The organism is Duganella guangzhouensis (assembly GCF_009674535.1).
GTDB lineage: Bacteria > Pseudomonadota > Gammaproteobacteria > Burkholderiales > Burkholderiaceae_D > Rugamonas > Rugamonas guangzhouensis.
In genome coordinates, this window is record NZ_WKJK01000019.1 from 56,774 (window position 1) to 113,203 (window position 56,430).

Consider the following 56,430-nt stretch of genomic DNA (forward strand, 5'->3'; position numbering starts at 1 on the left):
ACCGTCCCAAGGCCCTGAATTCCCTGTCGCTGGAGATGGTACGCGCGTTGACGCAGACCTTGCACGCCTGGCGCGATGATGCGTCGGTGGCGGCGGTGCTGGTGCGCAGTAGCGCCGAGAAAGCATTTTGTGCTGGCGGCGACATCCGTTTCTTCCACGACATGGGCCGCAGCACGCCGCAGGGTGGTAGCGCGTTGATCGAGGATTTCTTCACTGAAGAATATTCGCTAAATCATTTAGTTCATTTCTATCCCAAACCGTATATCGCGCTGATGGATGGCGTGGTGATGGGCGGCGGCATGGGCATCGCCCAGGGTGGCGTGCGCATCGTCACCGATAAAACCAAGATGGCGATGCCGGAAGTGAATATCGGCCTGTTCCCGGACGTGGGCGGCAGCTATTTTCTGTCGCGCGCGCCGGGTGCATTGGGCTATTACCTTGGCGTTACCGGCACGACGATCAACGCCGCCGACGCGCTGCATGCCGGCCTGGCCGACCACTACGCGCCGTTGGCCGATCGCGCCGCGCTGGAAGCCGTGCTGACGGCAACTCCGGGCGCACAGCTGCGCGACGCTATCGCCGCCTATGCCGCCGCGCATGATGCTGGCGCCAGCGCGTTGGCCGCCGAGCGCAGCGCCATTGACCATCACTTCAGCGCCGGCTCGGTGCCGGCCATCATGGCTTCGTTGCGTGCCGACAGCGGCGATTTCGCGCGCCGCACGCTGGAGCTGCTGGCCACCCGCTCACCGCTGATGATGAGCGTCACCCACGAACTGATCAAGCGCGGCGCCGCGCTGGACGTGGCGGGTTGCCTGCGCATGGAACGCAACGTGGTGCGCCGCAATTTCGAAAACGGCGAAATCCTGGAAGGCGTGCGCGCTTTGGTGATCGACAAGGACAACCAGCCGCGCTGGAATCCCGCCACACTGGAAGCGGTCACGCCTGCGATGGTCGAACGCTTCTTCGAACCAGTCTGGCCCGACTACGCCCACCCGCTCAGGCATCTGTGATTACTGCTCGCGGTGACGCAGGACGACGCGTTCGTTGGCGTTGAAGTAGGCCGCCAGTTTTTCGGCCATGTAGACCGAACGATGCTGGCCGCCGGTGCAGCCCAGCGCCACCGTCAGATAGCTGCGGTTGTCGCTTTTGAAGGACGGCAGCCATTTTTCCACGAACGCGCGGATGTCGTTCAGCATCTCGCCGGCGCTGGGCTGGGCGTCGAGGAAATCGATCACCGGCGCGTCGCGGCCGGTCAGCGGCCGCAGCGTCAGGTCGTAATACGGATTGGGCAGGGCGCGCACGTCGAACACGAAATCGGCGTCCATCGGCACCCCCAGCTTGAAGGCGAACGATTCAAAGAACAGCGTCAGCGGCGCATGCTCGGTCACCACCAGATCCTTGACCCAGCAGCGCAGCTTGTTGGCGCTCAGTTCCGAGGTATCCAGCACATGGCCCAGCTGTTCGATCGTGGACAGTCGCTCGCGCTCTTCCATGATGCATTCGATCAGCGTGCGCCGCGCCGTCGGGTTCTGGCCCGGCCGCAGTTCGTGCGACAGCGGATGGCTACGCCGCGTCTCCGAGAAGCGCGCCACCAGCGAGTGCGTGTTCGCGGTCAGGAACATGACCTTGACGTCGTGCCCTTGTTCGCGCAGCCGCGCCACATCGCCCGGCAATGAGGCCAGCGACGCTGCGCTGCGCGCGTCGACGGCCACCGCCAGGGCTTGCAAGCCTTCGTCGGTGAGGGTCTGGACCAGGCTGGCGAGCAGGGCCGGCGGCAGGTTGTCGACGCAATAGTGTCCCGTGTCTTCCAGGACGTTGAGGGCGACAGATTTGCCGGAGCCGGAGATACCAGTAATGAGTACGATGCGCATAATTCCCGATGATACCATCGGCGCGTCAATCTCCGCTCATGGCTTGTCGTTGGCGCTCCATGAATTCCTGCAATGTGTCGATGCCGCGTAGCTGGAGGATGGTGTTGCGGACGGCGGCTTCCAGCAGCACCGCGATGTTGCGGCCGGCCGCCACCGGGATCACCACCTTGCGGATCGGCAGGCCCAGCACATCCTCGGTCGGGAACTGGAACGGCAGGCGTTCCACTTCCTCATCGGCCGCGCCACGGCGCACCAGATGCACGATCAGTTTCAGCCGCATCTTGCGCCGCACCGCCGTCTCGCCAAAGATGGCCTTGATGTCCAGCAGCCCCAGCCCGCGCACTTCCAGCAGATTCTGCAGCAGCGCCGGGCAACGGCCCTCGATCATATTCGGCGCGATGCGCGAGAACTCCACCGCATCATCCGCCACCAGGCCGTGCGAGCGCGAGATCAGCTCCAGGCCCAGCTCGCTCTTGCCGAGGCCGGAATCGCCGGTGATCAGCACGCCCACGCCCAGCACGTCCATGAACACGCCGTGCATGATGATGCGCTGCGCCAGCTTCTTCGACAGATAGACGCGCAGGAAGTCGATCACCTGCGCCGCCGGCAGCGGGGTCGAGAACAACGGGATATTTTTCTCGTCGCAGATGGCGAGAATGTCTGGCGGCGTCTCCAGCCCCTGCGCGATGATCAGCGCAGGCGGCCCGCCGGCGATCAGCTCGCCAATGACATGGGCGCGCGTCAGCGATTTCAAACGCTGGTAGTAATTGATTTCCTGATGGCCGAACACCTGGATACGTCCGGGGTGGATGGTGTTCAAGTGGCCGACCTGGTCGGCGGCCGAGGCGACGTCGCCCGAGATCTGGCGGTCGCCGCCGGGGAAGCCGGCGAACCAGCCGAGCTGCAAACTTTCGCGATTGTCGTCGTAAAGCCGTTGGATCGTCAGCGGAGTTTGCAGCATGGGGCGTCTTCAGTTTAAATGGGAAACGCCCCTAGTGTAACTCAGCCCGCCGCTTGCAGGGTCGGTTGCCAGTTGATGATGCGGGAGTGCACCGATTTCGGATCGGTGTCGGTGCTGAGCGCGGTGCGGAAAGCGTCGTCGGAGAACATCTCGGCGATCTCGGACAGAATCTCCAGGTGTTGCTGGGTGACGTGATCCGGAATCAGCAGGAAGAACAGCAGGTTGACCGGCTTGCCGTCCGGCGACTCGAACGGAATCGGCTCGGCCAGGCGCACGAACGCCGCCAGCGGCGTCTTCAGGCTCTTCATGCCCTTGATGCGGCCGTGCGGCACGGCGACACCATGGCCCAGACCGGTCGAACCCAGGCGCTCGCGCGCGAACAGATTGTCCGAGACGGTGGAGCGGGCGATGCCGCAGTTGTTTTCGAAGATCAGACCTGCTTGCTCGAAAGCGCGCTTCTTGCTGGAGACTTCCAGATCCAGCTGCACGTTTTCCAGTGAGAGTATTTTGCTAAGGTTGTTCATAGTACGACGTCAAATGTTGCAACGCACAAGGGTGGCATGCGAGCAGAATTATAGGCTGGTTTCTGCGCCGTGTAACATGAAATCGCCATGGCCACTGTTGCAAAGTCGCTGCCGCGCGCGGCAGAAAAATGCTGCCCGGTAATGAATCGCTATTTCCGTGCAGCTTACGTCGAAAACACCGGCATTTGCTTGGAAACCGGGCCGTTTTTCCGTTTTTTTACGCGTTTTCCGGCCGGGCTGGCCGTATGGCGTGAACGTCACGCTGATCCCACATCATACGCCGGTTTTCAGCGTGCTGATTGAGAAAATTATTACGGTTATTGACGTGCGCCACGCAGGTTGGCCGGCTTGTGCGCGGTGCTGAAGTTGCTGCGCCAGGGATTGATGTCCAGCCCGCCACGACGGGTGTAGCGCGCATACACCGCCAGCTGCTGCGGCTGGCACTGGCGCAGGATGTCGACAAAGATGCGCTCCACGCACTGCTCGTGGAATTCATTGTGCTCGCGGAAACCGATCAGGTATTTCAGCAGGCTTTCCTGATCGATCTGCGGGCCGCTGTAATGGATTTGCACGCTGGCCCAGTCCGGCTGGCCGGTGACCAGGCAGTTCGATTTCAGCAGGTGCGACACCAGTTTTTCCTCCACCGGCTCCTCGTCAAAGGCGGCGTTGAGAATTTCGGGCGACGGACTGTAGTGGTCGACCTCGATGTCCAGGCGGTCCAGCAGCAGGCCGTCCAGCTCGCCCATTTCCACCATGCCGAATTCTTCCGGCTGGGTCAGCGTGATGTGGACGTTGCCGCCGGCCGCGGCCGACAGATCCTGCTGCAGCAAGGCTTTCAGCGCGACCACGCTGTCCAGCCGGGTCTGGTTGAACGAGTTCAGGTACAGCTTGAACGACTTCGATTCGATGATGTTGGGCGTATCGGCCGGGAAGGTGATGCGGGCGATCGCCACCTGCGGCTTGCCGCGCTGGTTCAGCCACGAGATTTCATAGGCGTTCCAGATATCGACGCCAAAGAAGGGCAGCGTGCCAGTCAGGCGCAGCTCGTCGCGCTTGCCCAGGCGCGGAATCGGGAACAGCAGCTCCGGCGCGTAATCGGTGCGGTAGGCGGAGGTTTTCCCCAGCGGGGACTGATCGGCGGAATTGGTCATGATGCGTGGGACGGAGATGAAGTAAGCGATATTGTAACGCGGCCACCGTCCGGCCGCGCTAGGGCTGACGGGTGCCGCATTCGGTGCAGAACTTGGTGCCCGGTTCCAGCGCGGTTGAACAACTGGTGCACGCCACCTGCTGCGCCGTCTTGTGGCCGCACTCGGGGCAAAACTTGGCGCCGTGAGTCTCGGTGCGGCACTGCGGGCACACCAGCTGCATCGCTTGCGTGACCTCGCGCTGAGTGCCGCGCGCATAGCCCTCTGCCTGAGCCTGCTCGCGCGCGCCGCTGACTTCGCCTTGAGCGCGGGCCTGGGTGATGGCGACATTGACGTTGGGCGCGCAATTAAAGCAAAGGCCGTTGGCGCTGTCGAAGCAAGGACCGCACACATAGCGATGGCAATCGCCACAACGATTGAAGTGCTGCTTGCCGGCGGCCACGGCGTTGGTGAACGCTTCATCGCGAGCGCTATGCCAGCCGGCCTCGGCCACGCCGTTCAACACACTGCTGGCGCTGCCCAGCAGGCCGCCGAACAGGCTGGCGCCTTTCTGCACCCAGCCCGACGCCTGGCCGCTGCGATAAGGTTCAAAGCGGGTGCGCCAGCGGTCGTTGCAGCGCTGGCAGTAGAACTCGAACTGGAAGCCGGCGTCGACGCCGGACGAATTGCTCAGATCGCTGTAATTGCTGGAAAACTGCATCTCGGTCGACATGGCGCTCCCGTTCCCAATATAATCGTGCAATTATATTAAGTTTCCAGGGGCGCCGTCGTCAACCGTGTGCGACCTCAGCCGAGGAACAGTTTGTACACCGGATTGCTGCTCTCGTCCCAGTAGCGATAGCCTAGCGTGGCGAGGAATTGCGCGAAATCGCTCATCTCCTCCGGCGGCACCTGCAGGCCGATCACGATGCGGCCGACGTCGCCGCCCTGGCTGCGGTAATGGCACAGCGAGATATTCCAGTTTGGCGCCATCGAATCCAGGAAGCGCATCAGCGCGCCCGGACGCTCGGGGAACTCAAAGCGGTACAGCAGCTCATTGCTGGCCAGCGCGCTCTTGCCGCCGACCAGATGGCGCAAGTGGGTTTTGGCCAGCTCATCGTGGGTCAGGTCCAGCGCCTGGAAGCCGTGTTCCTCGAAGCGGCGGGTCAGCGCGCCCGACTCGTTGCGATCCGCGATCTGCACGCCGCAGAACACATGGGCGTCATCCTTGTCCGAGATACGGTAGGTGAACTCGGTGACGTTGCGGCCGCCGACCAGCTGGCACAAACGCTTGAAGCTGCCGCGCTGCTCCGGCAGCGTGACCGCGAACAGCGCCTCGCGCGCCTCGCCCAGCTCGGCGCGCTCGGCCACGAAGCGCAGGCGGTCGAAATTCATATTGGCGCCGCTGGCGATGGTGATCAAGGTTTCGTTGCGGATTGGATCCTTGGTCAGCGCCGCGCGCTCGACGTACGCCTTGGCGCCGGCGATCGACAGCGCGCCCGAGGGTTCCAGAATGCTGCGGGTGTCGCTGAACACATCCTTGATAGCGGCGCTGACGGCATCGGTATCGACCAGAATCACATCGTCCACGTACAGCTGGCACAGGCGGAAGGTTTCCTCGCCGGCCAGACGCACCGCGGTGCCATCGGCGAACAGACCGACATCGGCCAGCGTCACGCGCTCGCCGGCCTTCAGGCTGCGCGCCATCGCATCCGAATCCAGCGACTGCACACCGATGATCTTGATGTCCGGGCGGATCTGCTTAACGTAAGCGGCGATGCCGGCGATCAGACCGCCGCCGCCGATCGGCACAAAGATCGCGTGAATTGGGCCCGAATGCTGGCGCAGGATTTCCATGCCGATGGTGCCCTGGCCGGCGATCACATCCGGATCATCAAACGGATGGACGAAAGTCAGCTTCTGTTCCTTTTCCAGCGTCAGCGCGTGGTTATAGGCATCGGTATACGACTCGCCGTGCAGCACCACCTCGACATCAGCGCCGCCGCGCGCCTTCACCGCCTCCACTTTGACTTGTGGCGTAGTGGTCGGCATCACGATGACGGCGCGGCAGCCCATGCGGGCGGCGGACAGCGCCACGCCCTGAGCGTGATTACCGGCCGAAGCGCAGATCACACCGCGCTTGCGCTGCGCATCGCTGAGATGCGCCATCTTGTTATACGCGCCCCGAATCTTGAAGCTGAACACGCTCTGCATGTCCTCGCGCTTGAAATAAATTCGGTTCTCGAAGCGCTGCGACAAAGTCGGCGCCAGTTCCAGCGGGGTTTCATCAGCCACGTCATAAACGCGGGCGGTCAGTACTTTCTTCAGATAGTCGGTAGTCATGGTCTGCAAACAAGGTGATGTTAACTCCGGGGTCAGGTCCATCATTTCTACACGGCCTCTGCTGTAGCGTTCCGCTACAGCAGAGGCCGTGTAGAAATGATGGACCTGACCCCGTCTGCGATGCTAACTAGCCGGCGGGTGACCGGGTGAAGCAGGGACGCTGGTCCTGGCGGGGTTGTGCTTGGACCGAACTGTTCAATCGTGCGGGATGGGACTCATTATAATGGACTCCTTTAACTTATCTCAAAGAAGCCGATGGTCGAATCTGCAATTAGCTGGCTGCTGGCGCTGCTGGCGGCGCCGGAAGTCGGGCTGACCTCGGTATTCATCGTCAGCCTGATCTCGGCCACGCTGGTGCCGCTGGGCTCGGAACCGGCGGTGTTTGCGGTGATTAAGGCCAATCCGGCCATGTTCTGGAGTGTGATCGGCGTCGCCACGCTTGGCAATACCATCGGCGGCGCCATCGATTACTACATGGGCTGGCAAGCCAAGCAGAGTTTTTCCAAGGAGCGTCAGTCGCGCTGGTTCCATTGGCTGGAGCGCTACGGCGCCAAGACCATGCTGCTGGCCTGGCTGCCCGGCATCGGTGATCCGCTGTGCACGCTGGGCGGCTGGCTGCGCCTGCCATTCTGGCCTAGCCTGGTCTATATGGCGATCGGCAAGTTCCTGCGCTACCTCACCATGACCACGCTGCTGTTGTACGTGCCGGACGGTGTGTGGCACCGGATCGGACAATTGCTGGGCTAATTTGGTGCAAGCTATCCTCTTGCCGCATAAGCTTATGCGTAAATTTCATTCAGCTGGAACCGTAGACGCGGCATATTATTGCTGAATTTTTCGCGACTTTCGAATTTTTGCAGTGTTTTCGGTCTCGAAAGAGTCCCTCGGCGGTCTAAGGCTGTTCCCGCGTGGTGCGCCGCAATAGGCTAAAATGGCCCTCCCGGGTACTGTCTACAGTCTTAAACGCATAATGAACGCCCCTGCACAAATCCAAGCTTTGCTGGCGGAAACGCCCCACGGTCCGGAGGCCACGCGCCTGCGGGAAATTCCTTATAACTATACGTCGTTTTCCGATCGTGAGATCGTGATTCGGCTGCTGGGCGAGGAATCGTGGTCGCTGCTGGATGCGCTGCGCGGCGCGCGTCAGACCGGCCGTTCGGCCCGCATGCTGTACGAGGTGCTGGGCGATATCTGGGCGGTGCGCCGCAATCCCTATCTGCAGGATGACCTGCTGGATAACCCGAAACGCCGCCAGGAATTGATCACCGCGCTGCATCACCGTCTGGCCGAGGTGGACAAGCGCCGCCTCAGCGTCGACGATGCCGAGAACGATGAAGCGTCGCGTCAGCGCAGCGCCAACGTGGTCAAGCTGCTGCGCGCGGCCGGCCAGGCGGTGGCTGACTTCGGCGAGGAATTCAAGCAGGTCTACGATCTGCGCAAGCGCACCTACAAGGTGCTGGGCCGCTACACCGACAAGCACAACATCTGCTTCGACGGCATGAAGCGCATCAGCCACGTGACTGACGCCACCGACTGGCGCGTCGAGTATCCGTTCGTGGTGCTGACTCCGGACAGCGAAGAGGAAATGGCCGGCCTGGTCAAAGGCTGTATCGAACTCGGCCTGACCATCATCCCGCGCGGCGGCGGCACCGGCTACACCGGCGGCGCGATTCCGCTGACGCCGATGTCGGCCGTCATCAACACCGAAAAGCTGCTCAACATCGGCGCGGTGGAAATGAAAGTGCTGCCGGGCCTGGACAAGGAATACGCCACCATCTACACCGGCGCCGGCGTGATCACCAATAAAGTAGCCGAGGCCGCCGAGAAGGCCGGCTTCGTGTTCGCGGTCGATCCGACCTCGGCCCACGCTTCCACCGTCGGCGGCAACATCGCCATGAACGCGGGCGGCAAGAAGGCCGTGCTGTGGGGCACGGCGCTGGACAATCTGGCCTCGTGGCGCATGATCGACCCGCAGGGCGACTGGTTGGAAGTCACCCGTCTCGACCACAATCTGTCGAAGATCCACGATACGCCGCTGGCCCGTTTCAAGCTGGAGTGGACCCATCCAAGCGCCAAGGGTGAAGCCAAGGGCGCGCCGTTCAAGACCGAGATCCTGGAAATCGCCGGCCGCGTGTTCCGCAAGGAAGGCCTGGGCAAGGACGTCACCGACAAATTCCTGGCCGGCTTGCCGGGCATCCAGAAGGAAGGCTGCGACGGCATGATCACGTCGGGCCGCTGGATTCTGCACAAGATGCCGAAGTTCACCCGCACCGTCTGCCTGGAGTTCTTCGGTCAGGCGCGCGATGCGATCCCGTCGATCGTCGAAATCAAGGATTATCTGGACGGCCTGCCAGCCAAGGGCGAAGAATTCTCGACCCTGCGCCTGGCCGGTCTGGAGCACCTGGACGAGCGCTATCTGCGCGCGGTCGGCTACGCCACCAAATCGAAACGCGGCGTGCTGCCGAAGATGGCGCTGTTTGGCGACATCGTCGGCGACGATGAAAACGCGGTGGCGCAAGCCGCCTCGGAAGTGGTGCGTCTGGCCAATACCCGTGTCGGTGAAGGCTTCATCGCCGTCAGCCCGGAAACGCGTAAAAAATTCTGGCTGGACCGCGCCCGCACCGCCGCCATCGCCAAGCACACCAACGCCTTCAAGATCAATGAAGACGTGGTGATTCCGCTCAACCGCATGGGCGAGTACACCGACGGCATCGAGCGCATCAATATCGAGCTGTCGATCAAGAACAAGCTGCAACTGGTCGACGAGCTGCAGGACTTCTTCGCCGCCGGCAATCTGCCGATCGGCAAGAGCGACGATGCCGACGACAGCGTGGGCGATGCCGAGATGCTGGGCGACCGCGCCCAGCAAGCACAAGCGCTGCTGACGCAAGTACACGCGCGCTGGACCTATCTGCTGGCCGAGCTGGACAAACCACTGGCGTCCATCACCAGCGAGCTGGCCTCGCATGGCATGGATCGCCTGCTGCCGGTGTTCGAAGAGCGCCTGAAAACCCAGCCGGACGCCACCTTGTTCGACGTGGTACAGGACCGCACCATCCGCGTCACCTGGAAGCAGGAAATCCGCGCCCAGCTGCGCCAGATCTTCAACGGCGCCGCCTACAAGCTGATCCTGGACGAAGCCACCGCGATCCACAAGCGCGTGCTGCGCGGCCGCGTGTTCGTGGCGCTGCACATGCACGCCGGCGACGGCAACGTGCACACCAACTTGCCGGTCAACTCGGATCACTACGAGATGCTGCAACTGGCGCACCAGGCTGTGGCGCGCATCATGACCTTGGCGCGTTCGCTGAACGGCGTGATCTCGGGCGAGCACGGCATCGGCATCACCAAACTGGAATTCCTGAACGAGGACGAAATCGGCCCGTTCCGTGAATACAAGCTGCGGGTCGATCCGGAAGGCCGCTTCAACAAGGGCAAGCTGCTGAATCTGGAAGGCATGGAAGCCGACCTCAGCAACGCCTATACGCCATCGTTCGGCCTGATGGGCCACGAATCGCTGATCATGCAGCAGAGCGATATCGGCGCCATCGCCAACAGCGTCAAGGACTGCCTGCGCTGCGGCAAGTGCAAGCCGGTGTGCTCGACCCACGTGCCACGCGCCAATCTGCTGTACTCGCCGCGCGACAAGATCCTGGCGACCTCGTCGCTGATCGAAGCCTTCCTGTACGAAGAGCAGACCCGCCGCGGCATTTCGATCAAGCACTGGGAAGAATTTGAAGACGTGGCCGATCACTGCACGGTCTGTCACAAATGCGTCACGCCCTGTCCGGTCAACATCGACTTCGGTGACGTGTCGATGAATATGCGCAATCTGCTGCGCAAGATGGACAAGAAGACCTTCAATCCGGGCAAAGCTGCGGCGATGTTCTACCTGAACGCCACCGATCCGGCCACCATCAACGCCACCCGCGCGGCGATGATTGGTATCGGCTATAAGGCGCAGCGTCTGGGCAATGACATCCTGAAGAAATTCGCCAAGAAGCAAACCAAGGCACCGCCACCAACGGTCGGCAAGCCACCGGTGCGCGAGCAGGTGATTCACTTCATCAACAAGAAAATGCCGGGCAATCTGCCGAAGAAGACGGCGCGCGCGTTGCTGGATATCGAGGACGATAAAGTCATCCCGATCATCCGCAATCCGAAGACCACCAATGCCGATACGGAAGCGGTGTTCTACTTCCCGGGCTGCGGTTCGGAGCGTCTGTTCTCGCAGGTCGGTCTGGCCACCCAGGCGATGCTGTGGGAAGTGGGCGTGCAGACCGTGCTGCCGCCGGGCTATCTGTGCTGCGGTTATCCGCAACGCGGCTCGGGCCAGTACGACAAGGCCGACAAAATGATGACCGATAACCGCGTGCTGTTCCATCGCATGGCGAACACGCTGAACTATCTGGACATCAAGACCGTGCTGGTCTCGTGCGGCACTTGCTACGACCAGTTGGCGACCTACGAGTTCGACAAGATCTTCCCTGGCTGCCGCATCATGGACATCCACGAATATCTGAACGAGAAGGGCGTCAAGCTGGAAGGCGTGACCGGTACGCGCTATATGTACCACGAGCCATGCCACACGCCGATGAAGCTGCAGGAGGCGACCAAAACCGTCAACTCGCTGATTCAAACGCACGACAACGTCAAGATCGAGAAGAACGACCGCTGCTGCGGCGACTCGGGCACCTTGATGGTGGCGCGTCCGGACATCTCGACCCAGGTCCGCTTCCGCAAGGAAGAGGAAGTCATCAAGGGCGCCGACAAGCTGCGTGCCGATGGCTTCGATGGCGAGGTGAAGATCCTGACCAGCTGCCCGGCCTGCCTGGGCGGCGTGTCGCGCTACAGCGAAGATGCCGGCACCACCGCCGATTACATCGTGGTGGAAATCGCCAAGCATTTGCTGGGCGAGAATTGGATGCCGGATTACGTCAAGCGCGCCAACGACGGCGGCATTGAACGCGTGCTGGTGTAAGCATGGCCTGCGATCTGTGCAATCTGCTCGACGCCCCTGGGGCGGCCTTGATCTGGGGCGACGACCGCCTGTCAGTGGTCGCCGTGGATGAGGCCGAGTATCCCGGCTTTACGCGCGTGGTGTGGAATGGCCACGTGAAAGAAATGACCGATTTGCCGGCCGCCGACCGTGTGCGCATCATGGACGTGGTGTGGGCGGTGGAATCGGCCCAGCGCGCGGTGATGGCGCCGGAAAAGGTGAACCTGGCCAGTTTTGGTAATATGACGCCGCACGTGCACTGGCACGTTATCCCGCGTTACCGCGACGATGCACATTTCCCCAACCCGACCTGGGCTGTGGCGCAGCGGGCATCGTCGGCGGAAGTGTTGGCACAGCGTCGCGCGCTGTTGCCGGCGCTGCACGCGGCCATCGTCGAGAAAGTGAAAGCATTATGAGCAAACCTGTCCCTACCGGCCTGACGGTCCACAACAAATCCCGCCTGCTGGATATCGAGTTCAACGACGGCGCGTCGTTTTCGATTCCGTTCGAGCTGCTGCGCGTGTATTCGCCGTCGGCGGAGGTGATGGGACATGGTCCGGGGCAGGAGGTACTGCAGGTGGGCAAGCGCGAAGTGGGCATCGCCGGCATTGAGCCGGTGGGCAACTACGCGGTGCAGCCGACTTTCTCTGACGGCCACAACACCGGCATCTTCACTTGGGACTATCTGTACAAGCTGGGCAGCGAAAAAGCGCTGCTGTGGGACGGTTACATGCACCGTCTGCACGAAGCCGGCTTTGAAGGCGACACCGGCCGCGAAAGCGGCGCCACGCTGTCGTTCGCGCCGGTCGACCAGCAAGGCGGCGGCGGCGGTGGTTGTGGCAGCGGCAGCTGCGGCTGCAAGTCCTAATCCGTTAAGTGTGCCCTTAGTGAATATAGTATTCGCGCCCTTGCCACGGGCGGCAACTGGCGCAGTACCTCGACTTTGAACTTGCGAGGGCGGTCAGCATCAGGCGGCATTGGCTTGATCTTCATATTGTCGTAAATGTGCTTGAATGGTGAGTGGGCTAGCCGCTGATCTATCTCTCGCTCTTCGCGGATGAATGTTTCATGCAGCTCGTCCAGTTCAGCTTTGGTGGCGGCGTCCAGCACCGGTATTTCGATGGCGCGGCGTGGCTTTTAGACCGCCACCTGAAACTAAGAGTTCCGCGATATTTCTAGTCTTTTCGTTCGCAGGGCAGCGTGCGAGATCATTGATTATGCGTAGGCGTTGCAGCGCCCTTAATGGGTCGCCGCCTTCTATCTCATCGCTAACGTATTTCGAAACAAACACGCTGGCGGGATCGCAGCGGGTGTGCCACCAGAGCTGCGGCAGCTGGCGGCCTCGCTGGCTGATAGGGCAGCGTAGGCCGCTCAGCCGGCGAGGCGTTTAGCTGTGTCAAACGTGCTTCACTTCGGCTGCCATGGCCACACGCTGCCGGCAATGCTGACCGGCTTCGGTATCAGCTTCTGCTGGTAGAACAGATCCGCCACCCGCTGCTGGTTGGCGACAATCTCCGGCGTCACCGGGGTCGCGCCAAAGCGCGAGCGGCCCATCCAGGTTGCCACGATATCGGCCGGCACGCCGGTCTGCTGCGTCAGCAGCGTGCTGACTTCCTTCTGATGCTCGTTGGCCCATTTGCCGGTCAGCTTGACCTGCTCCAGCAAGGACGACACCAACTGCGGCGACTTCTGCGCAAACGTGCGCGAGGCGAGGTAAAAGCCATTCGCCAGCGGCAGCCCGGTATAGTCGCTCAACACGCGCGCCTGATACGCCTTCTGCGCCGACGCCAGATACGGATCCCACACCACCCACGCATCAATCCCGCCGCTGACAAACGCCGCCCGCGCATCGGACGGCGACAGGTAGATCGGCGTGATATCGCTGAACTTCAACCCCGCCTTCTGCAAGGCGGAAGCCAGCAGGAAGTGCGAGCCCGAACCCTTCTGGAACGCCACCCGCTTGCCCTTCAAATCCGCTACCGCGTGCAGCTTCGACTCCTTGGGCACGATGATGGCCTCACTGTTGACCGGCGCCGGCTCTGCGCCGACATACAGCAGATCGACTCCACCGGCCTGCGCAAACACCGGTGGCGGTGCCCCCGTGCTGCCGAAATCGATGCTGCCGGCGTTAAGCGCCTCCAGCATCTGCGGCCCGGCCGGGAATTCGATCCACTTGATCTGATAGCCCGGCAGCGCCTTCTCGGCCGTGCCCTGCGTCTTCATCATGCTGAGCAAACCGGCGCTTTTCTGAAAGCCGATCCTGATCTCCGCCGCCTGCACCAGCAGCGGAAGCGCCAACAATAAACCTATCCATTTCTTCATACGTATCCTTATGCGCTCTCGCGCTCTATCAATTCGCAGGCCAGCAAATTCAGATGCAAATTCTGGCCGGAGGAGGGCAGTACACCCAGTTGTTCCAGTATGCGCAGCGCGGCGATCTCGCCAATCTCGCGTCCCGGCGGACGGATGGTGGTGAGGCTGGGCAGCAGCAGCGGCGAGAACGCGTAATCGCCAAAGCCCACCATCGCGCACTGTTTCGGTATCTTCAAACCGGCGCGCTGGCCCGCCAGCAGACCGCCGGCCGCCAGATTGTCGTTGGCGAAGATGATCGCCTCCACCGCCTTGCTGCGCTTGGGCGGCGACAGGGCCAGCGCTTCCACCGCCTGGCGGCCGGCGTCAAATGGCGTCTCAGCTGTCGGCACGTAGATGATCGGCTCCAGCCCATGCTCGCGCATCACCGCCTCGTAGCCGTCGCTGCGATCCACCGCACTGAGGTCACCGGCCACGCTGTTCTGCACGAAGGCGATGCGGCGATAACCCTTGCCATATAAGTAGCGCGCCGCCTGCTCGCCCACCGCGTTGTTCGAATAGCCGACTTGAATCGGCTTGCGTTTGGGCTGATAGTCCCAGGTCTCCACGATCGGAATACCGGCCTCGGACAACAGCTTCTCAGTGGCGCGATTGTGAAAGCGCCCCACCACCGCCAGCGCTGCCGGCTTCCAGCCCAGGAAAGCACGCACCGCGCTTTCCTCCTGCTTGGCGGAGAAGTAGCTGGACGCCAGCAGCAGCTGATAGCCATGACGGTTCAGTGTATCGCTAAAGCTCTGGATGGTATTGGCGAAAATCGGGCCGGAAATATTCGGGATCACCATGCCGACCACGCGTCCATGCGCGGAGGCGAGGCCGCTGGCGGCCAGATTCGGCACATAACCCAGTTCCTTCACCGCTGCCGCAATCCGCGCGCTGCGGCTGGCCCCCACCCGTCCCGGTTCGCTGAAATAACGCGACACCGTAATCGACCCGACTTCCGCCAGACGCGCCACGTCGTGAATCGTGGCGCGGCCCGATCCCCTGCGTTTTCTTGGTGCTGCTGATTCACTCATGGGCGCATATTCCGAAAAAACATAACGATGATTTTTTTAATTCTTTGACTTCAAACCGCCCCGCCGCGACACTAAAAAAAGGGTACCGGTACCATCGAATTGTAGCGAAGCACCTGTCTGGCACTAAGCTGGTTCTTCGACGATCAAAGCAGGTTTTCCGCATATGGCGCAAAGGGCGCTTTCAAATCAAGGGATCAGAACATGAAGAGCAATAACAAGATTTTGGGCGCGCTGACCATCGGCGCTTTGCTGGTGGCCAGTGCGTATGCCGGTGCCGAGGAAGCCGATCCGGCGCCGATCGTCAAGGCCGATGACAATGGCGCGGTGCCTAGCGTGACGGTCAGTGCCACCCGCCGCAACGCCTCGCTGCAATCAGTGCCGGTGGCGGTATCGGTGCTGGATGGCGATGCGCTGGTCAACGCCAACCGCACCAGCATCGACAGCATCGTGCAGGAAGTGCCTAGCGTGACCTTCCGCCAGGCCGGCGGTAACAAGGACTCCACCATCTTCGTGCGCGGTATCGGTACCATTTCGACTTCGCCTGGCGTGGAACCGACTGTGTCGACCGTGGTGGATGGCGTGGTGTATGCGCGTCCGGGTCAGGCCACGCTGGACTTGCTGGACATCGAACACATTGAAATCCTGCGCGGCCCGCAAGGCACGCTGTTCGGCAAGAACGCCTCGTCCGGCGTGCTGAACGTGATCGGTCGCAAATCGAGCCAGGAGACCGCTGGCTTCGTTGACGCCGGTTGGTACGAGGGTAATGAGAAACGCCTGCGTGTCGGCGTCTCCGGCGCGATTCAGCCGGGCGTGGTGAGCGCTTCGATCGTCGGCCTGTACGGCGACTACGACGGCAACGTCACCAACGTTCACGCCGGCGGCGGTAAAGTGAATGGCTACGACCGCAAGGGCGTGCGTGCCCGCGTCGACATCACGCCGAACAAGGATCTGGATATCGCGCTGATCGCCGACTACCTGAACTCCACTTCGTCGCCAACCACCACCGCCTACAAGTCGACCAGCGCCGCCTTCAACGCCGGCATCGCGCCAGTGGTGGCGGGCACCGAGAACCGCCAGGTCAACGCCGATATTCCGAGCGATATCGAAGACAAGAACAAGGGCCTGTCGGCGCAAGTCGATTACCGCTTCAACGGCTACACCCTGACCTCGATCACCGCCGTGCGTGACTGGGACAACACCCAATACACCAGCAGCTCGGCCATCGCCAACTCGGCGGAAGCGTCGCGCATCACCGCCGCCTATCCGGCCACGCGCGACATCGGCACGCTGGAATTCAGCCAGGCGTCGCAGGAACTGCGTCTGGCATCGCCGAAAGACCAGTTTGCGGAATACGTGGTGGGTGCCTTCTACCTGCACGGCAAGGACCGCGAAACCTATCAGCGTATCGTCAACAACGGCACCGCCATCAACTCCGGCAAGGCCAATTACGGCGTGAAGAGCGACAGCTACTCGCTGTTTGGTGAAAGCACGCTGAACTTCGCGCAGGACTGGCGCGCCATTGCTGGCGCCCGCTGGACTCGCGATAATCTGTCGTACGACCATGTGCGCACCTCGACCCAGACCGTGGCCTTCACCGGCGTACAGCCTGGCGTGCAGAATGCCGGCTCCACCAGCGAGAACGGTTACTCGGGCCGCGTCGGCCTGCAGTACGACATCACGCGTGATGTGAACACCTACGCCACCTTCTCGCGCGGTTACAAAGGCCCGGCCTACAACGTGTTCTTCAACATGCTGAATCGCGACACGCTGGCGCTGAAACCGGAAACCTCTGATTCGTTTGAGCTGGGGCTGAAAGCGACCGCCTTCAACCGCAAGCTGACCGCCAACGTCGCGGTGTTCGACACCAAGTACAAAAACTACCAGGCCAACTTCTACGATACCGTGGCCGGTGCCGTGGTCACGCGCCTGATCAACGCGGGCGACGTCTCGACCCGTGGCGTGGAGCTGGACCTGAACGCGCGTCCTACCCGCGAGCTGACCCTGAGCCAATCGCTGGCCTACACCGATGCCACCATCGACAAGTTCAACTGCCCGGCCGCCGCCGCCGCGTCGTGCAACCTGAATGGCAATCCGCTGCCGTTCTCGCCGAAGTGGAAGTCCTTCACCCGCGCCAACTACGCGCTGTCACTGGCGAATGGTCAAGTGGTCGACTTCGGCGCCGAATACAGCTGGCAGGCCAAGACTCAGTATGACCTGTTCCAGTCGGCTGACGCGATCCAGGGCGCTTATGGCATCGTCAACGGCAGCGTGGCGCTGTCGTCGCCGGTGGGCGGCTGGCGCATCGCGCTGGTCGGCAAAAACCTGACCAACAAATCGTACGCCACCAACCTGGTTGCGTCGACCGGCTACGTTACCCGCGCCGTGCCGCGTGACGATCAGCGTTACTTCGGTATCACCGCGCGCAAGGAGTTCTGATGTCCAGGCAGTTGAGCATCGCCGCATTCATGATGCGTTATGGCCACCACGTTGCGGCGTGGCGCCATCCTGAAACGGATTTGCTGTCGAATCCTTTCAAGGTGTTTCGCGAGCAGGTGCGCAGCGCCGAACGTGCCTGCCTGGATGCGGTGTTCTTCGCTGACAGCGTGGCCCTGACCGGCGCGCCGTCGCTGGAGCCGTTGACGCTGTTGTCGGCGCTGGCGGCATCGACCGAGAACATCGGTTTGATCGGCACCGCCACCACCACCTACAACGAGCCGTACACGGTGGCGCGCCAGTTCGCGTCGCTGGATCTGCTGTCGGATGGTCGCGCCGGCTGGAACCTGGTCACGTCGGACAATGCGGCGGAAGCGGCCAACTTCGGCCGCGATCAGCACGTGGCGCACGCCGACCGTTATGCGCGGGCGCGGGAATTTCATCAGGTTGTCACAGGACTGTGGAATAGTTGGGATCCCGATGCGCTGCTCGACGACAAATCGGGTTCGCTGCCTTACGACCCGGCCAAGCTGCACAAGCTGAATCATCGCGGCGAACACTTTGCGGTGGCGGGTCCGCTGAACGTGGTGCGCAGCCCGCAGGGGCGGCCGGTGGTAGTGCAGGCCGGCGGTTCCGAGACCGGACGCGATCTGGCGGCGGGGACGGCGGAGGTGGTGTTCACCGCGCAGCCCACGCTGGCCAAGGCGCAGGCGTTTTATGCCGACATGAAGCGGCGCGTGGTGGAGAAGGGGCGCAAGCCGGAATCGCTGAAGGTGATGCCGGGATTGTTCGCGGTGGTCGGCCGCACGCAGACGGAAGCGGATGACAAGTTCGCGCAGCTGCAGGCGCTGATCGAACCGAAGGCCGGCCTGGCGCTGCTGGGGCGGATGATCGGCAACTTCGATCTGTCGCCGTATCCGCTGGATGGTCCGTTGCCGGAGCTGCCCGAGACGCAGGATGGTCAACGCAGCCGCCAGCAGTTGCTGACCGATCTGGCGCAGGGCGAGAATCTGACTATCCGCCAGCTGTACGAGCGCATCGCCGGCGGACGCGGTCACTTTACCGTGGTCGGCACGCCGGAAGTGGTGGCGGATCGGATGCAGGAATGGTTTGAACAGGGCGCGGCGGACGGCTTCAACTTCATGGCGCCGGCGCTGCCGGGCGGATTGGATGATTTCCTCACGCTGGTGATACCCGAGTTGCAGCGGCGCGGCTTGTTCCGCACGTCGTACACGGGCGGTACTTTGCGGGAGCATTTGGGTTTATAGGAGCAGGTATGCGGGGATGGTTGTTGGCGGTGTGTTTGGTGGTAGCCGGGCAGGTGGCGGCGCAGGAGTATTTTGGCGATGCGCGTCCGGATGCGCCGGAGCTGGCGGCGCGTGGCTCGCTGCAGGTCGGCGTGCGCACGCTGGTGACCGAGCACAAGGACCAGCTGGACCTGCTGCACGCCAGCGCCGAACAACCCAATCCGCGCTACACGCGCAAGCTGACGCTGGAGGTGTGGTATCCGGCGCAGCTGGCGGCGGGGCAAAAGGAGCATACGGTGTATACCGATGTTCTGGGCGCAGGCCCGAATGATCCCAAGCGGCCCAACACGCCATTCCAGTTCAACGGCCGCGCCGCGCGCGATGCGGCACCTGCACCGGCGACGGCGGGCACGCGCTACCCACTGGTGATCCTCTCGCACGGCTACCCCGGCTCGCGCCTGCAAATGAGCTACCTGACCGAGAACCTGGCGTCGAAAGGTTACGTGGTGGTGGCGATCGACCATCTTGAATCCACCCGCGCCGACAAGGCCAACTTCGCCAGCACACTGCTGAACCGCCGCCTGGACGACCTGTTCGTGCTGAACACCGTCGCCGCATGGGCCAAGCCGGGCAGCGGCAATTTCCTGGCCGGCGTAGTGGACGCCGACAACGCCGCGTTGATCGGCTATTCGATGGGCGGCTATGGCGCCTTGAACACGGTCGGCGCCGGCGTCAGCGCAACGGCCGCCGCCTACGTGCCGGGCGGCGCGCTGGCCATCAACCAGCAGGGCAATCCGCAGTACGAAGCCGCGCGCGACCCGCGCATCAAGGCCGTGGTGGCATTCGCGCCATGGGGCGGCGCCAACAAAATATGGGACGCTGCCGGCCTGGCCGGCGTGCGCACGCCGACGCTGTTCATCAGCGGCGATCAGGACGACGTGGCTGGCTACAAAGACGGCGTGGTCAAGTTGTTCGAGGGAACCATCCATGCCGACCGCTATTTGCTGACTTACGTCGGCGGCCGCCACAACTCGGCGCCGAATCCGCCATCGCCGGCGCACTGGAGCAACCCCGACGACTTCCAGTCCTATTCCGAACCGGTGTGGGACAGCCGCCGCATCAACAACATCAACCAGCACTTCGTGACCGCCTTCCTCGGCATCCAGCTCAAACGGCAGCCGCTGCAAGCCTACCTGGAACTGCCGCCGCTGCAGGCCGACGGCACCGTCAAGGAAGACCCCGGCCTGTGGAAGGGCTTCCCCAAGCGCGCCGCGCTCGGTCTGGAGTGGCGTCACCTGCCGGCGCAGTAAGCGCGGTTGTCAGAATGGCCACGTTCTTAAGGCGCCTGTAAGCTTGCCAGCTTGTATAATGCTGGCAAACTAACAGGCCCGCATACCATGACCAATACCACTCACTTCGGTTATAAAACCGTCGCGGAAGAAGACAAAGTCCGCGAAGTTGCCAAGGTTTTCCATTCTGTCGCCGCCAAGTACGACATCATGAACGACGTCATGTCGGCTGGCCTGCATCGCCTGTGGAAGACCTTCACCATCGCCAACGCGGCCGTGCGCCCCGGCTTCAAATGCCTGGACATCGCCGGCGGCACCGGTGACCTGGCCAAGGTGTTTGCCAAGCAGGCCGGCCCCACCGGCGAGGTATGGCTGACCGACATCAACGAATCCATGCTGCGCGTGGGCCGCGACCGCCTCTTGAATCGCGGCCTGGTCACCCCCACCTTGTTGTGTGACGCGGAAAAACTGCCATTCCCGGACAATTACTTCGACCGCGTCAGCGTCGCCTTCGGTCTGCGTAACATGACCCACAAGGACCAGGCGCTGAAGGAAATGCGTCGCGTGCTGAAACCTGGCGGCAAGCTGCTGGTGCTGGAATTTTCGAAAGTGGCGGCGCCGCTGCAAAAACCATACGATCTCTATTCGTTCAAGTTGTTGCCATGGATGGGCGAAAAGATCGCCAACGATGCCGAGAGCTATCGCTATCTGGCGGAATCGATCCGCATGCACCCGGACCAGGAAACCCTGAAAACCATGATGGAAGAGGCGGGCCTGGAGCGCGTCAACTACTACAACCTGACCGCAGGCATAGCGGCTTTACACACCGGCATCAAAATGTAATGCTGGAAGGGAGAGAGAAATGAATCTGAAAAAAATACTGGTCGGCGCACTGATCGCCACCTTGGCCGCATCCACCATGCTGGCCGACGCGCGTCCTATGGGCGGCGGCAAGTCGATTGGCCGCCAATCGCAAAACGTCAGCCGCATGCCGGCCCCGGCGCCCGCACCAGCGCAGGCGCCACGTCAGGCCGCGCCAACCCCGGCGCCAGCCGCGCCACCGGTGGCCGCGCCCAAGCCTAGCCCATGGAAGGGTATTCTCGGCGGTGCGCTGCTGGGCCTCGGCCTGGGCGCGCTGTTCTCGCACTTCGGCATGGGCGGCGCCCTGGCCAGCGTGCTGGGCACGGTGCTGATGCTGGCCTTGCTGGCGGGCGTGGTGTTCTTCATCATTCGCCTGATTCGCGGCAAGTCGCAGCCTGCGGCGCAGCCGGCCGGTTTCAGCGGCAAGAATGTGTACCCGATGCCAGCGTCGCCGGCCCCGGCCCCGGCGGCACCACTGCAGCAAGCCGCTGCGGCACCGGTGCAGCAGCACACCCAGTGGGGCGTGCCGGCGGACTTCGACCAGGCCAATTTCCTGCGCGTCGCCAAGGGTAACTTCATCCGCCTGCAAGCTGCCTGGGACAAGGGCGACGTGGCCGATATCCGCGAATTCACCACGCCGGAAGTGTTTGCCGAGCTGAAGCTGCAGATCACCGAGCGCGGCGCCCAGGCCGACTACACCGACGTGGTCAGCATCGACGCCCAACTGCTGGGCATCGAGAGCACCGACACCGAGTATCTGGCCAGCGTGCAGTTCAGCGGCACCATCAAACCGGCGCCGGATGCGCTGGCCGAGCCGTTCAACGAGGTGTGGAACCTGTCCAAGCCGGTCAACGGCAATGGCGGCTGGCTGCTGGCCGGCATCCAGCAGATGGCGTAATCACGCAGCCGAATTCGGTAAAACTGGTAAGATCAAGGCCGCCCGTCATCGGGCGGTTTTGTTTTGAACGGCACAAAGAATGATTTCATTGAATCCAGGCAGTTTCTCCGCGGCGCCCGCCAGCGCCGCCATCAACCATTTGCTGGCGCAGGAGCCGTGGGCGCGCCAGGAGTTGCAGCGTCACGCCGGCAAGATCGCCTGCATCGACGCCGGCTCGGCCGCGCTGCGCCTGCGCGTGACGGCCGACGGCTATCTGCAGCCGGCGCCGGCGGACGAGCCGGCGCGGGTCACCATCCGCGTTCGTCTGTCCGACCTGCCGCTGATCCTGCAAAACCGCGAGCGCGCGTTTTCCTACGTGCAGATCGAGGGTGATGCCGAGTTCGCCAACGCCATCTCCAGCCTCAGCAAGTCGCTGCGCTGGGAGGCCGAACACGATCTGGAAAAAGTGGTGGGGCCGATCGCCGCCGTGCGCGCGGTGGCCGGCGCCAAAGCCGCACTGGACGCGGTGCGCAGCGGCCATCAGAAGCTAGCTGAAAACGTGGCCGAATTCCTGCTCGACGAAAAACAGGTGCTGGTGCGGCCGCAGACGGTAGAGGCATTCTCGGCCGATGTATCGCGCCTGCGTGATGACGTCGAGCGCGCCGCCAAGCGCCTGGCCAGGCTGGAACAAAAACTGGGAACCCAATGATGCTGAAATTCTTGCGCCTGCTGAAAATCCTGCGGGTATCGGTGCGGTACGGCCTCGACGAAATTGCCATCTCCGGCTTGCGCAAGCCGCGTATCACCAAGCTGATCGACACGGTGTTTTTCTGGCGCGACCTGTCGGCGCCGCGCGGCGAGCGGCTGCGCATGGCGCTGGAGGAGCTGGGGCCGATCTTCGTCAAATTCGGCCAGGTGCTGTCTACCCGCAGCGATTTGATTCCGCCCGATCTGCAAATCGAGCTGGCGCGCCTGCAGGACCGGGTGCCACCGTTCGATTCCGACCTGGCGATCGCCCAGATCCGCAAATCGCTGGGCGCGCATCCGGACCAGTTGTTTGCCACGTTTGAACGCACGCCGGTGGCCTCGGCCTCGATCGCCCAGGTGCACTTTGCGACGCTGAAGGATGGCCGCCAGGTGGCGGTCAAGGTGCTGCGTCCGGGCATGAAGAAAACCATCGACGACGACGTCGCGCTGATGCATGTAGCGGCCGAATGGATCGGCAACCTGTGGGCCGACAGCAAGCGCCTGAAGCCGAAAGAGGTGGTGGCCGAGTTCGACAAATACCTGCACGACGAGCTGGACCTGATGCGCGAGGCCGCCAACGCCAGCCAGCTGCGCCGCAACTTCGCCGATTCGCACCTGCTGCTGGTGCCGGAAATGCACTGGGACTATTGCTCCAACAGCGTGATCGTCATGGAGCGCATGTACGGCATACCGGTGTCGCAAATCGACCGCCTGGAGGCGGCCGGGGTCGACCTGAAAAAGCTGTCCAGCGATGGCGTGGAAATTTTCTTCACCCAGGTGTTCCGCGATGGCTTCTTCCACGCGGACATGCATCCGGGGAACATCCTGGTGTCGGTCGAGCCGGAAACCTTCGGCCGCTACATCGCGCTCGACTTCGGCATCGTCGGCACGCTGAACGACTTCGACAAGGATTACCTGTCGCAGAACTTCCTGGCCTTCTTCCGCCGCGACTACAAGCGTGTGGCCGAGGCGCATATCGAGTCCGGCTGGGCGCCCAAGGAAACCCGCGTCGACGAGCTGGAAGCGGCGGTGCGCGCCTGTTGCGAACCGATCTTCGACCGGCCGCTGAAAGACATCTCGTTCGGCCAGATTCTGCTGCGGCTGTTCCAGACCTCGCGCCGCTTTAATGTCGAAGTGCAGCCGCAGCTGGTGCTGCTGCAAAAGACGCTGCTGAATATCGAAGGTCTGGGCCGCCAGCTCGATCCCGACCTCGACCTGTGGAAGACCGCCAAGCCGTATCTGGAGAACTGGATGGCCGAGCAGGTCGGCATCAAAGGCTTCATGCAGCGCCTGAAAGCCGAGGCGCCGCGCTACGCCCACATCTTCCCGCAGCTGCCGCGTCTGGTGCATCAGGCGCTCGAACGGCAGGCCGACAAGCCGGCCGATAATGCCGAGCTGATCAAGGTGCTGATCCATGAACAGCAGCGCACCAATCGCCTGCTAAGCGCGGTGATCTACTTCGCCGGCGCCTTTGCGCTGGGCGTGGCCGGCTTGCAGTTGTACCTGCGCTATCACCAGCTGGGCTGAGCGCCATGACCGAGTTCCAGCAGCGCGATCCGGCGTCGCCCGCGTTCTGGGATGAGCGTTTCGAGCGTGGCTTCATGCCGTGGGACCGGGGCGGCGTGCCGCAGGCGCTGCGCGATTTCGCCGCCGCCAGCGCGCCGCTGCACACGCTGATTCCAGGTTGCGGTTCGGCTTACGAGCTGGCTTATCTGGCGCAGCTGGGCTGGGACGCCACCGCGATCGATTTTGCGCCGCAAGCGGTGGCGCAGGGCAGGGCGGCGGCTGGCGCGCATGCCGAGCGGGTGGTGCAGGCGGATTTCTTCCAGTGGCAACCGGCGCGGCCGCTGCAATTGATCTACGAGCAGGCTTTTCTGTGCGCGATGCCGCGCGCCATGTGGCCACAGGTGGCGGCCCGCTGGGCGCAGCTGCTGCCGGTTGGCGGTCTGCTGGCCGGCTATTTCTTCTTTGACGAGGCGGCCAAGGGGCCGCCGTTCGGCATCCGCCGTGAGCAGCTGGAGCAGCTGCTGCAGCCGGCCTTCACCTGCGTGGCGGATGACACCGTCAGCGACTCGATCCCGGTGTTTGCCGGCAAGGAGCGCTGGATGGTGTGGCGTCGCAATTAAAACTTAATCGCGGCGCGGATTGTTGGGATGGTCGTCGCGGCCGTTCGGCACGCCGTCATGGTCATTGTCGCCGCGCGCCCAGCTGCCGCGCGTCATTTCCCAGTGGCCATTGCGCTCAACCCAGGCTGGCTGGTGATACACATAGCCACGGCGTTCGCGTTCCCAGTGGCCCTTGACCCACACATGGCGCTGGTTGCGCCAGTCCCAATAGCCAGGCGCCCAGACGTAGCCGTGGCGTGGCGGCGGCACCGCCTCGTCGCGCGGCGCCGGTGGCGCGGTTTGCACCACGATGACAGCGGCGCTAGCTGGAACGGTGACAGTGCCGGCGGAGGCCGCGAGGGCGGCCGCAAACAGTAGTTTCCTGATCATGTTGAGTCTCCTTAAAGGTGAGTGACTACCGTTATAAGGAGTTACGATCGGAATGTCTGTGCGGATCACCGCATTGCAGTGCTACGGCTCGTTTTTCTCCGGTACCCGGATGCCATCGCTGCGCGAGACCGGTTGCAGCAGCAGGAGTAACAGGCCACAGCCTAGCATGGCGGCGCCGGACAGTTCCGGAACCGGACTGGCGGCGGCCTGCGCCGTCGCGTTCGCAGGTGGTTTAGGCGGCACCAATTGCTCGTCGGGACTGGTCGGTGCGGCCGGAGGTGCTTCGACCGTGATTTCGGGCGCTCTGGCGGACGGCAGTGTGACCGTACTGCGCTGGTCGTCGATGTAGTCGTGCGCGCGGATGGCCCACGCCGGGCTGCTAGCCAGCACGGCGGCATGGAAAATTGCAACGGAGAGCCTGTTCATGGCGGCCCCTTCTCGGGATTATTTTGATTTTGTAGCTGGGTGACGACGGTTCGGCAAGATGGGCGGATGCTTCAGTGCTTGCAGCACCAGCAGGACGCCAACGCACAACAAGATGGCGCGGTGGTGCACCGGTTGTTCTGGCGACTTGGCCAGGAATTTGCTGTCGGCGGCAACGGCCGAACCAGCCAGGCAGGCGGCGATAGCGCCGGCGAAGAAGTATTTTTTCACGGAATTTCCTTGTTTAATCAATGAGTTGGCGCGTCGTTGGAACGGGACGAATAGCGAGGCGGCGACTCAGGGATTGGGAAATCAGCGCTTGTTAGATAGTATTAAATCATGCCTAACTACAATAAGCGAATAGATTTTCCCAATGAAATCGATTACCGACACAGCTTTGGCTATAGGAAACAGTCAGGTGGCTGGCAAAAGGCTTTATAATTCAGGGTTTTGAAGATTTTTGCGGAGTAATCAATGCCGATCTACGCTTACCGCTGCGAAGCATGCGGTTTTGCCAAGGATGTTTTGCAAAAGATGTCCGATCCTCAGTTGACGGTATGCCCGTCCTGCGGCAAGGAGTCGTTTAAGAAACAAGTGACTGCGGCGGGCTTCCAGTTGAAGGGCTCGGGCTGGTATGTGACCGATTTCCGTGGCGGCACGCCGCCGGCCACCGGCACCGCGCCGGCCCAGAAAGCGGAAGCGGCCGCGCCGGCACCGACGCCATCGGGCGGTTCCAGCGACACCTGAAGGTCTCCGTTAACCACCAAGGAATTCGATGCGTAAATATTTCATTACCGGCTTGCTGATTCTGGTCCCACTGGCGATTACCGCCTGGGTGCTGAACCTGGTGATCAGCACCATGGACCAGTCCCTGCTGTTCGTGCCGGAACGCTGGCAGCCGCGTACCCTGTTTGGCTTCGATATTCCCGGCCTGGGCACCTTGCTGACGGTGGTCATCGTGTTCCTGACCGGTCTGCTGACCAACAACCTGGTCGGCAACTACGTGGTGCGCCTGTGGGAAAAGCTGTTGACCCGGATTCCGGTGGTGAGCTCGCTGTATTCCAGCGTCAAGCAAGTGTCGGATACGTTGTTCTCGTCGTCCGGCAATGCGTTCCGCAAGGCGGTGCTGATTCCGTATCCGCACCAGAATTCGTGGACCATCGCGTTCCTGACCGGCACCCCGGGCGGCGACGTCAAGAACCACCTGGTGGGCGACTATGTCAGCGTGTACATTCCGACCACGCCGAACCCGACCTCCGGTTTCTTCCTGATGATGGCCAAGAAGGATGTGGTCGAACTCGACATGAGCGTCGATGCGGCCCTGAAGTACATCGTTTCGATGGGGGTGGTGGCGCCGGAAGATGCGCCCAAAATCATCGCCCAAGAGAAGTAAAATTAACTGAGTAACTTAACCTGAACCGAGAAATAAACATGTCCTCAATGCGTACTCACTACTGCGGCCTCACCACTGAAGCGCTGCTTGGCCAAACCGTCAGCCTGTGCGGCTGGGTACATCGTCGCCGCGACCACGGTGGCGTGATCTTCATCGACTTGCGCGACCGCGAGGGCCTGGTGCAGATCGTATGCAATCCGGAACAGGCTGAAGTCTTCAAGGCTGCTGAATCGGTACGTAACGAGTTCTGCCTGCGCGTCACCGGCGTGGTCAAGGACCGTCTGGCCGGCACCGTCAACAACAACCTGAAATCGGGCAAGATCGAAGTCATCTGCTCCGCACTGGAAGTGCTGAACGCCTCGGTGGCGGTGCCGTTCCAGCTGGACGACGACAACCTGTCGGAAACCACCCGTCTGACCCACCGCGTGCTGGACCTGCGTCGTCCACAGATGCAGAACAACCTGCGCCTGCGCTACAAGGTGACGATGGAAGTGCGTAAATACCTGGACGAGCTGGGCTTCATCGACATCGAAACCCCGATGCTGACCAAGTCGACCCCGGAAGGCGCGCGCGACTACCTGGTGCCATCGCGCGTCAACGCCGGCAACTTCTTCGCGCTGCCGCAATCGCCACAGCTGTTCAAACAGCTGCTGATGGTGGCCAACTTCGACCGCTACTACCAGATCACCAAGTGCTTCCGCGACGAAGACCTGCGCGCCGACCGTCAGCCTGAATTCACCCAGATCGACTGCGAAACCTCGTTCCTGAACGAACAGGAAATCCGCGATCTGTTCGAAGACATGATCCGTAAAACGTTCAAGAACACCATGGACGTCGACCTGCCTAACCCGTTCCCGGTGATGGACTTCGCCGAAGCCATGGGCAGCTACGGTTCGGACAAGCCGGACATGCGCGTCAAGCTGCAGTTCACCGAACTGACCGACGTCGTTAAAAACGTCGAGTTCAAGATCTTCAACGCCGCCGCCAACCTGCCGAACGGCCGCGTGGTCGGTCTGCTGGTACCGAAAGGTGGCTCGATGCCGCGTTCGGAAATCGACGCCTACACCCAGTTCGTCGCCATCTACGGCGCCAAGGGCCTGGCTTACATCAAGGTCAACGAGAAAGCCAAAGGCCGTGAAGGTCTGCAATCGCCGATCGTCAAGACCATCGACGACGCCACCCTGGCCAAGATCCTGGAACTGACCGGCGCGCAAGACGGCGACCTGATCTTCTTCGGCGCCGACAAGGCGAAAGTGGTCAACGATGCGATCGGCGCGCTGCGCGTCAAGATCGGCCATTCGGAATTCGGCAAGGCCAACGGCCTGTTCGACGACGTCTGGTCGCCGCTGTGGGTGATCGACTTCCCGATGTTCGAATACGACGAAGAGTCGGATCGCTGGACCGCGACCCACCACCCGTTCACCGCGCCGAAAGACGGCCACGAAGACTGGCTGGAAACCAATCCGGGCGCCTGCATCGCCAAGGCCTACGACATGGTGCTGAACGGCTGGGAACTGGGTGGCGGCTCGATCCGTATCCACCGCGAAGACGTGCAGTCGAAAGTGTTCCGCGCGCTGAAAATCGATGCCGACGAAGCCCGCCTGAAGTTCGGCTTCCTGCTGGACGCGCTGCAATACGGCGCGCCTCCGCACGGCGGTCTGGCGTTCGGTCTGGACCGTATCGTCACGCTGATGACCAAGTCGGATTCGATCCGCGATGTGATCGCCTTCCCGAAAACCCAGCGCGCACAGGATCTGCTGACCCACGCGCCGTCGGAAGTCGACGAGAAGCAGCTGAAAGAGCTGCACATCCGTCTGCGCGCGGCCGAGCCGAAAGTCGCCGGCTGATATGTGCTGTAGAAAAGGCGCCTGCGGGCGCCTTTTTTTATCTCCATGAACAAGCCCTACAAGATCCCCGAATCGGTGCTGGTGGTGATCCACACAGCCGACCTGCAGGTGTTGCTGATCGAGCGCGCCGACAAGCAGGACTATTGGCAATCGGTGACCGGCTCGCTGGACGCGGTCGACGAGCCCTTGCTGGCCACCGCCGCGCGCGAACTGTTTGAAGAAACCGGCATCGTCGCCGACGGCGAGCGCATCGTGCTGCGCGACTGGCAGCTGTCCAACATCTACGAAATCTATCCGGTCTGGCGCCACCGCTACGCGCCCGGGGTGACCCAGAATACCGAACACGTCTTTAGCGTTGAGGTGCCGCGCGACATCGGCATCACGCTCAGTCCGCGCGAACACGTCAACCACGTCTGGTTGCCGTATCTGGCGGCGGCCGATCAGTGTTTTTCGCCGTCCAACGCCGAAGCGGTGTTGCAACTGCCCCGAATGATACAAAACTTTAACAAATAATAATTACTTTTCTGGTAAGATTGAAGTTGATTTCAATCAATGTTTCTATCGGAAAAGCACTTTATGAGTTCTCCTACGACCGGCAACACCGTCACCAAGGTGGCCGCCACTGGTAACGTTGTCGATGATTCCCTGTTGGAGGGATATAAATGGGGTGGCAAGCTCGGCACGCCGCTGACGATTACCTACAGTTTTCCTTACGCCGGCGGCGCCAGCGCCACCTTCAGCAGCAACTATTCCAGCCTCGACGAGCCGGATGCGACCCAGCATTATGGCCTGAACGCGGTGCAGCAGAACGCTTTCCGCGCGGCGCTGCAGACCTGGGAAAACGTCGCCAATATCACGGCGGTGCAAGTGGCGGACACCGCCACCTCGGTGGGCGATATCCGTATCGGCTGGACCTCGGCCAGTGACACCACCAGCGACGGCAGCAACGCCTGGGGCTGGGGTTATTATCCGAGCGCGACCTACGCGAAGGGCGGCGACATCTGGATTAGCACCACCTCGTCCGCCGCCACCGACACCGACTGGTCGGCCGGTTCCTACAATTTCAATGCGCTGATTCACGAGCTGGGCCATACGCTGGGCCTGCAGCATCCGTTCGAAGGCACGGTGACGCTGCCGGCCGCGTACGACAACCGCCAGTACTCCATCATGGCCTACGACAATGCGCCCAACAGCCTGTTTGTCGACGTCACCGACAATGGCGTTACGCATTCATGGCGCTCGTACTACGTGGTGCCGGATACGCCGATGGTGTACGACATCGCCGTCATGCAATACCTGTACGGCGCCAACATGAGCTACAAGACCGGCGACGATGTCTACACCTTCGATCCCACCAAGCCCTTCTTCCATACTATTTGGGATGCTGGGGGAAACGATACCATCTCGGTCGCCAATTTCACCACCGACAACACGATCGACCTGCGCCCCGGCCAGTACTCGAACATCGACATTCCATCGGATACCGGCGCCGGCTATAACTGGACCAAGGCGCCACCGACCCCGACCTATGGCGCCAACACGCTGAATCTGGGCATCGCCTTCGGCGCCATCATCGAGAACGCCATCGGCGGCAGCGGCAACGACATCCTGATCGGCAACTCGGTGGCCAACCACTTGCAGGGCAATGGCGGCATCAACCGTCTGGACGGCCTGGACGGTATCGACACTGCGGTCTACAGCGGCAAGTTCAACGATTACTTCATCAGCACCACCAGCGACGGCGAGTACACCGTATCGCTGCGCAGCTCGGCGCAGGTCGATGCGCTGGTCAATATGGAGCGTTTGAGCTTTGCCGACACCACGCTCGCGCTCAACGTCAACAGCCTGGCCGAGGATCCCCTGATTGCGCAGTACACCGCGCTGGCGCAGAAATTCTATGTCGCCTACTTTGGCCGTCCGGCCGACGCCAACGGCCTGGCCAATATGGTGGCGCAGTTCAAGGCGGCCGGCGCGCCGACCACCACCGACGGTTTCGTTGCCGCTTACGCCACCAACGCCACCGTCAAGGCGCTGATCGACAGCTTCGGCAACAGCGATGAATCGGCGGCGTTGTACAGCGGCAGCAACAAGGATTTCATCAGCGCCATCTACGCCCATTTGCTGGGGCGGGCGCCGGATGCCGAGGGCCTGGCCTTCTGGGCCGGCGCGCTGGATGACGGCAACCTGGTACGCGGCATGGCGGCGCTGAACATCGCGGCCGGCGCCGAAACCAACACCAGCGCGCAGGGCAAGATCGATGCCACGCTGATCGCCAACCGGGTCACGGTGGCCGAGAATTTCACCGCCAGCCTGGATACGGCGGCCGAGATCGCCAGCTATGCCGGCGCCAAGGCGGCCGAGGCCGCGCGTACGTTGTTGGACGCAGTCAACCAGGACACGAGTATCATAGGCTACGAATCCAGCGTGCTCAGCACTGTAGCGCACCTGTCCGCAGTCACTGCCGAGGCCGGCGCGTTGCCGGTGCAACTGGTGGGTGTGCATGTCGGCAGCGATACTGTACTGACCTGAGTCAGCTTTCAATCTACGGAGTTTTTCATGCCTAGTCCGAGCAGCACCAGTACCGTCAGCTATGTCTCCACCACCGGCGTGCAGTCGATCGACGCGCTGCTGGGGGGCACCAAGTGGGGCGGCGCGGCCGGCACCGCCGCCACTGTCACCTATAGCTTCCCCTGGACCACCTCCACCACCGCCGTGTTCAGCGGCCCGCGTGGCGGCGCTTATTCCGATCTGGACGAGCCTAACGCTACTCAGCACTACGGCCTGAACACGGTGGAGCAGGCGGCGGCCACGGCGGCGCTCCAGAGCTGGGCCAACGTGGCTAACATCACGCCGGTGCTGGTGCAGGAAAGCAGCACTTCGGTGGGCGACATCCGCCTGGCCTGGACCTCGGCCAGCGACACCACCAGCGACGGCGCTGGCGCCTGGGGCTGGGCCATGTATCCGGACCCGGTCTATCCGTCCGGCGGCGACGTCTGGATCAGCACCGACGTCACCGACACCGACTGGGGCGTGGGCTCGTACAACTACATGTCGCTGATGCATGAGCTGGGCCACACGCTCGGCCTCAAGCACCCGTTCGAGGATGGCACGCTGGACCTGACGCACGCCAACCGCCAGTACTCGATCATGGCTTACGACGATGCGCCCAACAGCCTGTACGTGAAAATCACCGAGACCGCCACCAGCTATTACTGGAATAGTTATTACATCGTGCCGGACACGCCGATGGTGAACGACATCGCCGCCATTCAGTACCTGTACGGCGCCAACATGACGTACCAGACCGGCGACAATACCTATACCTTCGATCCGGCCACGCCATTCCTGCGCACCATCTGGGATGCCGGCGGCAACGACACCATCTCGGTGGCCAACTTCAGCACCGACAATGTGATCGACCTGCAGGAAGGCCATTATTCGTCGATCCGCATCCTGTCCGACGTGCGCACCGACATCAACTGGGGCGGCAATGGTCCGCCCACCACCGGCCTGTATGACGGCACCAACGACCTTGGCATCGCCTACGGCGCGACGATTGAAAACGCCATCGGCGGCAGCGGCAACGACACTTTGATCGGCAATGCCGCCGCCAACCATCTGCAAGGCAATGGCGGCGCCAACACGCTGGATGGTCTGGACGGCATCGACACCGCGGTCTACAGCGGCAACTTCAGCGCCTACCTGGTCAGCGCCACCAGCAGCGGCTATACGGTGGCGCTGCGCAGCTCCTCAACGCAGATCGATACGCTGAGCAATATCGAGCGCCTGAGCTTTGCCGACGCCACGGTCGCGCTCAACGTCAATAGCCTGGCCGAGGATGCACTGACGGCGCAATACACCGCGCTGGCGCAGAAATTCTACGTGTCATATTTCGGCCGCCCGGCCGACGCCAACGGCCTGGCCAATATGGTGGCGCAGTTCAAGGCGGCCGGCGTGCCGACCACCACCGACGGTTTCGTCGGCGCCTACAACAGCAATGCCACCGTCAAGGCGCTGATCGACAGCTTCGGCAACAGCTCGGAATCGGCGGCGCTGTACAGCGGCAGCAACACCGATTTCGTCACCGCCATCTACGCCCACTTGCTGGGCCGGGCGCCGGACGCCGAAGGGTTGGCGTTCTGGGCTGGCGCGCTGGATAAGGGCGAACTGGTGCGCGGCATGGCGGCGCTGAACATCGCTGCCGGCGCCGAGTCCAATACCACCACCCAGGGGCAGATCGACGCCACGCTGATCGCCAACCGGGTCACGGTGGCGGAGAACTTCACCGCGCTGCTCGACACCGCCGCCGAGGTGGCCGGTTACGCTGGCGATGCCGCCGCCGCCACCGCGCGCGCCTTGCTGGACGCGGTCAACCAGAGCACCAGCATCATCAGCTATGAAAGTTCGGTCATCAGCACGGTGGCGACGCTGGCCGCTCACACCGCCAGCGCCCAGCTGGTGGGTATCAACACGCTGAGCGGCGAACTATTGCTGGCCGCCTGAGCGCGCCCGCGCTTACGCCGGCTGCAGTACCGTGGCCTTGATATCGGCCACGGTCTGCGTGCCGGCCAGTTGCATCGTGATGCTCAGCTCGCGGTTCAGGTGTTGCAGCACCGCTTGCACGCCTTGGGCGCCGCCCAGCGCCAGGCCGTACAGCACCGGCCGGCCGATCGCCACCACGTCGGCGCCGCTGGCGAGAGCCTTGAACACATCCTGACCGCGCCGGATGCCGCTGTCGAAAATAATCGGCACCTGGCGCTTGACCGCTTTTGCCACCGCCGGCAGCACGCTGAACGCGCCCGGCGCGCCGTCCAGCTGGCGACCGCCGTGGTTGCTGACCTGGATGCCGGACGCGCCGGCTTCGATCGCCTTCAGGGCATCGTCCGGATGGCTGATGCCTTTGACGATCACCGGCAGCCCGCTCTCGCGGATCGCGAATTCGATGGTTTTCTGATCGATGCGCACCGCAAACGCCTGGCGCGCCGGCGGAATCGGCGCGTGCGGATCGTCGCCCAGCAGATTGCCGGGCTTGAGCGGAAACGTGAAGCGCTGCCGCTGGCCGTCTTCACGGTTGCCGACCACGGTGGTGTCGGCGGTCAGCACCACCGCCTTGTAGCCGGCCGCCTTGGCGCGCCGCAGCAGCTGCGCGCTGTATTCCACGTCTTGCAGCATATACAGCTGGAACCACTTCGGCCCGTTGGCGGCGGCGGCCACCTGTTCCAGATTCAGCGTCGATACCGTGCTGACGCCGAGGATGGTGCCAGCCGCCGCCGCGCCGCGCGCGGTTCCAGCCTCGGCGCTGACATGCGCCAGTCCATGCGCCGCCACCGGCGTGATGATGATGGGGGAGGCGATTGGTGTGCCGAGAATCTGGGTGCGCAAGTCCGGCGGCCCCTCACCGCTCAGCACGCGCGGAATGATCAACTGGCGGTTGAAGGCGTTGCGGTTGTCACGCAAAGTCCACTCGTCGCCGGCGCCGCGCGCGATGTAGCTGAACGCGCCCGGCGCAATCACCTTGGCCGCCTGCGCTTCGAGCTCGATCAGGTTGATCAACTCCAGCGGCCCCTCGGCGCTGCTGGCGGCAAAGCCGTTGACGGCGGGCGCGGACGACGCCAGCGCCGGCTCGGCCACCTGCGGCACCGCCCGCGCGAGGCCGGGCAGAGCGGCCAGCGCCGCAGCGGTCTTGATGAGAAAACGGCGAGAGTCATCGGTCATGGCAGTCCTTATGCAAGCGGAGTCAAGCTGATTGTACGATCGACAAAATTATGCGAAAACGAATTATTTATTCTAGGGATATATGAATAATGCGCATGAGATTGCAGCTGCATTTGGGTTGAGTTAGCTCAAGCTCCGCTCTGTCTGGCAACCACATACTCGGTGATCGAATTTGATTTGGATCGCAGGGTGCCGACGCTACTGAAAATTAAAGGGTATCGTTTTTACTTCCATAGCAATGAGCTAGGGGAGCCGCCGCATGTTCATGTTGATAAAGATGGGCGATCAGCGAAGTTTTGGCTTGAGAGTGTTACGGTGGCACGGAACCATCATCTAACTTCGCTTGAGTTGCGCGAGATCGGGCGTATTATTTCTTCACACCGAATAGATTTCATTGGGAGATGGCATGAACACTTCGACAGTCACTGACGAACGAATCAAACTGGTGTCCTTTGAAGGGAATGCCCTTACTGTTTATTTAATGGATGGGCGCCGTATCAGCACACCCTTGGCTTGGTATCCCAGACTAATGAACGCCCAGCCTGAACAATTAGAAAAATGGGAAATCTGCGGCGCTGGGTACGGCATTCATTGGGAGCAGTTGGACGAAGATCTCAGCGTGGAAGGAATGTTGCGGGGATTATCTGCGATCCAGTCCCGCTGCCAGGCAAGTTCATAGCAGGGCTCTTAGCAATGTGCGGCGGCGCACATGCCGGGATGCGCGCTCGGGAGTAAAATACTTGGCATGAAGATCCGTGTTGCCACCTACAACATTCACAAGGGCGTTTCCAGCATTCGCGCCGAGCCGCGCGTGCTGGCGCTCAAGCAGGCCATCGGCATGTTCGATGCCGATGTGGTTTTTTTGCAGGAAGTGCAGGGCAAGCACGATCTGAAAGCGGCCAAGTATGGCGCCGAACACCTCGGCCACAAGCATTGGCCCGCTGCGGCGCAACATGAGTTTTTTGCCGGCGAGTCGCGCCATCTGCACGCCGCCTATGGCATGAACGCGATCTATGATCACGGCCACCACGGCAACGCGCTGCTGAGCGCTTTTCCCATCGCCAGCCAGATCAACCGCGACGTTTCCGACCACGCTTATGAGCAGCGCGGCATTCTGCATTGCATGCTGAACACGCCGCAGGGGCCGGTGCATTGCTATGTGGTGCACTTGGGCCTGTTCGAAGGCAGCCGCCGCCGCCAGACCCAGGCGCTGATTGCGGCGGTCACGGAAACCGCGCCGAATGGCGAGCCGGTGGTGATCGCCGGCGACTTCAACGACTGGCGCAACACGCTGAGCGCGGAGCTGCGCAACGCGCTGGGCGTGGTGGAGGCGTTCGATGAAATCGGCGGCAATTCGGCGCTGGACGAGATCATGCGCAAGCTGCGCCGCCAGAGCAGCGTGACGCCAGCGCGCACCTTCCCGGCCGGCCTGCCGTTCTTCCGCCTCGACCGCATCTACGTGCGCGGTTTCCGGGTCGAGACGGCGGAGGTGATGCATGGTAGTTTGTGGGCCAAGCTGTCGGACCACGCTCCCATCGTTGCTTCGCTGACGCTGGTTTGAGTGCACGCTATGCGCAGCGTTAATTTTTTAGCCGATAACGAAGTCAAGCTGCTGCATACCGGCACCGATTATTTTCCGGCGCTGATCGCGGCCATCGAGAACGCGCAGTATGAGGTCTATTTCGAGACCTATATCTTTGCCGGCGACGACACCGGCCAGAAAGTGCTGGCGGCGCTGATCGGCGCCGCCCAGCGCGGCGTGCAGGTGCGGGTGATCACCGACTGGTGGGGCACTGGCCGGCGCCAGGTCAACAGCATGCATGAGCAGCTGGTGGCCAAGGGCGTCGAGCATCGCATGTTCAATCCCTGGTTCAAGCGCGGCGTCACCCGCACCCACCGCAAGATCTGCGTGGTGGACCGTCTGGTGGCCTATGTCGGCGGCATCAACATCAACGACGATATGTTCTGCGATTACGATCACAGCAAGCAGCTGTCGGCGCCGCGCTGGGACTTCGCGGTGCAGGTGCGCGGCCCGCTGGTGGCCGACATCCAGCTGGAGGCGGTGACGCAGTGGCGCCGGCTCGGCAAACTCAGCATCATCAAGCGGATCGGCTTGTACCGCGATATGCGCAAGGTGGAAAAAATCGCCGCCGCCCACGCGGTGCAGGCCGGCTTCGTGGTACGCGACAATCTGCGCAACCGCCGCACCATCCAGCGCGCCTATCTGCAGGCGCTGGGACGGGCGCGCAAGAGCGTGTTGCTGGCCAATCCGTATTTCGCGCCCAGCCACAAGTTCCGCCAGGCGCTGGTGTTGGCCGCGCAGCGTGGCGTCGAGGTGACGTTGCTGATCGGCGTCGGCGAGATCTGGCTGCAGGATGCGGTCGCGCATTCGTTTTATCCCAAGCTGCTGGCGGCCGGCGTCAAGGTGGTGGAGTATCATAAGACGCAGTTGCACGCCAAGGTCGCCGTGATCGACGACGACTGGGCCACGGTCGGTTCCAGCAATGTGGACGGGCTCAGCCTGTTCCTCAATCAGGAGGCGAATGTGGTGATCAAGGATGCGGCGTTTGCGCACAGCCTGCGGCAGCATATCGAGGCCGCGATTGCCGAGGGCAAGGTGATCAGCTACGACGACTTCAAGCATGTCGGCCATGTGCGCCGGATCGGCTATGAGGTGGCGTTTGTGTTTTATAAATTATTGATGCGGGTGTTCGCAGTGGGGAAATACGCGTGAGCGACGGAGTACGACTGGATAAATGGCTGTGGGCGGCACGCTTCTTCAAGACACGTTCGCTGGCCACGGACGCCATCGCGCTGGGGCGGGTGATTGTCAACGGCGACCGCGCCAAGCCGGCGCGCAACGTCAAGCTGGGCGACGTGCTGGAAATCGACAATGGCGCCGATCAATGGGAAGTCGACGTGATGGGCTTGTCCGACGTGCGCGGCCCCGCCACTGTGGCGCGCAACCTGTATGAAGAGACCGACGTCAGCGTAGCCCGCCGCGCCGCCGTGGCCGAAAATCGCCGCCTGTACCGTGAACCAGGCACTACAATTAAAGGCCGCCCAACCAAGCGCGACCGCCGCGAATTGGACAAGTTGTAAGCCAAGTTTCCTTCCTGCATTGCTGCCCCGCAGCAATAGAACGCCACCTCTAACACTACTGTTTGACATTCATCCCCAAGTGGATAATAGTACGAGCGTTCGCAATTCTTTTCACACAGAGTAAATTTAACTGGCGCAGAATAATCGCTCTCCATGATTATTTTACTTTGGGATGCAATCTTATTAATACCTCAACTAAATTTATGCGCAAAGGCGAGTTAACCCGCGCGGCAATCCTGGATGTGGCGCTGGACCTGGCCAGCCGTGATGGTCTGGAAGGTCTGACCATCGGATTGCTCGCAGATAAGATGAACATGAGCAAGTCGGGCGTGTTTGCGCACTTCGGCTCGCGTGAAGATTTGCAGTTGGAAGTGCTGAAGCTGTATCACCACCGTTTCGAACAGGAAGTGTTCTTCCCCAGCGTGAAGGAACCGCGCGGCATCCAGCGCCTGCAGGCGATGTTTGCGCGCTGGGTCAAGCGGGTCAGCGTGGAGGTGGCTTCGGGCTGCATCTACATCAGCGGCGCCGTCGAATATGACGACCGTCCCGGTCCGATCCGCGAAGAGCTGATGGCAATGGTCGGCGCCTGGCAGGGCGCGTTGCTGCGCTGTGCCAAGCAGTGCGTCGAATCCGGCGACCTTAAGCCGGACACCGATCCGCAACAGCTGGTCTACGAAATGTACGGCCTGATCCTGGCCCTGCACCACGATGCGCGCTTCCTGCGCATTCCGGGCAGCCTGGAGCGGGCCGGCAAAGGCTTCGAACGCCTGGTCGAAACGTATCGCAATCCGCAATCGCCGGCAGCGGTGGTTGCACAGGTTAATTAAATCTAACTACACAGTAGTCATCAGGAGAAAATCATGGGTCAATACGTCGCGCCAATCCGGGATATGCAATTCGTGCTGCACGAACTGCTGAAAGTGGAAGATGAACTGAAGGCGCTGCCGAATTACTCGGAAGTCGATGCCGACATCATCAACCAGGTGCTGGAAGAAGGCGGCAAATTCACCTCCGAAGTGCTGTTCCCGCTGAACCACAGCGGCGACCGCGAAGGCTGCCATTACGATGGCGCGACCAAGACCGTGACCACGCCTAAAGGCTTCAAGGAAGCCTACAAGCAGTACGTCGAAGGCGGCTGGGCGGCGCTGGCCTGCGATCCGGAATACGGCGGCCAAGGCCTGCCGGTGGTGATGAACAACTCGTTCTACGAGATGCTGAACTCGGCCAACCAGGCCTGGACCATGTACCCTGGCCTGTCGCACGGCGCCTACGAGTGCCTGAAAGAACACGGCACCGAGCACCAGAAAAAAGTCTACCTGCCAAAACTGGTGTCGGGCGAGTGGACCGGCACCATGTGCCTGACCGAACCGCACTGCGGCACCGACCTCGGCATGCTGCGCTCGAAAGCGCTGCCGCAGGACGACGGCTCGTGGCTGATCACCGGCAACAAGATCTTCATCTCGGCCGGTGAACACGATATGGCGGAAAACATTCTGCACCTGGTGCTGGCCCGCGTGCCGGACGCGCCGGAAGGCTCGAAAGGCATCTCGCTGTTCCTGGTGCCGAAATACCTGCCAAAAGAAGACGGCTCGGTCGGCGAACGCAACCCGATCACCTGCGGCGCGATCGAAGAAAAAATGGGCATCCACGGTAACTCGACCTGCCAGATGAATCTGGACGGCGCCCGTGGCTGGATCATCGGCCAGCCGAACAAAGGTCTGAACGCGATGTTCGTGTTCATGAACGCGGCCCGTCTGGGCGTCGGCATGCAGTCGCTGGGTCTGACCGAAGTGGCTTACCAGAACGCGCTGATCTACGCCAAAGACCGCATCCAGATGCGCTCGCTGACCGGCCCGAAAAATCCGGAAAAACCAGCCGACCCGATCATCGTGCACGCCGACGTGCGCCGCATGCTGTTGACCGGCAAAGCCTACGCCGAAGGCGCGCGCGCCTTCACCTCCTACGTGGCGCTGCAGATCGACCGCGAACTGCACCACCCGGACGAAGATGTGCGTAAAGAAGCCGCCGACGAAGTCGCGCTGCTGACCCCGATCATCAAAGCCTTCATCACCGACAATGCCTGGATCGCCACTTCGGAAGCGATGCAAGTGTACGGCGGCCACGGCTACATCAGCGAGTGGGGCATGGAGCAATACGTGCGTGACGCCCGTATCAACCTGATCTACGAAGGCACCAACACCGTGCAATCGCTGGACCTGCTGGGTCGCAAGATCCTGGGCGACAACGGCGCCAAGCTGCGCAAGTTCGGTGAGAAGATCAAATCGTTCGTCGAAGAAAACGGCCTGGACGAAAACCTGAGCGAGTTCATCACCCCGCTGGGCGAGCTGGGCGACAAAGTCACCAAGCTGACCATGGAAATCGGCATGAAAGCCTTCCAGAACGCCGACGAAGTGGGCGCCGCCGCCGTGCCTTACCTGCGCGTTGTCGGTCACCTGGTGTACAGCTACTTCTTCGCCCAAATGGCCAAGATCGCGCTGGAAAAACAAGATAGCAGCGACACCTTCTACAAAACCAAGCTGGCCACCGCGCGCTTCTATTTCGCTCGTCTGCAACCTGAAACCGCAACCCTGATCCGCCAGGCACGCTCGGGCTCCGCCAACCTGATGGCACTCGACGCTGACCTGTTCTAAGAGGAAACGACAATGACCAATTTCATCGTTAAAAAAGTAGCCGTGCTGGGCGCCGGCGTGATGGGCGCGCAGATCGCCGCTCATTGCGTCAACGCCAAAGTGCCTGTGGTGCTGTTCGACCTGCCAGGGAAAGAAGGCACGCCGAAAAACGGCATCGTGCTCAAAGCCATCGAAGGTCTGAAAAAACTGTCGCCTGCACCGCTGGGCAACAAGGAACACGCGGCGCTGATCGAAGTCGCCAACTACGAAGATGACCTGGCCAAGCTGGCCGAGTGCGACCTGATCATCGAAGCGATCGCCGAGCGCCTGGACTGGAAACACGATCTGTACAAGAAAGTCGCGCCGCACATTTCGCCTAACGCGATCTTCGCCTCGAACACCTCGGGCTTGTCGATCACCAAGCTGGCCGAAGGCTTCGACGCCGACCTGAAATCGCGCTACTGCGGCGTGCACTTCTTCAACCCGCCGCGCTATATGCACCTGGTTGAAATCATCCCGACCGTGGATACCAAGCCAGAGATCGCCGACCAGCTGGAAGGCTTCCTGACCTCGACCCTGGGCAAGGGCGTGGTCCGCGCCAAGGACACCCCGAACTTCATCGCCAACCGTGTTGGTGTGTTCGGCATCCTGGCGATCGTGCACGAAGCCGAGAAATTCGGTCTGTCGGTGGACGTGGTCGACGATCTGACCGGCGCCAAGCTGGGTCGCGCCAAGTCGGGCACCTTCCGCACCGCCGACGTGGTTGGTCTGGACACCATGGGTCACGTCATCAAGACCATGCAGGATTATCTGCCGAACGATCCGTTCGCAGCCGTCTACAAAACCCCGGCCGTGCTGGCCGGGCTGGTAGAGAAGGGCGCGCTGGGCCAAAAGTCCGGCGCGGGCTTCTACAAAAAAGTGGGCAAGGAAATCCAGCGTCTGGATTTCGCCACCGGTGAATACGTGCCGGGCGGCGCCAAGGCGGCCGACATCGTGGCGCGCATCCTGAAAGAAAAGGATCCGGTCAAGAAAATGAAGGCGATGCGCGAATCGACCAATCCACAGGCGCAGTTCCTGTGGGCGATCTTCCGCGACGCTTTCCACTACATCGCGGTGCACCTGGAAGACATCGCCGACAACGCGCGCGACATCGACTTCGCCATGCGTTGGGGCTTCGGCTGGACCGTGGGTCCATTCGAAACCTGGCAGGCATCCGGCTGGACCCAGGTGGCCCAGTGGGTGAAGGAAGACATCGAAGCCGGCCACGCGCTGTGCAACGCGCCGCTGCCAGCCTGGGTATTCGAAGGCCCGGTGGCTGAAAAAGGCGTGCACACCGCCGAAGGTTCGTGGTCGGCGAAAGCCAACGCTTACGTGCCGCGTTCGGAACTGGCCGTGTACAAACGTCAGGAATTCCGCGCACCGGTGCTGGGTTCGGGCGAAGCCAATGGCCGCACCGCCGGCACCACCGTGTTCGAAGACGACGACGTGCGTCTGTGGCACTCGGGCGACGAAGTGCTGGTGATCTCGCTGAAAACCAAGCTGCACGTGATCAGCCCAGGCGTGATCGCCGGCTTCCGTAAAGCGCTGGCCGAAGCCGAGAAAAACTTCAAGGGTCTGGTGATCTGGAGCGCGGACGCGGCCGACGGCGGCGCCTTCTCGGCCGGCGCCGACCTGCAATCGGCACTGCCAGCCTTCATGGCCGGCGGCGCCAAGGCAGTCGATCCGATCATCAAGGAACTGCAAGACACCTTCATGGCGATGAAATATTCGAACGTGCCGGTGGTGGCGGCAGTGGCTGGTCTGGCACTGGGCGGCGGCTGCGAGCTGGCGCTGCACGCGTCGAAACGCGTGGCTTCGATCGAATCCTACATCGGCCTGGTGGAAGTGGGCGTGGGCCTGATCCCTGCCGGCGGTGGCCTGAAAGAGGCGGCATCGCGCGCCTACAAGGAAGCCAAGGGCACCGACATCCTGCAATTCCTGAAAACCGGTTTCACCAACGCGGCGACCGCCAACGTGTCGAAATCGGCGCTGGAAGCGCAAGCGATGGGCTACCTGAAAGAAGACGACGTGATCGTGTTCAACCCGTACGAACTGCTGCACGTGGCAAAAGTTGAAGCGCGCGCCATGTTCGACAAGGGCTACCGCGCGCCGCTGAAGGCACCGATCCAGGTCACCGGCCGTTACGGCTGGGGCACCATCAAGGCCCAGCTGGTCAACATGCGCGATGGCGGCTTCATCTCGGCCCACGACTTCAAACTGGGCGACATGATCGCGCAGATCGTCAGTGGTGGCGACATCGATCAAGGCTCCTTCGTGAGCGAACAGTGGCTGCTGGACATGGAACGTAAAGCCTTCCTGGAGCTGCTGAACCATCCGAAGACTCAGGAACGCATCATGGGCATGCTGCAAACCGGTAAGCCAGTCCGCAACTAAGGAATAAGACAATGAGCAAACAAGTTCAAGAAGCGTACATCGTCGCTGCGACCCGTACCCCGATCGGCAAAGCGCCGCGCGGCATGTTCAACAAAACCCGTCCGGACGACCTGCTGGTCAAGGTGATCCAGTCGGCACTGGCGCAAGCGCCTGGCCTGGACCCGGCGCTGATCACCGACGCCATCATCGGCTGCTCGTTCCCGGAAGCGGAACAGGGCTTCAACATCGCCCGTCAATCGGTGCTGCTGGCCGGTCTGCCACGCACCGTGGGTGGCGTCACCATCAACCGTTACTGCGCGTCGGGCATCACCGCCCTGGCAATGGCGGCGGACCGTATCCGCGTCGGCGAGTGTGATGTCATGCTGGCCGGCGGCGTTGAGTCGATGTCGATGGTGCCGATGATGGGTCACCATCCATCGATGAACCTGAACATGTTCACCGACGAAAACGTCGGCATGGCATACGGCATGGGCCTGACCGCTGAAAAAGTGGCCGAGCAGTGGAAAGTGTCGCGTGAAGATCAGGACGCGTTCTCGGTGGAATCGCACCGCCGCGCCATCGCCGCGCAGCAAGCCGGTTTCTTCAAGGACGAGACCACCCCGGTCGAGATCATCACCCGCACCCCAGATCTGGCCACCGGCGAGATCAAGGTGAAAACCCGCACCGTCGATACCGACGAAGGCGCGCGTCCTGAAACCAGCATGGAAACCCTGGGCAAGCTGAAGCCAGTGTTCGCCGCCAAAGGTTCGGTTACCGCCGGTAACAGCTCGCAGATGTCCGACGGCGCCGGCGCGCTGCTGGTGGTGTCCGAGAAAATCCTGCGCGAGCACAACCTGACCCCGCTGGCCAAGTTCTCGTCGTTCGCTGTCAAAGGCGTGCCACCGGAAATCATGGGCATCGGTCCTAAGTTCGCGATTCCAGAGGCGTGCAAAGCCGCCGGCATCAGCCAGGATCAACTGGACTGGATCGAGCTGAACGAAGCGTTTGCCGCACAGGCGCTGGCCGTGATCCGCGATCTGGGCCTGGATACCAGCAAGGTCAACCCGATGGGCGGCGCGATCGCTCTGGGCCACCCGCTGGGCGCGACCGGCGCGATCCGTGCCGCCACCGTGGTGCACGCACTGCGTCGCAACAGCCTGAAGTACGGCATGGTCACCATGTGCGTCGGCGCGGGCATGGGCGCGGCAGGCATCATCGAACGCGTGTAATCACGACATTGCAATAGAGAGGGCGCTGAGGTTGATACCCAGCGCCCTTTCATTTTGGAGACCCACATGGAAATTTTGAGCAGCATTGAAAACGGCATCCTGACGCTGGAATTCAACCGTCCAGAGCGCAAGAACGCCATCACCGCCGCCATGTACCAGGCCATGGCCGACGCGCTGACCGCCGCCGAGAGCGACACCGCGGTGCGCGCCATTCTGCTGACCGGCAAGTCGGACATCTTCACCGCCGGCAACGACCTGGAAGATTTCATGAAAAACGCGCCTACCAGCGGCGCCATCGAAGACCGTTCGGTATACCAGTTCATGATGGCGTTGAGCGGCAGCACCAAGCCAGTGGTGGCCGCCGTGGCCGGCAACGCGGTCGGCATCGGCACCACGCTGCTGATGCATTGCGACCTGGTGTACGCGGCCGACAACGCCAAGTTCTCGATGCCGTTCGTGCAGCTGGGCCTGTGCCCTGAATTCGGCTCCAGCCTGTTGCTGACGCAAATCGCCGGCTACCCGCGTGCCGCCGAGAAGCTGATGCTGGGCGAAGCTTTCGGCGCGCAGGAAGCGCTGGAGATGGGCCTGATTTCGAAAGTGCTGCCGGTGGCGGAACTGCGCGCCTTCGCCGAAGGCCAGGCCGCCAAGCTGGTGGCGCTGCCAGCCAGCTCGATCCGCGTCACCAAAGAGCTGATGAAAGCCGCCCGCAAAGCGCCAGTGACCGACGCCATCGCCGCCGAAAACACCCATTTCGGCAAAATGCTGTCGGCGCCGGAAGCGAAAGAAGCCTTCATGGCCTTCTTCCAGAAACGCAAACCGGACTTCACCCAGTTCGCCTGATGCGTTTTTAACCGCCGCCGTGCGTTGGCGCGGCGGCGCGTTGTTTCAAGATGGCGTCGGCAGTGGCCTGGTCCTGGGCTGACATGCGTTTGGCGATGCCTTCCAGCGCCTGGCCGGCGCGTTCGTGGCCGTTGGCTTTCGCCAGGCTGAACCACACATAGGCCATCCCCAGATCTTTATCCCCACCTTCGCCCTGCGCCGACATCACGGCCAGGTTGAACATGGCTTCGCTGTCGCCGCGCATCGCCGCTTCGGTGAACAACTGGCGCGCGGTGCTCAGGTTCTTCGGCACCTGCTCGCCCTGATAGTAGTACAGGGCCAGCGCGCTTTGCGCCGCCGGATCGGCTTTCAGCGCCGCCGCCTTGTAGTAGGTGTAGGCTTTGGCCTGATCGACTTTCACGCCTTCGCCCAGATCGTACATGCGCGCCAGTGCGTACAGGGCACCGGCATGGCCGGACTGGGCGGCACGGGCGTACCAGTTACGCGCCAGCGCGTAGTCCTGCTGGATGCCGTCGCCACCCTGGTAGTACAGTCGGCCCAGGCTGTACTGGGCTGGCGCATAGCCTTCGTCGGCCGCTTGCTGGAAATAGGCGCGGGCCTGTTTGATGTCCTTGCCGCTGGCCAGACCGAGCGCGTGCAGCGCCGGCACCGAGCCCAGTTCGGCGGCGCGGAGGTACCACTTGCGCGCTTCGGCCGGATCTTTCTTCACACCGTCGCTGCCTTCCGTGTACAGCCTGGCCAGCATCAATGCGCCCTCGATCATGCCGTTGGCCGCTTCCGGATCCTTGGGATTGAAGTGCGTGGGGTAGCGGCCGGCGTCGAAACGGCCAACGGCGGCGCGGTTGAGCCAGTCCAATGCCTTGTCGGTATCGCGCGGCATGCCCTGACCGTTCAGGCTGAGCTTGGCCAGCAGCACCGCCGCTTCCGGATAGGCGATTTTCTTGTAGGCGGTTTGCAGCAGCGCGGCCGCCTTGGTGTAGTCCTTGGCGTCGAGCGCGGCCACGGCGTCGGCAAAGCTTTTGTCGTTGCGGATGATGGATTCACGCGCGGCGGCGGCCTTGCGGTCGTTGACATCGCACGGTCCCATGGTGCTCTCGGTGCCGACGCCGGGAATCGACGACGATTCCGCCGTATTGGCGACATCGTTGTCCGGCGCGTTGCCGCTGAATTTGCGTGGACGGGTCAGCGGCATCGGCACGTTGGGATCGCTGACTTCGCCGGCCACGGTGGATTCCATGCGCTCGCGGATCGCCAGGTCGGTGTCATCATCCGGCGTGAAGTAGACGCTGTCCAAGCCGCATTTCGATGCCAGCGAACCGCGCAGCGCGGTTTGCTTGGCGGCGAACACGCGCGGGCTTTCACCGGTCGGTGTCTGCCGGGTGATCGTGACCACCGGAGCGTTCGGGTCTGGCGCCTGGGCGTTGGCTGCCGCCAGGGTGAACATGAGGGCGATGCCGGCTGTGGGTTTGAACATGGCCATCCTTGCCTGAAAATGGCGATGGTAGTGCAAGTCCGGACGCATGCGGCGTTCCGGCGCGATCATGGACGTGATTATTTTATGGGCAGCGGGTATCCACAATATGGAAAATAAATGGTATCGTTAACCTATTAATGACCAGCGAATTGTGCTCATGATTAAATTTTGGCTGATGGTCCTTGCGTTGTGCCTCCCGGTGGCCGCGCATGCGGCAGACGTGCAGGTTGATTGTTCCGGCGCTAGCGCGGCGCCGGTGGTGGGCAATCTGGCGCAGTTGAACGACATGCGGTTTGCGCCGGGCACGCGGATTTTGTTCAAGCGCGGTGTGACTTGTCACGGCAGCTTTGTGCCGAGTGCGGATAGTTCGGGCACGGCGGCGGCGCCGATTGTAGTCAGTAGCTATGGCGATGCCAGCGCTGGCCGGGCGGTGATTGCGGCCGGCTGCCGCGATGCCGAGGTCGATGCCGATCAGGCGCTCACCAACCGTGCCCGCACGGCGCAAGGCCGCAGCCCCTATCGTTCGCTGTGCCGCAGCGACGGCGGTCCGGTGGCGCGGGCGGCGATCCATCTGCGCAATCTGGAGTATTGGGAAATCGAGGGGCTGGAGCTGACCAATGATGGTTTGAGCGACGGTCCGCGCGTTGGGCTGCTGGTGCAGCTGGAGAATTTCGGCGCCGGCCATCACTACCATGTGCGTGATCTGTATGTGCATCATGTGCGCGGCATGCCGAAGGATGCGGACGGATTGCCGTACAAGGAAACTGGCGGCATCCTGTTCAACATCACGCGCCCTGAAGCGGCGCAGCGCAAGACCTGGTTTGATGATGTGCTGGTGGAGCACAGTGAAATCTTCCATGTCGATGCGATCGGTTTGTCGACCCGTTCGGCGTGGATGTGCCGTGCCGGTGGCGCGCCTTGCGGCGACTATCCTCCGTACAAGGGCAAGCCGGTGCCGGCCAGCGCGGCGGCGGATTACACGCCGTCCACGCGTGTGGTGTTCCGCAATAACCACATCCATGACATCGGCGGCGACGGCATTGTGGTGCGCACCGCCGTGCAGCCACTGGTGGAGGCCAATCTGCTGCACGATATCTGGATGCGCGCGGCCGGCAACAGCGCCGGCGCCTGGGCCATCAATACCGACGGCGCGCGCTTCCAGTACAACGAGATTCATCATGTGCGCTATCAGGAGCCGTGGGAGCCGGGCGATGGCATGGCGTTCGATGCGGATCTGGGCACGCGCGACACGCAGGTGGTTCACAACTACAGCCACGACAACGGCGGCGGATTCATGCTGTTCTGCGCTTGCGACAAGGATGGCCTGGGCAACCCATCGCTCTCGACCGGCACGCTGGTGGAAAATAATCTGAGCGTCAACGACGGCCGCCGTGTGATCGTATTTGCCGGCTCGCAGGGCGCGGTGGTGCGCGGCAATCTAATCCTGAACACGCAGCCGGGACTGATCTCGCCTGCGGCCGAGAACACCGGCATGGGCAGCAAGAACGCCGGTGAGATCCGCGACAACGTGTTCTACCACGGCGCCAACGCCGGCACGCTGTGGCGCGCGATGAAATCCGAGCTGCGCCACGACGACATCCGCTGGAGCGGCAACCACTTCTACGGCTACCCGGACCGCGCCGAATTCCAATCCGCCCAGTTCTTCACCGGCGACAGCGCCAACACCATCCAACCCGCCGCCAGCTTCGACCCCGATGCCACAGCCGCCGCATGGCTGACATCTACCAGTTTCAAGGAGCGCAGCTACCAACGTTAATATGGCTCAATGCCAATTCTGGTGACAGATGGATGATCCAATCTCATGCTGGCGAGCGGCGATTGCCGCAAGCCATTACAGCAAGGCTTGCTTGCACGGGATATCGCTACGCGATAGGATCATGATCAAAAGCTTTCGCCATAAGGGCCTTAAGCGCTTCTTCGAAACCGGAAGCACGGCCGGTATAAATCTAGCTCACGCCACCCGTTTTTACCATTAAATGATGAGATATCCCAATGTCTAGAATGCATAACCCGGCACATCCAGGTGAAGTGCTGCGCGAGTATCTGGACGATCTGCCGCTTGCCGGGGTGGCTGAGCATATTGGTGTGAGCCTGGCAACATTGCAGCGAATCGTAGACTGCAAGGAGAGTATTTACCCTGACCTGGCTTATCGGCTCGGCGCTGCCTTGGGTACCAGTCCGGACCTGTGGGCTGGCATGCAGTTGCAATACGATATGTACCAAGCTGAAAAATTGCCTCGACCTAGGATAGAGTGTCTGCTACCGCTGGTTGCTAGGCCGTAACCGCCACCACCGCCGGGCGGCGCTGTTCCAGTAGTACCGACAGGCCCAGCACGGCGATGCCGCCCAGGGCCAGCAGCGCGCCCACCGGACCGGTCGATTGCAGGCTCATGCCGTGCGCGATCGCCATGCCGCCGCACCAGGCGCCGGCGGCGTTGGCGCAGTTGAAGGCCGAGTGGTTGAGCGCCGCCGCCACCGTCTGGGCGTCGCCCGCTACGTCCATCAGCCGCGTTTGCACCGCCGGGCACACCGCGATACCGCAGCCGATCGCGAACAGGTTGAACGCCACCGCCCACACATTGCTGCTGGTGTAGTAGAACGCCGACAGCGCCAGCGCGTTCCACACCAGCGCGCCAAAGATGGTCCACAACCGCGAGCGGTCGGCAAACCAGCCGCCCACCACATTGCCGATCGTCATGCCGATGCCGATGGTGCCCAGCAGGACCGCCACCATGCCCGGCGCCACCTTGGTCACTTCCAGCAGCGTCGGCGTGACGTAGGTGTAAACCGCGAACAGGCCGCCAAAGCCGACCGACACCATCAGCAACGTGACCCACACCTGCACGCTGCGGAACACGCCCAGCTCACGGCGCGGGCTGGCGTCGCCGGCGGCCACGAACGGCACGTAGCGGCGCACCATCAGCGCGGTGGTCACGCCCAGCACGCCGACCACCAGGAAGGCCGAGCGCCAGCCGAAGCCCTGGCTCAGCCAGGTGGCCAGCGGCACGCCGAAGATGTTGGCGATGGTCAGCCCCAGCAGCACGCGCGACACGGCCTGAGCGCGCTTTTCGGGTACCGCCATGGCGGCCGCCACCAGCGCCGCCACGCCGAAATAGGCGCCGTGCGGGATGCCGGCCACGAAGCGGGCGGCGATCAGCGCGCCGTAGCCGGGGGCGGCGGCGCTGAGCAGATTGCCCAGCGCGTACAGCGACATCAGCATGATCAGCATCGCCTTGCGCGGCATGCGCGCCAGGAAGATGGCGATCAGCGGCGCGCCAAACACCACGCCCAGCGCGTAGGCACTGATCATATAACCCATGTCGGGCAGGCTGGCGTGCAGGTCGCCCGCCACCACCGGCAGGATGCTCATCGAGGCAAATTCGCCGGTGCCGATGGCCAGGCCGCCGATGGCCAGCGCCAGATTGGCCATGCCGGCGCCGCGCGGCGCGATGATGAGAGGGGAGTCGGAAATAGGTTCGTGATGCATGGAAAACAGGCCCCAAAACTTCGGAAAAAAGGGTCCACCATAGCATGTTTGGCGCAAGCGCGCTGGCGGCGGCCGAGGTGGTAATCTTCCGGCAATGTGGTGGGGTGGCAACAAAATTGTGGCATGACCTCTTGATGACTGTTAAATCGGGTAAATCTGGGCAAAACGACAATAACCCAGGGGAAACATCTTGTCGCCTGAATAGAGTGTGTTTTCTTTCATAACGGAGAAAGCACATCATGCACATTTCCAGCCGGGCGCTTGCCGCTTACGCTACCACCCTGTCGCTGCTGCTGTCCGGCTGCAGCGGCGGCTCGGATTCATCCAGTTCGTCCACCGCCACGGCCAGCGCAAGCGGCCCAGCCATTTCGCTGCAGCCGGCTGCGGCCACCATCGTGTCCGGCTCCAACAGCGTGCTGTCGGTGGTGGCCAGCGGCACCAGCCTGACCTATCAGTGGTACGTGGGTGGCGCCGCCATCACCGGCGCCACCGGCGCCAACTACGTCGCCACCGAGGCCGGCACCTACTACGTGGTGGTGACCGCGTCGGATGGTTCGGTCACCAGCGCCAACGCGGTGATCACCGTCGCCACCACGCCGGTGATTCTGACCCAGCCGTATGGCGCCACCATCCTGACCGGCACCAGCCAGACGCTGGCGGTGGAAGCCGACGGCCTGGAAATGGCTTACCAGTGGTACAAGGACGGCACCGCCGTCGACGGCGCCACCCGTCCGACCTATGCCGCCTCGGCCGCCGGCAGCTACACCGTCAGCGTGACCAACAGCGCCGGCAGCGTGACCTCGAACGCGGCTGACATCGTGGTGTCGTCGTCGGTGACGGCGCCATCGATCAACGTGCAGCCGCAGGCGCAGACCGTCAACGCCGGCACCGGCGTCACGCTGTACACCACCGCCAATGGCGTCAGCCTGTCGTACCAGTGGTACCGCAATGACGTCGAGATCCCGGGCGCCACCTCGCGCATCTACAAGATCACCACCGCCAACGCCAACAGCGCCGGCAACTACAAGGTGATCGCGACCAACACCGCCGGCTCGGCCACCAGCAACAGCGTGGCGCTGAAGGTCAATGTGGTCAGCGAAGGCGCCAACACCGCCGCCGTGGTCAACGCCGCCAACGCTTTCCTGGCCACGCTGTCGACTGACCAGAAAACCGTCGGCACCGATGCCACCTCGTCCACCACCGTGCTGTTCGACTACACGCTGGCCGGCGCGATCCAGTGGACCAATCTGCCAGGCTCGCGTCACGGCCTGCGCCTGAACACCAGCACGCTGACCGCCGCGCAACTGGCGGCGGCCAACACGCTGATCGCGAAAGCGCTGAGCGCCCCCGGCATCACGCTGTTCAATGAGCTGCGCGCGGCCGACACGGTACTGGCGACCGCGATGGCATCCGGTGGCGGCACCACTGGCGGCGGCACTGGCATCGTCGGCGGCGGCACACCGCCAACCGACGGCACCGGCACTGGCACCATTCCGACCGACGGCACCTTCACGCCGCCAACCGACGGCACCGGCACCGCGCCGACCGGCACCGATCCTGGCGCCGGCGGCACCGGCGGCACCGGTGGCCTGACGCTGGACTACGGCACCGACCTGTACTCGATCGCCTTCGTTGGCACGCCATCGGCCACTTCGCCGTGGATACTGCAGGTCGCCGGTCACCACCTGGCCTACAACATCACCTACAACACCGGCAAGGTCAGTGCCACGCCGAACTTCGTCGGCGTCGAACCGCCTAACTGGACCGTGGGTTCGGACGGCACCGTCAACGTGACTGCCAACGCCACCAGCGCCGGCACCCAGCACGCGCCGATGGAGAAACAGCGTGCCGCCGTCTACAACCTGGCGGAAGCGATCCAGGCCGACAGCACCGCGTCGGCCGCCGCCAAGTTGTCCGGTACCTTCACCGACGTCGTCATGGGCGCCTCGGGCAATAGCGATGGCAACTTCAAGTCGCTGTCGTATCCGACCAGCGGCCGTGGCCTGCAGTACTCGGCCATGACGGCCAAGCAGCAAGGCTATGTACGCGCGGCGATCGAAGCATGGGTCAACACCCAGGCTTACGACGTGGCGGCCACGCTGCTCGGCGCTTACCTGGCGGATGATGCGTTGGCCAACACTTATGTCGCTTACGGCATCGGCCAGGGCGGCAAGGCGGACTTCAGCGCCTATCCGAACTCGCTGGCGTCGCCGCTGGATGCGCAGCACTCCTACATCCGCGTCGATGGTCCGCGCGTGTGGATCGAGTTCGTGGTGCAGCAGGGCGTGGTGTATGGCACCGACATCCACTACCACACCATCTGGCGTGACAAGACGGCGGACTACGGTGGCAGCTTCTAAGTTGTTGCAACGCCTGATCGCGGCCGGTGCGTTGGCCGCGACGCTGGTGAGCACTGCGGCGTTGGCGCACCCGTCGCCGCAGTCGGAAGTCCTGCTGGTCAGCCAGCAGGGCAGCATCCGCGCCGAGCTGGTGCTGCCGGTCGACGAGCTGAAGCTGGCATTGCCGCATGGCGTGCCGGCGCCGGACGCCGAGATCTCGGCCTATCTGGCGGCGCACATCCGGCCGGTGTCGCCGGATGGGCGCGGCTGGGTGGTCAAGGTCGAGCAGTTGCGCTGGGAAATGACGCGCCAACCGGCCGATCTGGTGGCCGTGATGACGCTGCGGCCGCCGGCCGGCGCGCCGCTGGACCGCTTCAGCTTTGGCGACGACGCCATCTCGCACCAGGTCCCGAGCCATCTGACCGTGGTGGCGTTGCGCACTTCGCCCGAGGCGCCGTCGCGCATGTTGGGCACCTTGCACTTCGGGCAGCGCAGCCTGGACGTGCAGGGCGCCGATCCGCGCTGGTGGGCCGGCTGCGCCGACCTGTTCCGGCTCGGCATGAACCACATCGCCGAAGGCACCGACCACCTGCTGTTCCTGCTGACCTTGCTGCTGCCGGCGGCGCTGCTGGTCAAGGATGGCCAGTGGAGCGGTTTTGGCGGCAGCCGTCATCTGCTGGTGTATCTGCTGAAGGTGGTGACGGCGTTCACGCTGGGCCATTCGGTGACGCTAATGCTGGGCGCGTTCGGCAGCTTCAAACTGCCGGAGCAACCGGTGGAATTTGCCATCGCCTCGTCGATCCTGTTCTCGGCGCTGCACGCGTGGCGGCCGATTTTCCCGCGCCACGAGGGGTGGATCGCGTTCGGCTTCGGGCTGGTGCACGGGCTGGCGTTCGCCTCGGCCATCCGCGAGCTGCAACTGACGGGCGTGCGGCTGGTGACGGGCGTGCTGGCGTTCAACGTCGGCATCGAAGCGATGCAGATGCTGGTGATCCTGGTGGCGGCGCCGCTGCTGATCCTGCTGGCGCGGCGGCCGTTCTACGCGCGCGTGCGGCAGGCGGCGGCGCTGGGCTCGGCCGCCATGGCCCTCCTGTGGATGATGCAGCGCGTGTAAACCATCCCGCTGGCGTGCGCCAAGACACAGACGGCGCCCGCCGGCCGGGGGCATCATGGCGGCAGCCCATCAGCGAGGTCCGCCATGCATGCCCCCATCCATCCCCTGCCTTACGATCCCCTGTATGAAGTGCCCGAAGACGGCGAGGCCGACACCATCGCCGGTCTGATCGCGTCGATGCACCACATCGCCGCCACCGTCGACAAGGACACCGGCCATGCGCATCGCGCCGTGCACGCCAAGAGCCATGGCCTGCTGCGCGGTGAGCTGCGCGTGCTGGAGGGCTTGCCGCCCGAGTATGCGCAAGGCTTGTTCAGCAATGGTGGGCTGGCCTGGCCGGTGGTGCTGCGGTTGTCGACCACGCCGGGCGATCTGCTGGACGACAAGGTATCGACGCCGCGCGGCATGGCCATCAAGGTGATCGGCGTGCCGGGCGAGCGCTTGCCGGATGGCGAGGGCGATGTGACCCAGGATTTCGTCATGGTCAACGGCCCGACTTTTCTGGCCCCCAGCGCCAAACAGTTCCTGAGCAGCGTCAAGCTGCTGGCCGCCACCACCGACAAGGCGCCGCGCTTGAAGAAAGCGCTGTCGGCGGCATTGCGCGGCGTGGAAAAAGTGCTGGAAGCGGTGGGCGGCGAGAGCGCGGCGTTGAAGAGCCTGGGCGGCCATCCGGAAACCCATCCACTGGGTGAAACTTTTTTCACCGGCGCGCCGCTGCTGTACGGGCGCTACATGGCCAAGTTGTCGCTGGCGCCGCTGTCGCCCGAGCTGAGGGCGTTGAAGGATCAGGCGGTCGATCTGTCGCACAAGCCGAACGGCCTGCGCGGCGCGGTGGTCGATTTCATGAGCGCGCATGCGGCCGAGTGGGAGCTGCGGGTGCAGCTATGCACCGATCTGAAGACGATGCCGATCGAGGATGCCTCGGTGGAATGGCAGGCACCGTGGGTGGCGGTGGCGCGCATTACCGCGCCGGCGCAGGCCGGTTGGACGCATGGCTTGTCCACGCTGGTGGATGACGGCATGCAGTTCAATCCGTGGCATTGCATCGCCGCGCACCGGCCGATCGGCTCCATCATGCGGGTGCGGCGCGCGGTGTACGCAGCGTCGGGCCGCTTCCGCGCCGAGCGCAATGGCGTCTCACTGGCTGAGCCGCACAATCTCGACCGCTGGCGCGAACATTGATTACAAATCGCCGTAGCGGGCGCGGATGGCGGCCAGGGTGCCGTTGTGCTCCAGCCGGGCGATGGCGGCGTTGATGCGCTCCAGCTCGGCCGGGCTGGTGCTGCTCTTGTTCAGCATCAGGTGTACCGGCGCCCGCAGCACCACCAGCGGCAGCGCGCTGATGGCGATGCCCTGCAGCTTGGCTTCATGGCGCAGCGCGCCGCTGTCGCCCAGGATCAGGTCGGCGCGGCCGGCGTCCAGCATGCGCAAGCCTTGCTGGAAGCTGGTGAAGGTGCTGAGCTTGCCGGAGGCGCTCAACTGCGGTTGCAAGCGCGCATAGGCCGGGCCGTAGTAGCCGACCTTGGGCGCCAGCAAGCCGATTCCCTGACGCGCCAGTTGGTCCAGGTTGTTGATGTGCAGGTAATCGGCGCGCCGATTGCTGCGCGTGAACAGGCCCACGGTTTCATAGCGGTAGGGCGCGCTGAAGCGGGCGTAGCGGCGTCGCTCGGCGGTGTTGGACGCGGCCAGCATCAAGTCCAGCTGGCCCAGTTCAAACAGGCGCTGGCGGCGCGCGGTCGGCAGTTCCGGCTACGCCTTCAGCTTGCAGTCGGCTTCCTTCAAGATGGCTTGCGCCAGCTCCCAATCCAGTCCGGTGACCGCGCCCTGCGGCGCGGTGTAGACATAGGGTGGCCATTGTTCCAGCGCCATACTGAGCTCGCACGCGCCGGCATGCGCCGTCCCGCCCAGCCAGGCAATGGCGGATAGCATCCGACGCGCTTGCATGCTGCACTTTCTTGTTCATCAATAGCGACAATTTGCCAGATGTGACGAGAATGTCAAGCCGATGCAAATTTCGTCGCTAGCGAACACCTATTGTGCGCCGCCGTACGGTACAGTTGTTACTATTTGACTTCCGAATCTGAGAAAAATGACCATGTTGTCACAGCCCGTCACCTCCCTTACCGGCGCCCTGGAGCGCTGGCCGCGCTTCATCGGCAGCGGCACGCCGATGCGCGCGCTGGTGCAGGCCCATCCGTGGGAGCTGACGCCGCTGGGCGCGATCGACGACTGGCCGCAGGCGCTGCGCACCGCCGTCAGCGTGGTCATGCATTCGGTGCATCCGATGTTCCTGTGGTGGGGCGAGCAACTGACCCAGATTTACAACGATGCCTATGTGCCGTGCTTTGGCGTCGGCAAGCATCCGGCCGCGCTGGGGCAGGGCGGGCGCGAGTGCTGGCCCGAGATCTGGTCCATCATCGGCCCGCAGATCGACGAAGTGCGCAACGGCCGCGAGGCGCGCTGGTATGCCGACAACCTGGTGCCGATCTGGCGCAACGGCCGCATCGAGGACGTGTTCTGGAGCTATACCTACACCCCGGTGTTTGACGAGCACGACGAGGTGGGCGGGGTGCTGGTGGTGTGCACCGAAACCACCGCCCAGGTGCTGGCCGAGCGCCGCCGTCACACGCTGGATCTGCTGGGGCGGCGCCTGCTGGGCTGCCGCAGCGAACAGGATGTGCGCGCCGCCATCGCCCAGACTTGCGTCGACAATCCGGGCGATCTGCTGGCGGTCACGTTGCTGGATGGCGACGAGACGATCACCCGGCCCGGCGCCGACGTGCTGGTGATCCGTGGCGCCGAGCTGCAGCTGTGCGCCGAGCTGGCGCTGGCGTTCAAGATATCGCCGCGACTGCCGCTGGATTCCGCCTATCGCCAGTTCCTGGAACAGTGCACGGCCGCCGTGTGCGCCACGCTGAGCCGGCTGCAAAGCGACCGCGCGCTGGCCGAGGCCATGGCCGAGAGCGAACGCCTGAACACCGATCTCAACCTGAGCTCGCGCATCAAGGATGAATTCCTCGCCATGCTGGGTCACGAGCTGCGCAATCCGCTGGCGCCGATCGTCACCGCGCTCAAGCTGATGAAGTTGCGCGATACCGATACTGTCCAGGAACAGGCGGTGATCCAGCGCCAGGTCGACCATCTGGTGCGGCTGGTGGATGACTTGCTGGACGTGTCGCGCATCGCCAGCGGCAAGGTCGAGCTGCGCAAGGACACCGTGCCGCTGGCCGACGTGCTGAACAAGGCG

52 protein-coding genes and 1 pseudogene (2 of these 53 only partly in view) are annotated in these 56,430 nt (G+C 62.8%); 37 read left to right on the forward strand and 16 right to left on the reverse strand.

What is annotated here, in order from left to right:
• Positions 1–1,010, forward strand: partial view of an enoyl-CoA hydratase/isomerase family protein gene (locus GJ699_RS27540; RefSeq protein ID WP_154382480.1) — the 3' portion only. Its footprint begins 55 nt before the window's first position; 1,010 of the gene's 1,065 nt are visible here — the last part of the coding sequence; its start codon lies off the left edge, out of view; its stop codon occupies positions 1,008–1,010.
• Here GJ699_RS27540 and rapZ read toward each other — a convergent pair whose 3' ends face one another.
• The 3 genes from rapZ to GJ699_RS27555 are packed head-to-tail and all read right to left on the reverse strand — an operon-like array spanning position 1,011 to position 3,356.
• The gene (rapZ, locus tag GJ699_RS27545) at positions 1,011–1,871 is read right to left on the reverse strand and encodes an RNase adapter RapZ (protein ID WP_154382482.1); all 861 of its coding nucleotides are present in this window, start codon (positions 1,869–1,871) and stop codon (positions 1,011–1,013) included.
• A 25-nt stretch (positions 1,872–1,896) separates the two neighbouring features.
• The gene (gene hprK / locus GJ699_RS27550) at positions 1,897–2,832 is read right to left on the reverse strand and encodes an HPr(Ser) kinase/phosphatase (protein ID WP_154382485.1); all 936 of its coding nucleotides are present in this window, start codon (positions 2,830–2,832) and stop codon (positions 1,897–1,899) included.
• Positions 2,833–2,873: 41 nt separating this feature from the next.
• Entirely contained in the window at positions 2,874–3,356 is a 483-nt protein-coding gene (locus GJ699_RS27555) for a PTS sugar transporter subunit IIA (protein ID WP_154382487.1), read from the reverse strand.
• Positions 3,357–3,443: 87 nt separating this feature from the next.
• Here GJ699_RS27555 and GJ699_RS27560 point away from each other — a divergent pair, with 87 nt between their 5' ends.
• Positions 3,444–3,659, forward strand: coding sequence for a hypothetical protein (locus GJ699_RS27560; protein ID WP_154382489.1), 216 nt, complete (start codon positions 3,444–3,446; stop codon positions 3,657–3,659).
• Positions 3,660–3,673: 14 nt separating this feature from the next.
• Here GJ699_RS27560 and queF read toward each other — a convergent pair whose 3' ends face one another.
• The 3 genes from queF to ilvA all read right to left on the reverse strand — a co-directional run bounded on the left by queF (position 3,674) and on the right by ilvA (position 6,826).
• Entirely contained in the window at positions 3,674–4,507 is an 834-nt protein-coding gene (queF, locus tag GJ699_RS27565; protein ID WP_154382491.1) for an NADPH-dependent 7-cyano-7-deazaguanine reductase QueF, read from the reverse strand.
• A gap of 58 nt (positions 4,508–4,565) precedes the next feature.
• Complete coding sequence (locus GJ699_RS27570; protein WP_154382493.1) at positions 4,566–5,216, reverse strand: zinc ribbon domain-containing protein; 651 nt, start codon at positions 5,214–5,216, stop codon at positions 4,566–4,568.
• A gap of 74 nt (positions 5,217–5,290) precedes the next feature.
• A complete protein-coding gene (ilvA, locus tag GJ699_RS27575; RefSeq protein ID WP_154382495.1) occupies positions 5,291–6,826 on the reverse strand; it encodes a threonine ammonia-lyase, biosynthetic in 1,536 nt (511 codons plus the stop codon).
• Positions 6,827–7,081: 255 nt separating this feature from the next.
• Between ilvA and GJ699_RS27580 the strand changes: the two genes are divergently transcribed.
• The 4 genes from GJ699_RS27580 (at position 7,082) to GJ699_RS27595 (ending at position 12,693) form a co-directional block, all read left to right on the forward strand.
• Entirely contained in the window at positions 7,082–7,573 is a 492-nt protein-coding gene (locus GJ699_RS27580; RefSeq protein WP_154382497.1) for a YqaA family protein, read from the forward strand.
• 223 nt (positions 7,574–7,796) lie between these two features.
• Positions 7,797–11,807, forward strand: a complete 4,011-nt coding sequence (locus GJ699_RS27585; RefSeq protein WP_154382499.1) for a DUF3683 domain-containing protein — start codon at positions 7,797–7,799, stop codon at positions 11,805–11,807.
• Between the two features lie 2 nt (positions 11,808–11,809).
• The gene (locus GJ699_RS27590) at positions 11,810–12,241 is read left to right on the forward strand and encodes an HIT family protein (RefSeq protein ID WP_154382501.1); all 432 of its coding nucleotides are present in this window, start codon (positions 11,810–11,812) and stop codon (positions 12,239–12,241) included.
• Positions 12,238–12,693: a gamma-butyrobetaine hydroxylase family protein gene (locus tag GJ699_RS27595; protein ID WP_154382502.1), complete on the forward strand. Its 456-nt coding sequence runs from the start codon at positions 12,238–12,240 to the stop codon at positions 12,691–12,693. Before GJ699_RS27590 ends, GJ699_RS27595 begins: the two co-directional genes overlap by 4 nt.
• A 539-nt stretch (positions 12,694–13,232) precedes the next feature.
• On the opposite strand, the gene GJ699_RS27600 is transcribed toward GJ699_RS27595, so the two are convergent.
• Together GJ699_RS27600 and GJ699_RS27605 are read right to left on the reverse strand one after the other, a co-directional pair.
• Positions 13,233–14,147, reverse strand: coding sequence for a sulfonate ABC transporter substrate-binding protein (locus GJ699_RS27600; RefSeq protein ID WP_154382505.1), 915 nt, complete (start codon positions 14,145–14,147; stop codon positions 13,233–13,235).
• 8 nt (positions 14,148–14,155) lie between these two features.
• A complete protein-coding gene (locus tag GJ699_RS27605) occupies positions 14,156–15,208 on the reverse strand; it encodes a LacI family DNA-binding transcriptional regulator (RefSeq protein ID WP_154382507.1) in 1,053 nt (350 codons plus the stop codon).
• A 201-nt stretch (positions 15,209–15,409) separates the two neighbouring features.
• Between GJ699_RS27605 and GJ699_RS27610 the strand changes: the two genes are divergently transcribed.
• The 8 genes from GJ699_RS27610 to GJ699_RS27645 all read left to right on the forward strand — a co-directional run bounded on the left by GJ699_RS27610 (position 15,410) and on the right by GJ699_RS27645 (position 24,788).
• Positions 15,410–17,644 (forward strand): TonB-dependent receptor, encoded by a 2,235-nt coding sequence (locus tag GJ699_RS27610; protein WP_154382509.1) that lies wholly within the window; start codon positions 15,410–15,412, stop codon positions 17,642–17,644.
• Positions 17,644–18,909, forward strand: a complete 1,266-nt coding sequence (locus GJ699_RS27615) for an LLM class flavin-dependent oxidoreductase (protein WP_154382511.1) — start codon at positions 17,644–17,646, stop codon at positions 18,907–18,909. The genes GJ699_RS27610 and GJ699_RS27615 overlap by 1 nt, the downstream gene beginning before the upstream one ends.
• 8 nt (positions 18,910–18,917) lie before the next feature.
• Positions 18,918–20,198 carry an alpha/beta hydrolase family protein gene (locus GJ699_RS27620; RefSeq protein WP_154382513.1) on the forward strand — a complete coding sequence of 427 codons (1,281 nt, stop codon included), beginning with the start codon at positions 18,918–18,920 and terminating at the stop codon, positions 20,196–20,198.
• Positions 20,199–20,285: 87 nt separating this feature from the next.
• Positions 20,286–21,020 carry a bifunctional demethylmenaquinone methyltransferase/2-methoxy-6-polyprenyl-1,4-benzoquinol methylase UbiE gene (ubiE, locus tag GJ699_RS27625; RefSeq protein ID WP_154382515.1) on the forward strand — a complete coding sequence of 245 codons (735 nt, stop codon included), beginning with the start codon at positions 20,286–20,288 and terminating at the stop codon, positions 21,018–21,020.
• Between the two features lie 19 nt (positions 21,021–21,039).
• The gene (locus GJ699_RS27630; protein WP_154382517.1) at positions 21,040–21,936 is read left to right on the forward strand and encodes a Tim44 domain-containing protein; all 897 of its coding nucleotides are present in this window, start codon (positions 21,040–21,042) and stop codon (positions 21,934–21,936) included.
• 79 nt (positions 21,937–22,015) lie between these two features.
• Positions 22,016–22,624: a ubiquinone biosynthesis accessory factor UbiJ gene (locus GJ699_RS27635; protein WP_154382519.1), complete on the forward strand. Its 609-nt coding sequence runs from the start codon at positions 22,016–22,018 to the stop codon at positions 22,622–22,624.
• Positions 22,621–24,189 carry a ubiquinone biosynthesis regulatory protein kinase UbiB gene (gene ubiB, locus GJ699_RS27640; RefSeq protein WP_154382521.1) on the forward strand — a complete coding sequence of 523 codons (1,569 nt, stop codon included), beginning with the start codon at positions 22,621–22,623 and terminating at the stop codon, positions 24,187–24,189. Before GJ699_RS27635 ends, ubiB begins: the two co-directional genes overlap by 4 nt.
• Before the next feature lie 5 nt (positions 24,190–24,194).
• The gene (locus GJ699_RS27645) at positions 24,195–24,788 is read left to right on the forward strand and encodes a methyltransferase domain-containing protein (protein ID WP_154382523.1); all 594 of its coding nucleotides are present in this window, start codon (positions 24,195–24,197) and stop codon (positions 24,786–24,788) included.
• 3 nt (positions 24,789–24,791) lie between these two features.
• Here GJ699_RS27645 and GJ699_RS27650 read toward each other — a convergent pair whose 3' ends face one another.
• The 3 genes from GJ699_RS27650 to GJ699_RS27660 form a co-directional block, all read right to left on the reverse strand.
• Positions 24,792–25,157, reverse strand: a complete 366-nt coding sequence (locus GJ699_RS27650; RefSeq protein WP_154382525.1) for a YXWGXW repeat-containing protein — start codon at positions 25,155–25,157, stop codon at positions 24,792–24,794.
• Between the two features lie 81 nt (positions 25,158–25,238).
• Entirely contained in the window at positions 25,239–25,583 is a 345-nt protein-coding gene (locus GJ699_RS27655) for a hypothetical protein (RefSeq protein ID WP_154382527.1), read from the reverse strand.
• Between the two features lie 18 nt (positions 25,584–25,601).
• Complete coding sequence (locus tag GJ699_RS27660; protein ID WP_154382529.1) at positions 25,602–25,811, reverse strand: hypothetical protein; 210 nt, start codon at positions 25,809–25,811, stop codon at positions 25,602–25,604.
• Positions 25,812–26,054: 243 nt separating this feature from the next.
• On the opposite strand from GJ699_RS27660, the gene GJ699_RS27665 reads away from it, so the two are divergent.
• The 6 genes from GJ699_RS27665 to GJ699_RS27690 all read left to right on the forward strand — a co-directional run bounded on the left by GJ699_RS27665 (position 26,055) and on the right by GJ699_RS27690 (position 33,323).
• Positions 26,055–26,327, forward strand: a complete 273-nt coding sequence (locus GJ699_RS27665; protein ID WP_154382531.1) for an FmdB family zinc ribbon protein — start codon at positions 26,055–26,057, stop codon at positions 26,325–26,327.
• Positions 26,328–26,355: 28 nt separating this feature from the next.
• Positions 26,356–26,973: a DUF502 domain-containing protein gene (locus tag GJ699_RS27670; RefSeq protein ID WP_154382533.1), complete on the forward strand. Its 618-nt coding sequence runs from the start codon at positions 26,356–26,358 to the stop codon at positions 26,971–26,973.
• A 47-nt stretch (positions 26,974–27,020) separates the two neighbouring features.
• Complete coding sequence (gene aspS / locus GJ699_RS27675; protein WP_195763668.1) at positions 27,021–28,820, forward strand: aspartate--tRNA ligase; 1,800 nt, start codon at positions 27,021–27,023, stop codon at positions 28,818–28,820.
• 45 nt (positions 28,821–28,865) lie between these two features.
• The gene (gene nudB / locus GJ699_RS27680) at positions 28,866–29,333 is read left to right on the forward strand and encodes a dihydroneopterin triphosphate diphosphatase (protein ID WP_154382537.1); all 468 of its coding nucleotides are present in this window, start codon (positions 28,866–28,868) and stop codon (positions 29,331–29,333) included.
• A gap of 63 nt (positions 29,334–29,396) precedes the next feature.
• Positions 29,397–31,349: a M10 family metallopeptidase C-terminal domain-containing protein gene (locus GJ699_RS27685; RefSeq protein WP_195763665.1), complete on the forward strand. Its 1,953-nt coding sequence runs from the start codon at positions 29,397–29,399 to the stop codon at positions 31,347–31,349.
• A gap of 27 nt (positions 31,350–31,376) precedes the next feature.
• Positions 31,377–33,323, forward strand: coding sequence for a M10 family metallopeptidase C-terminal domain-containing protein (locus tag GJ699_RS27690; protein WP_154382541.1), 1,947 nt, complete (start codon positions 31,377–31,379; stop codon positions 33,321–33,323).
• A 12-nt stretch (positions 33,324–33,335) separates the two neighbouring features.
• On the opposite strand, the gene GJ699_RS27695 is transcribed toward GJ699_RS27690, so the two are convergent.
• Positions 33,336–34,535 (reverse strand): alpha-hydroxy-acid oxidizing protein, encoded by a 1,200-nt coding sequence (locus tag GJ699_RS27695; RefSeq protein ID WP_154382543.1) that lies wholly within the window; start codon positions 34,533–34,535, stop codon positions 33,336–33,338.
• A gap of 189 nt (positions 34,536–34,724) precedes the next feature.
• On the opposite strand from GJ699_RS27695, the gene GJ699_RS35360 reads away from it, so the two are divergent.
• The 10 genes from GJ699_RS35360 (at position 34,725) to GJ699_RS27745 (ending at position 44,748) form a co-directional block, all read left to right on the forward strand.
• Positions 34,725–34,964, forward strand: a complete 240-nt coding sequence (locus GJ699_RS35360; protein ID WP_371867690.1) for a DUF4160 domain-containing protein — start codon at positions 34,725–34,727, stop codon at positions 34,962–34,964.
• Positions 34,942–35,214, forward strand: coding sequence for a DUF2442 domain-containing protein (locus GJ699_RS27705; protein ID WP_154382545.1), 273 nt, complete (start codon positions 34,942–34,944; stop codon positions 35,212–35,214). Before GJ699_RS35360 ends, GJ699_RS27705 begins: the two co-directional genes overlap by 23 nt.
• A 66-nt stretch (positions 35,215–35,280) precedes the next feature.
• A complete protein-coding gene (locus tag GJ699_RS27710; RefSeq protein ID WP_154382548.1) occupies positions 35,281–36,096 on the forward strand; it encodes an endonuclease/exonuclease/phosphatase family protein in 816 nt (271 codons plus the stop codon).
• Positions 36,097–36,105: 9 nt separating this feature from the next.
• Positions 36,106–37,269 (forward strand): cardiolipin synthase ClsB, encoded by a 1,164-nt coding sequence (gene clsB, locus GJ699_RS27715; protein ID WP_154382550.1) that lies wholly within the window; start codon positions 36,106–36,108, stop codon positions 37,267–37,269.
• A complete protein-coding gene (locus GJ699_RS27720; protein WP_371867691.1) occupies positions 37,266–37,637 on the forward strand; it encodes an RNA-binding S4 domain-containing protein in 372 nt (123 codons plus the stop codon). The genes clsB and GJ699_RS27720 overlap by 4 nt, the downstream gene beginning before the upstream one ends.
• Before the next feature lie 203 nt (positions 37,638–37,840).
• Positions 37,841–38,464 carry a TetR/AcrR family transcriptional regulator gene (locus GJ699_RS27725; RefSeq protein WP_154382552.1) on the forward strand — a complete coding sequence of 208 codons (624 nt, stop codon included), beginning with the start codon at positions 37,841–37,843 and terminating at the stop codon, positions 38,462–38,464.
• A 33-nt stretch (positions 38,465–38,497) separates the two neighbouring features.
• Positions 38,498–40,288: an acyl-CoA dehydrogenase C-terminal domain-containing protein gene (locus tag GJ699_RS27730; protein ID WP_154382554.1), complete on the forward strand. Its 1,791-nt coding sequence runs from the start codon at positions 38,498–38,500 to the stop codon at positions 40,286–40,288.
• Positions 40,289–40,300: 12 nt separating this feature from the next.
• Positions 40,301–42,700: a 3-hydroxyacyl-CoA dehydrogenase/enoyl-CoA hydratase family protein gene (locus GJ699_RS27735; RefSeq protein WP_154382556.1), complete on the forward strand. Its 2,400-nt coding sequence runs from the start codon at positions 40,301–40,303 to the stop codon at positions 42,698–42,700.
• A gap of 11 nt (positions 42,701–42,711) precedes the next feature.
• A complete protein-coding gene (locus GJ699_RS27740) occupies positions 42,712–43,908 on the forward strand; it encodes an acetyl-CoA C-acyltransferase (RefSeq protein WP_154382558.1) in 1,197 nt (398 codons plus the stop codon).
• Positions 43,909–43,974: 66 nt separating this feature from the next.
• A complete protein-coding gene (locus GJ699_RS27745; protein WP_154382560.1) occupies positions 43,975–44,748 on the forward strand; it encodes an enoyl-CoA hydratase in 774 nt (257 codons plus the stop codon).
• Positions 44,749–44,755: 7 nt separating this feature from the next.
• Here GJ699_RS27745 and GJ699_RS27750 read toward each other — a convergent pair whose 3' ends face one another.
• Positions 44,756–46,222 carry an SEL1-like repeat protein gene (locus GJ699_RS27750; protein ID WP_195763666.1) on the reverse strand — a complete coding sequence of 489 codons (1,467 nt, stop codon included), beginning with the start codon at positions 46,220–46,222 and terminating at the stop codon, positions 44,756–44,758.
• Between the two features lie 157 nt (positions 46,223–46,379).
• Here GJ699_RS27750 and GJ699_RS27755 point away from each other — a divergent pair, with 157 nt between their 5' ends.
• The 3 genes and pseudogenes from GJ699_RS27755 (at position 46,380) to GJ699_RS27765 (ending at position 48,526) form a co-directional block, all read left to right on the forward strand.
• A complete protein-coding gene (locus tag GJ699_RS27755) occupies positions 46,380–47,999 on the forward strand; it encodes a right-handed parallel beta-helix repeat-containing protein (protein WP_154382564.1) in 1,620 nt (539 codons plus the stop codon).
• A gap of 121 nt (positions 48,000–48,120) precedes the next feature.
• A pseudogene (locus tag GJ699_RS35365) lies at positions 48,121–48,207 on the forward strand (peptidase); the annotation flags it as partial.
• 37 nt (positions 48,208–48,244) lie between these two features.
• The gene (locus GJ699_RS27765; RefSeq protein ID WP_371867692.1) at positions 48,245–48,526 is read left to right on the forward strand and encodes a HigA family addiction module antitoxin; all 282 of its coding nucleotides are present in this window, start codon (positions 48,245–48,247) and stop codon (positions 48,524–48,526) included.
• Here GJ699_RS27765 and GJ699_RS27770 read toward each other — a convergent pair.
• On the reverse strand, positions 48,516–49,730 hold the full coding sequence (locus GJ699_RS27770; RefSeq protein ID WP_154382568.1) for an MFS transporter: 1,215 nt from the start codon (positions 49,728–49,730) through the stop codon (positions 48,516–48,518). The two genes, GJ699_RS27765 and GJ699_RS27770, sit on opposite strands and share 11 nt — an antisense overlap.
• A gap of 239 nt (positions 49,731–49,969) precedes the next feature.
• Here GJ699_RS27770 and GJ699_RS27775 point away from each other — a divergent pair, with 239 nt between their 5' ends.
• The 3 genes from GJ699_RS27775 to GJ699_RS27785 all read left to right on the forward strand — a co-directional run bounded on the left by GJ699_RS27775 (position 49,970) and on the right by GJ699_RS27785 (position 54,365).
• On the forward strand, positions 49,970–52,090 hold the full coding sequence (locus GJ699_RS27775) for a DUF3500 domain-containing protein (RefSeq protein ID WP_154382570.1): 2,121 nt from the start codon (positions 49,970–49,972) through the stop codon (positions 52,088–52,090).
• Positions 52,077–53,183, forward strand: a complete 1,107-nt coding sequence (locus GJ699_RS35370) for a HupE/UreJ family protein (protein ID WP_154382572.1) — start codon at positions 52,077–52,079, stop codon at positions 53,181–53,183. Before GJ699_RS27775 ends, GJ699_RS35370 begins: the two co-directional genes overlap by 14 nt.
• An 84-nt stretch (positions 53,184–53,267) precedes the next feature.
• Positions 53,268–54,365 (forward strand): catalase family protein, encoded by a 1,098-nt coding sequence (locus tag GJ699_RS27785; protein WP_154382574.1) that lies wholly within the window; start codon positions 53,268–53,270, stop codon positions 54,363–54,365.
• Here GJ699_RS27785 and GJ699_RS27790 read toward each other — a convergent pair whose 3' ends face one another.
• A complete protein-coding gene (locus GJ699_RS27790; protein WP_308495540.1) occupies positions 54,366–54,926 on the reverse strand; it encodes a substrate-binding periplasmic protein in 561 nt (186 codons plus the stop codon).
• Between the two features lie 6 nt (positions 54,927–54,932).
• Positions 54,933–55,127: a hypothetical protein gene (locus GJ699_RS34790; protein WP_229262324.1), complete on the reverse strand. Its 195-nt coding sequence runs from the start codon at positions 55,125–55,127 to the stop codon at positions 54,933–54,935.
• 151 nt (positions 55,128–55,278) lie between these two features.
• On the opposite strand from GJ699_RS34790, the gene GJ699_RS27795 reads away from it, so the two are divergent.
• A protein-coding gene (locus tag GJ699_RS27795) for a hybrid sensor histidine kinase/response regulator (RefSeq protein WP_154382576.1) crosses the window boundary here: on the forward strand, positions 55,279–56,430 show its 5' portion. The gene runs 831 nt beyond the window's last position; 1,152 of the gene's 1,983 nt are visible here — the first part of the coding sequence; its start codon is at positions 55,279–55,281; its stop codon lies off the right edge, out of view.

Excerpts from the sequence above, each read along its gene's own strand:
- GJ699_RS34790 (WP_229262324.1), bottom strand. The coding sequence starts at position 55,127 with ATGCAAGCGCGTCGGATGCTATCCGCCATTGCCTGGCTGGGCGGGACG.
- GJ699_RS27605 (WP_154382507.1), bottom strand. The coding sequence starts at position 15,208 with ATGAGTGAATCAGCAGCACCAAGAAAACGCAGGGGATCGGGCCGCGCC.
- GJ699_RS27655 (WP_154382527.1), bottom strand. The coding sequence starts at position 25,583 with ATGAACAGGCTCTCCGTTGCAATTTTCCATGCCGCCGTGCTGGCTAGC.
- GJ699_RS27560 (WP_154382489.1), top strand. The coding sequence starts at position 3,444 with ATGGCCACTGTTGCAAAGTCGCTGCCGCGCGCGGCAGAAAAATGCTGC.
- GJ699_RS27570 (WP_154382493.1), bottom strand. The coding sequence starts at position 5,216 with ATGTCGACCGAGATGCAGTTTTCCAGCAATTACAGCGATCTGAGCAAT.
- GJ699_RS27580 (WP_154382497.1), top strand. The coding sequence starts at position 7,082 with ATGGTCGAATCTGCAATTAGCTGGCTGCTGGCGCTGCTGGCGGCGCCG.
- GJ699_RS27595 (WP_154382502.1), top strand. The coding sequence starts at position 12,238 with ATGAGCAAACCTGTCCCTACCGGCCTGACGGTCCACAACAAATCCCGC.
- aspS (WP_195763668.1), top strand. The coding sequence starts at position 27,021 with ATGCGTACTCACTACTGCGGCCTCACCACTGAAGCGCTGCTTGGCCAA.
- GJ699_RS27615 (WP_154382511.1), top strand. The coding sequence starts at position 17,644 with ATGTCCAGGCAGTTGAGCATCGCCGCATTCATGATGCGTTATGGCCAC.
- GJ699_RS27730 (WP_154382554.1), top strand. The coding sequence starts at position 38,498 with ATGGGTCAATACGTCGCGCCAATCCGGGATATGCAATTCGTGCTGCAC.
- queF (WP_154382491.1), bottom strand. The coding sequence starts at position 4,507 with ATGACCAATTCCGCCGATCAGTCCCCGCTGGGGAAAACCTCCGCCTAC.
- ubiB (WP_154382521.1), top strand. The coding sequence starts at position 22,621 with ATGATGCTGAAATTCTTGCGCCTGCTGAAAATCCTGCGGGTATCGGTG.
- GJ699_RS27765 (WP_371867692.1), top strand. The coding sequence starts at position 48,245 with ATGCATAACCCGGCACATCCAGGTGAAGTGCTGCGCGAGTATCTGGAC.
- GJ699_RS27610 (WP_154382509.1), top strand. The coding sequence starts at position 15,410 with ATGAAGAGCAATAACAAGATTTTGGGCGCGCTGACCATCGGCGCTTTG.
- GJ699_RS27670 (WP_154382533.1), top strand. The coding sequence starts at position 26,356 with ATGCGTAAATATTTCATTACCGGCTTGCTGATTCTGGTCCCACTGGCG.
- nudB (WP_154382537.1), top strand. The coding sequence starts at position 28,866 with ATGAACAAGCCCTACAAGATCCCCGAATCGGTGCTGGTGGTGATCCAC.
- GJ699_RS27775 (WP_154382570.1), top strand. The coding sequence starts at position 49,970 with ATGCACATTTCCAGCCGGGCGCTTGCCGCTTACGCTACCACCCTGTCG.
- hprK (WP_154382485.1), bottom strand. The coding sequence starts at position 2,832 with ATGCTGCAAACTCCGCTGACGATCCAACGGCTTTACGACGACAATCGC.
- GJ699_RS27725 (WP_154382552.1), top strand. The coding sequence starts at position 37,841 with ATGCGCAAAGGCGAGTTAACCCGCGCGGCAATCCTGGATGTGGCGCTG.
- ilvA (WP_154382495.1), bottom strand. The coding sequence starts at position 6,826 with ATGACTACCGACTATCTGAAGAAAGTACTGACCGCCCGCGTTTATGAC.
- GJ699_RS27600 (WP_154382505.1), bottom strand. The coding sequence starts at position 14,147 with ATGAAGAAATGGATAGGTTTATTGTTGGCGCTTCCGCTGCTGGTGCAG.
- GJ699_RS27745 (WP_154382560.1), top strand. The coding sequence starts at position 43,975 with ATGGAAATTTTGAGCAGCATTGAAAACGGCATCCTGACGCTGGAATTC.
- GJ699_RS27665 (WP_154382531.1), top strand. The coding sequence starts at position 26,055 with ATGCCGATCTACGCTTACCGCTGCGAAGCATGCGGTTTTGCCAAGGAT.
- GJ699_RS27630 (WP_154382517.1), top strand. The coding sequence starts at position 21,040 with ATGAATCTGAAAAAAATACTGGTCGGCGCACTGATCGCCACCTTGGCC.
- rapZ (WP_154382482.1), bottom strand. The coding sequence starts at position 1,871 with ATGCGCATCGTACTCATTACTGGTATCTCCGGCTCCGGCAAATCTGTC.
- GJ699_RS27750 (WP_195763666.1), bottom strand. The coding sequence starts at position 46,222 with ATGTTCAAACCCACAGCCGGCATCGCCCTCATGTTCACCCTGGCGGCA.
- GJ699_RS27590 (WP_154382501.1), top strand. The coding sequence starts at position 11,810 with ATGGCCTGCGATCTGTGCAATCTGCTCGACGCCCCTGGGGCGGCCTTG.
- GJ699_RS27645 (WP_154382523.1), top strand. The coding sequence starts at position 24,195 with ATGACCGAGTTCCAGCAGCGCGATCCGGCGTCGCCCGCGTTCTGGGAT.
- GJ699_RS27740 (WP_154382558.1), top strand. The coding sequence starts at position 42,712 with ATGAGCAAACAAGTTCAAGAAGCGTACATCGTCGCTGCGACCCGTACC.
- ubiE (WP_154382515.1), top strand. The coding sequence starts at position 20,286 with ATGACCAATACCACTCACTTCGGTTATAAAACCGTCGCGGAAGAAGAC.
- GJ699_RS27555 (WP_154382487.1), bottom strand. The coding sequence starts at position 3,356 with ATGAACAACCTTAGCAAAATACTCTCACTGGAAAACGTGCAGCTGGAT.
- GJ699_RS27690 (WP_154382541.1), top strand. The coding sequence starts at position 31,377 with ATGCCTAGTCCGAGCAGCACCAGTACCGTCAGCTATGTCTCCACCACC.
- GJ699_RS27650 (WP_154382525.1), bottom strand. The coding sequence starts at position 25,157 with ATGATCAGGAAACTACTGTTTGCGGCCGCCCTCGCGGCCTCCGCCGGC.
- GJ699_RS27585 (WP_154382499.1), top strand. The coding sequence starts at position 7,797 with ATGAACGCCCCTGCACAAATCCAAGCTTTGCTGGCGGAAACGCCCCAC.
- GJ699_RS27635 (WP_154382519.1), top strand. The coding sequence starts at position 22,016 with ATGATTTCATTGAATCCAGGCAGTTTCTCCGCGGCGCCCGCCAGCGCC.
- GJ699_RS27785 (WP_154382574.1), top strand. The coding sequence starts at position 53,268 with ATGCATGCCCCCATCCATCCCCTGCCTTACGATCCCCTGTATGAAGTG.
- GJ699_RS27685 (WP_195763665.1), top strand. The coding sequence starts at position 29,397 with ATGAGTTCTCCTACGACCGGCAACACCGTCACCAAGGTGGCCGCCACT.
- GJ699_RS27755 (WP_154382564.1), top strand. The coding sequence starts at position 46,380 with ATGATTAAATTTTGGCTGATGGTCCTTGCGTTGTGCCTCCCGGTGGCC.
- GJ699_RS27710 (WP_154382548.1), top strand. The coding sequence starts at position 35,281 with ATGAAGATCCGTGTTGCCACCTACAACATTCACAAGGGCGTTTCCAGC.
- GJ699_RS27770 (WP_154382568.1), bottom strand. The coding sequence starts at position 49,730 with ATGCATCACGAACCTATTTCCGACTCCCCTCTCATCATCGCGCCGCGC.
- GJ699_RS27695 (WP_154382543.1), bottom strand. The coding sequence starts at position 34,535 with ATGACCGATGACTCTCGCCGTTTTCTCATCAAGACCGCTGCGGCGCTG.
- GJ699_RS27620 (WP_154382513.1), top strand. The coding sequence starts at position 18,918 with ATGCGGGGATGGTTGTTGGCGGTGTGTTTGGTGGTAGCCGGGCAGGTG.
- GJ699_RS27735 (WP_154382556.1), top strand. The coding sequence starts at position 40,301 with ATGACCAATTTCATCGTTAAAAAAGTAGCCGTGCTGGGCGCCGGCGTG.
- clsB (WP_154382550.1), top strand. The coding sequence starts at position 36,106 with ATGCGCAGCGTTAATTTTTTAGCCGATAACGAAGTCAAGCTGCTGCAT.
- GJ699_RS27705 (WP_154382545.1), top strand. The coding sequence starts at position 34,942 with ATGAACACTTCGACAGTCACTGACGAACGAATCAAACTGGTGTCCTTT.